Annotated in this window: 51 protein-coding genes and 1 pseudogene (1 of these 52 running past the window's edge); 20 read left to right on the top strand and 32 right to left on the bottom strand. The window is 67.1% G+C overall.

Annotated elements, in window-relative coordinates; translation table 11 throughout:
* The 3 genes from H0X91_RS14865 to selD form a co-directional block, all read right to left on the bottom strand.
* Positions 1-873 carry the 5' portion of a purine-nucleoside phosphorylase gene (locus H0X91_RS14865; RefSeq protein ID WP_196433111.1) on the bottom strand. 207 nt of this gene lie to the left of the window's left edge, so only the first 873 of its 1080 coding nucleotides appear in the window; the start codon lies at positions 871-873; the stop codon falls past the left edge of the window.
* 230 nt (positions 874-1103) lie between these two features.
* Positions 1104-1697: a LysE family translocator gene (locus H0X91_RS14860; protein WP_058902351.1), complete on the bottom strand. Its 594-nt coding sequence runs from the start codon at positions 1695-1697 to the stop codon at positions 1104-1106.
* Positions 1698-1778: 81 nt separating this feature from the next.
* On the bottom strand, positions 1779-2843 hold the full coding sequence (selD, locus tag H0X91_RS14855) for a selenide, water dikinase SelD (protein WP_077021868.1): 1065 nt from the start codon (positions 2841-2843) through the stop codon (positions 1779-1781).
* 114 nt (positions 2844-2957) lie between these two features.
* On the opposite strand from selD, the gene H0X91_RS14850 reads away from it, so the two are divergent.
* Positions 2958-3794, top strand: a complete 837-nt coding sequence (locus tag H0X91_RS14850) for a DMT family transporter (protein WP_062910281.1) — start codon at positions 2958-2960, stop codon at positions 3792-3794.
* 160 nt (positions 3795-3954) lie between these two features.
* On the opposite strand, the gene pdxR is transcribed toward H0X91_RS14850, so the two are convergent.
* Positions 3955-5463 (bottom strand): MocR-like pyridoxine biosynthesis transcription factor PdxR, encoded by a 1509-nt coding sequence (gene pdxR / locus H0X91_RS14845; protein WP_006494228.1) that lies wholly within the window; start codon positions 5461-5463, stop codon positions 3955-3957.
* 126 nt (positions 5464-5589) lie between these two features.
* Here pdxR and H0X91_RS14840 point away from each other — a divergent pair, with 126 nt between their 5' ends.
* Both H0X91_RS14840 and gabD read left to right on the top strand, forming a co-directional pair.
* Positions 5590-6873: a 4-aminobutyrate--2-oxoglutarate transaminase gene (locus H0X91_RS14840; protein WP_006483657.1), complete on the top strand. Its 1284-nt coding sequence runs from the start codon at positions 5590-5592 to the stop codon at positions 6871-6873.
* Positions 6874-6963: 90 nt separating this feature from the next.
* Positions 6964-8433, top strand: coding sequence for an NADP-dependent succinate-semialdehyde dehydrogenase (gene gabD / locus H0X91_RS14835; RefSeq protein WP_012493582.1), 1470 nt, complete (start codon positions 6964-6966; stop codon positions 8431-8433).
* A gap of 116 nt (positions 8434-8549) precedes the next feature.
* Here the strand turns inward: gabD and H0X91_RS14830 are convergent, their stop codons facing one another.
* Complete coding sequence (locus tag H0X91_RS14830) at positions 8550-10094, bottom strand: methyl-accepting chemotaxis protein (protein ID WP_006494226.1); 1545 nt, start codon at positions 10092-10094, stop codon at positions 8550-8552.
* A 411-nt stretch (positions 10095-10505) separates the two neighbouring features.
* Positions 10506-12050 (bottom strand): methyl-accepting chemotaxis protein, encoded by a 1545-nt coding sequence (locus H0X91_RS14825; protein WP_196433110.1) that lies wholly within the window; start codon positions 12048-12050, stop codon positions 10506-10508.
* Between the two features lie 311 nt (positions 12051-12361).
* On the opposite strand from H0X91_RS14825, the gene H0X91_RS14820 reads away from it, so the two are divergent.
* From H0X91_RS14820 to H0X91_RS14810, 3 genes are all read left to right on the top strand, one after another.
* Positions 12362-13219, top strand: a complete 858-nt coding sequence (locus H0X91_RS14820; RefSeq protein WP_196433109.1) for a class I SAM-dependent methyltransferase — start codon at positions 12362-12364, stop codon at positions 13217-13219.
* A complete protein-coding gene (locus H0X91_RS14815; protein ID WP_006482619.1) occupies positions 13216-13776 on the top strand; it encodes a GNAT family N-acetyltransferase in 561 nt (186 codons plus the stop codon). Before H0X91_RS14820 ends, H0X91_RS14815 begins: the two co-directional genes overlap by 4 nt.
* 122 nt (positions 13777-13898) lie before the next feature.
* Complete coding sequence (locus H0X91_RS14810) at positions 13899-14378, top strand: DUF523 domain-containing protein (RefSeq protein ID WP_164530874.1); 480 nt, start codon at positions 13899-13901, stop codon at positions 14376-14378.
* A gap of 112 nt (positions 14379-14490) precedes the next feature.
* On the opposite strand, the gene pcaF is transcribed toward H0X91_RS14810, so the two are convergent.
* Complete coding sequence (gene pcaF, locus H0X91_RS14805; protein WP_006494221.1) at positions 14491-15693, bottom strand: 3-oxoadipyl-CoA thiolase; 1203 nt, start codon at positions 15691-15693, stop codon at positions 14491-14493.
* Between the two features lie 227 nt (positions 15694-15920).
* Here pcaF and H0X91_RS14800 point away from each other — a divergent pair, with 227 nt between their 5' ends.
* On the top strand, positions 15921-16709 hold the full coding sequence (locus tag H0X91_RS14800) for an IclR family transcriptional regulator (RefSeq protein WP_006482577.1): 789 nt from the start codon (positions 15921-15923) through the stop codon (positions 16707-16709).
* 211 nt (positions 16710-16920) lie between these two features.
* Here H0X91_RS14800 and H0X91_RS14795 read toward each other — a convergent pair whose 3' ends face one another.
* Entirely contained in the window at positions 16921-18036 is a 1116-nt protein-coding gene (locus H0X91_RS14795) for a succinylglutamate desuccinylase/aspartoacylase family protein (protein ID WP_048987652.1), read from the bottom strand.
* A gap of 55 nt (positions 18037-18091) precedes the next feature.
* Positions 18092-18865 (bottom strand): transporter substrate-binding domain-containing protein, encoded by a 774-nt coding sequence (locus tag H0X91_RS14790; RefSeq protein ID WP_034203235.1) that lies wholly within the window; start codon positions 18863-18865, stop codon positions 18092-18094.
* 136 nt (positions 18866-19001) lie between these two features.
* Between H0X91_RS14790 and H0X91_RS14785 the strand changes: the two genes are divergently transcribed.
* Positions 19002-19922, top strand: coding sequence for a LysR family transcriptional regulator (locus H0X91_RS14785; RefSeq protein WP_006482592.1), 921 nt, complete (start codon positions 19002-19004; stop codon positions 19920-19922).
* A 41-nt stretch (positions 19923-19963) separates the two neighbouring features.
* Here H0X91_RS14785 and H0X91_RS14780 read toward each other — a convergent pair whose 3' ends face one another.
* The 3 genes from H0X91_RS14780 to H0X91_RS14770 all read right to left on the bottom strand — a co-directional run bounded on the left by H0X91_RS14780 (position 19964) and on the right by H0X91_RS14770 (position 23690).
* Positions 19964-21295: an MFS transporter gene (locus H0X91_RS14780; RefSeq protein ID WP_062885007.1), complete on the bottom strand. Its 1332-nt coding sequence runs from the start codon at positions 21293-21295 to the stop codon at positions 19964-19966.
* Positions 21296-21351: 56 nt separating this feature from the next.
* Positions 21352-22542: a M20 aminoacylase family protein gene (locus H0X91_RS14775; RefSeq protein ID WP_006482607.1), complete on the bottom strand. Its 1191-nt coding sequence runs from the start codon at positions 22540-22542 to the stop codon at positions 21352-21354.
* Between the two features lie 239 nt (positions 22543-22781).
* Complete coding sequence (locus H0X91_RS14770) at positions 22782-23690, bottom strand: LysR family transcriptional regulator (protein ID WP_060264822.1); 909 nt, start codon at positions 23688-23690, stop codon at positions 22782-22784.
* A gap of 121 nt (positions 23691-23811) precedes the next feature.
* On the opposite strand from H0X91_RS14770, the gene H0X91_RS14765 reads away from it, so the two are divergent.
* The 3 genes from H0X91_RS14765 to H0X91_RS14755 all read left to right on the top strand — a co-directional run bounded on the left by H0X91_RS14765 (position 23812) and on the right by H0X91_RS14755 (position 26245).
* Complete coding sequence (locus tag H0X91_RS14765; RefSeq protein ID WP_196433119.1) at positions 23812-24525, top strand: type 1 glutamine amidotransferase domain-containing protein; 714 nt, start codon at positions 23812-23814, stop codon at positions 24523-24525.
* Between the two features lie 9 nt (positions 24526-24534).
* The gene (locus H0X91_RS14760) at positions 24535-25389 is read left to right on the top strand and encodes a type 1 glutamine amidotransferase domain-containing protein (protein ID WP_230205719.1); all 855 of its coding nucleotides are present in this window, start codon (positions 24535-24537) and stop codon (positions 25387-25389) included.
* A 61-nt stretch (positions 25390-25450) separates the two neighbouring features.
* Positions 25451-26245: an SDR family NAD(P)-dependent oxidoreductase gene (locus H0X91_RS14755; RefSeq protein WP_048987665.1), complete on the top strand. Its 795-nt coding sequence runs from the start codon at positions 25451-25453 to the stop codon at positions 26243-26245.
* 191 nt (positions 26246-26436) lie between these two features.
* On the opposite strand, the gene H0X91_RS14750 is transcribed toward H0X91_RS14755, so the two are convergent.
* The 10 genes from H0X91_RS14750 to H0X91_RS14705 form a co-directional block, all read right to left on the bottom strand.
* Positions 26437-27369 (bottom strand): amidohydrolase family protein, encoded by a 933-nt coding sequence (locus H0X91_RS14750; RefSeq protein WP_062885008.1) that lies wholly within the window; start codon positions 27367-27369, stop codon positions 26437-26439.
* A gap of 2 nt (positions 27370-27371) precedes the next feature.
* Entirely contained in the window at positions 27372-28694 is a 1323-nt protein-coding gene (locus H0X91_RS14745; RefSeq protein WP_196433108.1) for an MFS transporter, read from the bottom strand.
* Positions 28695-28705: 11 nt separating this feature from the next.
* Complete coding sequence (locus tag H0X91_RS14740) at positions 28706-29944, bottom strand: MFS transporter (protein WP_196433107.1); 1239 nt, start codon at positions 29942-29944, stop codon at positions 28706-28708.
* Complete coding sequence (locus H0X91_RS14735; protein ID WP_006494206.1) at positions 29941-31221, bottom strand: MFS transporter; 1281 nt, start codon at positions 31219-31221, stop codon at positions 29941-29943. Before H0X91_RS14735 ends, H0X91_RS14740 begins: the two co-directional genes overlap by 4 nt.
* The gene (locus tag H0X91_RS14730; protein WP_062885011.1) at positions 31218-32264 is read right to left on the bottom strand and encodes an amidohydrolase family protein; all 1047 of its coding nucleotides are present in this window, start codon (positions 32262-32264) and stop codon (positions 31218-31220) included. Before H0X91_RS14730 ends, H0X91_RS14735 begins: the two co-directional genes overlap by 4 nt.
* Positions 32265-32274: 10 nt before the next feature.
* The gene (locus tag H0X91_RS14725; RefSeq protein WP_062885012.1) at positions 32275-33426 is read right to left on the bottom strand and encodes a porin; all 1152 of its coding nucleotides are present in this window, start codon (positions 33424-33426) and stop codon (positions 32275-32277) included.
* Between the two features lie 49 nt (positions 33427-33475).
* A complete protein-coding gene (locus tag H0X91_RS14720; protein WP_062885620.1) occupies positions 33476-34855 on the bottom strand; it encodes an MFS transporter in 1380 nt (459 codons plus the stop codon).
* A gap of 86 nt (positions 34856-34941) precedes the next feature.
* A complete protein-coding gene (locus H0X91_RS14715) occupies positions 34942-35883 on the bottom strand; it encodes an SMP-30/gluconolactonase/LRE family protein (protein WP_062885013.1) in 942 nt (313 codons plus the stop codon).
* A 21-nt stretch (positions 35884-35904) separates the two neighbouring features.
* Entirely contained in the window at positions 35905-36852 is a 948-nt protein-coding gene (locus H0X91_RS14710) for a hydroxyacid dehydrogenase (RefSeq protein ID WP_062885621.1), read from the bottom strand.
* On the bottom strand, positions 36852-37550 hold the full coding sequence (locus H0X91_RS14705; RefSeq protein ID WP_062885014.1) for a methyltransferase: 699 nt from the start codon (positions 37548-37550) through the stop codon (positions 36852-36854). Before H0X91_RS14705 ends, H0X91_RS14710 begins: the two co-directional genes overlap by 1 nt.
* Positions 37551-37715: 165 nt before the next feature.
* Here H0X91_RS14705 and H0X91_RS14700 point away from each other — a divergent pair, with 165 nt between their 5' ends.
* Complete coding sequence (locus H0X91_RS14700; protein ID WP_058902368.1) at positions 37716-38426, top strand: IclR family transcriptional regulator; 711 nt, start codon at positions 37716-37718, stop codon at positions 38424-38426.
* Positions 38427-38544: 118 nt separating this feature from the next.
* On the opposite strand, the gene H0X91_RS14695 is transcribed toward H0X91_RS14700, so the two are convergent.
* Positions 38545-39879 (bottom strand): MFS transporter, encoded by a 1335-nt coding sequence (locus tag H0X91_RS14695; RefSeq protein WP_058902369.1) that lies wholly within the window; start codon positions 39877-39879, stop codon positions 38545-38547.
* A gap of 67 nt (positions 39880-39946) precedes the next feature.
* Positions 39947-42295, bottom strand: a complete 2349-nt coding sequence (locus H0X91_RS14690; protein ID WP_196433106.1) for a cytochrome P450/oxidoreductase — start codon at positions 42293-42295, stop codon at positions 39947-39949.
* A gap of 113 nt (positions 42296-42408) precedes the next feature.
* Here H0X91_RS14690 and H0X91_RS14685 point away from each other — a divergent pair, with 113 nt between their 5' ends.
* Positions 42409-43239 carry an IclR family transcriptional regulator gene (locus H0X91_RS14685; RefSeq protein WP_058902371.1) on the top strand — a complete coding sequence of 277 codons (831 nt, stop codon included), beginning with the start codon at positions 42409-42411 and terminating at the stop codon, positions 43237-43239.
* A gap of 203 nt (positions 43240-43442) precedes the next feature.
* Here the strand turns inward: H0X91_RS14685 and H0X91_RS14680 are convergent, their stop codons facing one another.
* Positions 43443-43979, bottom strand: coding sequence for a carboxymuconolactone decarboxylase family protein (locus H0X91_RS14680; RefSeq protein WP_058902372.1), 537 nt, complete (start codon positions 43977-43979; stop codon positions 43443-43445).
* 122 nt (positions 43980-44101) lie between these two features.
* On the opposite strand from H0X91_RS14680, the gene H0X91_RS14675 reads away from it, so the two are divergent.
* Together H0X91_RS14675 and H0X91_RS14670 are read left to right on the top strand one after the other, a co-directional pair.
* A complete protein-coding gene (locus tag H0X91_RS14675; protein ID WP_105848370.1) occupies positions 44102-45082 on the top strand; it encodes a cupin domain-containing protein in 981 nt (326 codons plus the stop codon).
* Positions 45083-45132: 50 nt separating this feature from the next.
* Positions 45133-46038 carry a LysR family transcriptional regulator gene (locus H0X91_RS14670; RefSeq protein WP_058902374.1) on the top strand — a complete coding sequence of 302 codons (906 nt, stop codon included), beginning with the start codon at positions 45133-45135 and terminating at the stop codon, positions 46036-46038.
* Between the two features lie 89 nt (positions 46039-46127).
* On the opposite strand, the gene H0X91_RS14665 is transcribed toward H0X91_RS14670, so the two are convergent.
* The 5 genes from H0X91_RS14665 to H0X91_RS14645 form a co-directional block, all read right to left on the bottom strand.
* On the bottom strand, positions 46128-46607 hold the full coding sequence (locus H0X91_RS14665) for a nuclear transport factor 2 family protein (protein ID WP_058902375.1): 480 nt from the start codon (positions 46605-46607) through the stop codon (positions 46128-46130).
* A 50-nt stretch (positions 46608-46657) separates the two neighbouring features.
* Complete coding sequence (locus tag H0X91_RS14660) at positions 46658-48727, bottom strand: 2Fe-2S iron-sulfur cluster-binding protein (protein ID WP_058902376.1); 2070 nt, start codon at positions 48725-48727, stop codon at positions 46658-46660.
* A gap of 65 nt (positions 48728-48792) precedes the next feature.
* Positions 48793-49410, bottom strand: coding sequence for a glutathione S-transferase family protein (locus H0X91_RS14655; RefSeq protein WP_058902377.1), 618 nt, complete (start codon positions 49408-49410; stop codon positions 48793-48795).
* A gap of 259 nt (positions 49411-49669) precedes the next feature.
* Entirely contained in the window at positions 49670-50545 is an 876-nt protein-coding gene (locus H0X91_RS14650; protein ID WP_058902378.1) for an SDR family NAD(P)-dependent oxidoreductase, read from the bottom strand.
* Between the two features lie 154 nt (positions 50546-50699).
* Positions 50700-51278, bottom strand: coding sequence for a TetR/AcrR family transcriptional regulator (locus tag H0X91_RS14645; RefSeq protein WP_058902379.1), 579 nt, complete (start codon positions 51276-51278; stop codon positions 50700-50702).
* 202 nt (positions 51279-51480) lie between these two features.
* Between H0X91_RS14645 and zwf the strand changes: the two genes are divergently transcribed.
* Positions 51481-52956 (top strand): glucose-6-phosphate dehydrogenase, encoded by a 1476-nt coding sequence (gene zwf / locus H0X91_RS14640; protein WP_058902380.1) that lies wholly within the window; start codon positions 51481-51483, stop codon positions 52954-52956.
* 70 nt (positions 52957-53026) lie between these two features.
* Here the strand turns inward: zwf and H0X91_RS14635 are convergent, their stop codons facing one another.
* Positions 53027-53968, bottom strand: a complete 942-nt coding sequence (locus H0X91_RS14635) for a LysR family transcriptional regulator (RefSeq protein WP_006482606.1) — start codon at positions 53966-53968, stop codon at positions 53027-53029.
* A gap of 101 nt (positions 53969-54069) precedes the next feature.
* On the opposite strand from H0X91_RS14635, the gene H0X91_RS14630 reads away from it, so the two are divergent.
* The 4 genes from H0X91_RS14630 to dkgB all read left to right on the top strand — a co-directional run bounded on the left by H0X91_RS14630 (position 54070) and on the right by dkgB (position 57550).
* Positions 54070-55272 carry an MFS transporter gene (locus H0X91_RS14630; RefSeq protein ID WP_006482611.1) on the top strand — a complete coding sequence of 401 codons (1203 nt, stop codon included), beginning with the start codon at positions 54070-54072 and terminating at the stop codon, positions 55270-55272.
* 29 nt (positions 55273-55301) lie between these two features.
* Complete coding sequence (locus H0X91_RS14625; RefSeq protein ID WP_196433105.1) at positions 55302-55625, top strand: MoaF-related domain-containing protein; 324 nt, start codon at positions 55302-55304, stop codon at positions 55623-55625.
* Between the two features lie 16 nt (positions 55626-55641).
* Complete coding sequence (locus H0X91_RS14620; protein WP_062885018.1) at positions 55642-56592, top strand: LLM class oxidoreductase; 951 nt, start codon at positions 55642-55644, stop codon at positions 56590-56592.
* A gap of 151 nt (positions 56593-56743) precedes the next feature.
* Positions 56744-57550 (top strand): 2,5-didehydrogluconate reductase DkgB, encoded by an 807-nt coding sequence (gene dkgB / locus H0X91_RS14615; protein WP_196433104.1) that lies wholly within the window; start codon positions 56744-56746, stop codon positions 57548-57550.
* A 16-nt stretch (positions 57551-57566) separates the two neighbouring features.
* On the opposite strand, the pseudogene H0X91_RS14610 reads toward dkgB, so the two are convergent.
* Positions 57567-57671: pseudogene (locus H0X91_RS14610) on the bottom strand (IS110 family transposase); the annotation flags it as partial.

Below are 57671 nucleotides of genomic sequence, written 5' to 3'. Positions count from 1 at the left end.
GACCCGCTTCACGCTCGCCGCGCGCTTGAGCGCTTCATACGTCGCGTTGTCCTCCTGCGCGGTCATGCAGTAGGTGCCCTTGCCGTCCGTCAGGATCTTGGTCCACTGACGCGCGCGCTCGCCGATCAGCGTGCCCGAGAACCATGTGTTGCCCGACGACGTATCGCACTGGATCACCGTCGGCGGCCGGTTCGCCGGCGCATACGTGAACTTCGCGCGCGCAGCCTGCGCCTGGGCGCTATCGGCGAGCACGACGTTGCGCGACAGCGCGTACGCGGCGTCGGTCAGCTGCGGGTTGAGCTGGAACACTTCGGTGCGATAGTCGAGCGGCGGCTTGTCGTTCGGGCTCTTCGTGTTGATGCCGAGAAAGCCGGTGTTCCACCCGGCCGGAATCTCGCGCGCATCGAGCTCCCACTGCAGGCTGAAATCGACGAGGTATTTCGACCACGCGGCCGATCCGACCGTGCCCTGTGCGGGGTCGACGCCCGCGATGCCCGAGATCAGGAAATAGGTGCGGCGCAGATCGAAGCGTGGCGAGAACGTGAGCGCCATGATCGTCGCCGACGCGTTCGCATAGCCCATCCCGGTCGTGACCACGCACACGTCCTGCTTGTTGCAGTGGACAGCCGGATAGTCGGGCGACAGGCCCGGCACGGTGATGTCGCGCCACGGGCCGAGCCGGTCGAGCCATGCCTGGCCTTCCGGGCCGAACATCGTGATGATCATGACCTTGACCGGGCGGCCATGCGAGCCGGTCTCGGCGAATGCTGCATTGCCTGCATCGTTGCCCTGGTTGCCCTGCGCGATCGACGGCGCGGTCGCACAGGCGGCAAGCGAGAATGCGGCGGCGGAAAGGATGGAGCGAGTCAGCATCGGCGTTCCTTGTTTCGGTGATGTTGGGTGAGAACGGCTCTCGGAGACTGCGCGACGAGTATAGAACGGGCGTACGCGATGCGGAACCCGACTACGAAACGGCTGGCGGTGTTTCGTGCGAACGGAGGCGTGTTGCGCGACGGAAAATCGCGCATTCGTCGCGGCCTTGCAAACATCAGGAATGCTATCGGGTTCGTCGCCGTGCGCGACGTCGGCCGCTTCGCGCCGCGCTACACGCGCATCAGCCCCGCGACGCCGTAGCCGAGCACGACGAGTGCGGCGACCCCATGGCTCGCCGCGAGCCACGCTGGCGATTTCACGAAACGCCCGATCGCGCTGCCGCCGAACGCGAACACGAGCTGCCCGGCGAGACTGCCCGCGAACACGCACGCGGCGCCGAGCAGCCAGTGCCGATGCGCGCCGGCGGCAGCGGTCGCATAGCCGTAGAACAGCAGGATGGTCAGCGGGTTCGCGAGCGTGACGAAGAACATCGACATGAACGGGCGATTGCCCGGCGGCGGCGGGACGTCGCCATCGAGCGTGCGGCGCCGGTCACGCAGCGCCTGCCACAGCATCCGCGCGCCCATCGCGAGCAGCACGCACGCACCGACCAGGCGGAACAGCGACAGATGCGACGCGAGCGTGCCCGCGAGCAGTGCGCCGATGGTGAACGCGACGACCGCATAACAGCCGTCGGCAGCGGCCACCCCGATCGCCGCGCGCACGCCGGTCGCCGTGCCGGCGCGCATGCCGTAGTTCGCGATCATCAGCGCGACGGGCCCGACCGACAGCGCGATCATCAGCCCGAACAGGAAGTCGTTCATCGGTCGTCGATGGCATCAATACCGTCGATGGAAGGCATCGATTCCAGCGACGTCGAAACGATAAGCGGTATGAATCCGGCGTCAGGCGACGTCGACGCGTGCGGGCCCGTCCGCCATCTCGCCGATCACGGCCGCGCGGTCGAAGCCGTCGGCACGGAAGCACGCGAGCACGTCGTCGACCGCCTCCGGCGCGCACGCGACCAGCAGCCCGCCCGACGTCTGCGGATCGGTCAGCAGCGCCTGCGCGACGGGCGGCAGCCCGTCGGCGAGCCGTACGTCAGTGCCGTACGCGGCCCAGTTGCGGCCCGACGCGCCGGTAAACACACCGTCGGCCACGAACGTCTCGACGCCCGCGAGCCACGGCAGCGACGCATAGTGCACGCGCGCGGTGAGCTGCGCGCCGCGCGCCAGTTCGAGCGTATGGCCGAGCAACCCGAAGCCGGTGACGTCGGTCAGCGCATGCACGCCCGGCAGCGCGGCGAGCTCGGCGCCCGGCCGGTTCAGCTTGGTGGTCGTCGCGACCATCTGCGCGTAGCCGTCGGCGTCGAGCTGGTTCTTCTTCAGCGCGGCCGACAGCACGCCGACGCCGAGCGGCTTGCCGAGCACGAGCACGTCGCCCGCGCGCGCGGCCGCGTTGCGCTTCACGCGCGACGGATGCACGACGCCGATCGCCGCGAGCCCGTAGATCGGCTCGACCGAATCGATCGAATGACCGCCCGCGACCGGAATGCCGGCATCCGCGCACACCGATTCGCCGCCGCGCAGCACGGCCGCGATCGTCTCGTGCGGCAGCACGTTGATCGGCATGCCGACCAGCGCGAGCGCGAGGATCGGCTTGCCGCCCATCGCATAGACGTCGGACAGCGCGTTGGTGGCCGCGATGCGGCCGAAGTCGAACGGATCGTCGACGATCGGCATGAAGAAATCGGTGGTCGCGACGATCGCCTGCTCGTCGTTGAGCCGGTAGACCGCCGCGTCGTCGGACGTCTCGGTGCCGACCAGCAGATCCGGGAACAGCGCGGGCGGCGTCGCGCGCTTGAGCAGCTCGGACAGCACGCCCGGCGCGATCTTGCAGCCGCAGCCGCCCCCGTGCGACAGGCTCGTGAGGCGCGGAACGGCAGGCTGGGCTTGGGTGGCTTCGGTCATCGTCGGCATCCGGTGAATAACAACGTTCTATTATCGACAATTCCGCGCGAGCGCGCCCGATACCCACATAATTGACGGCGCTGCCCGCTCCCGCCTTCGTCCGCCCGTTCGTTCATGGATCACTTCTTCATTGGCCTCGTGCTGTGCTCCGCGCTGCTGCACGCCATCTGGAACGCGTTCCTCCACGTCAGCGAAGACCGGCTGGTCCAGCTCGGCACGATGTCGCTGCCGTATCTCGCGTTCGGCATCGCCGGCGCCGTGCTGCTGCCCGCGCCGGCGCCCGCCGCGTGGCCGTACGTCGTCGCGTCCGCCGTGCTCGAGGTCGCGTACTGCTTCACGCTGGCGCGCGCGTACCGCAACGGCGAATTCGGGCAGATCTATCCGATCGCGCGCGGGATCTCGCCGCTGCTCGTATCGGTCCTCGCGCTCGCGATGCTGCACGAACGGCCGACGCCGTTCGGCTTCGCGGGCATCGCGCTCGTATCGATCGGCATCATGTCGCTCGCGCTGCGGCGCGGCTTGCGGTTCTCCGGCGAAGGCGTGCCGTATGCGCTGCTCACGGGCGTGTTCATCGCCGCGTATTCGATCTGCGACGGGATCGGCTCGCGCGTGTCCGGCAGCGCGCTCGGCTATATCGCGTGGGTGTATCTGCTGTGGAGCGTGCCGCAGCTCGTGCTCGTCTGCGCGGTGCGCGGCGGCCCGCGCGCGGTGCTCGGCTCGCGCACCGCGCTCACGCAGGGCGCGATCGCCGGCACGATCTCGCTCGCCGCATACGGGATCGTGATCCTCGCGTATCGGCACCTGCCGGTCGCGACCGTGTCGGCGCTGCGCGAAACGAGCTCGATCTTCGCGGTCGCGATCGGCTGGTTCGTGATGCGCGAGCGGCCCGGTGCGCAGCGGCTCGCCGCCTGCGCGCTGGTGGTCGCGGGCGCGGCGTTGATCCGGCTTTAAACAGCGGGCCAGCGGCCGCCGCTGACGCTGCCGGACGCGTCGAACCGGCTCCACGCGAATCCGCGAATCGGCGAACGTCTCGCGCGTCGCGGCACACGCCTGTTCCCCGCACCGCGGGCAGCACGATTCGGCCCGGCGGCGGCGCGGCTGTCCGTCCGCCTCACACCGCCGCCGCCACCTTGTCGAACGCCCGCTCGTCGATCGCCTCGGCAAGCGTCGCGAACGCGGTCGCGATCTCGTCTTCCGGCACGCACGCATAGCCGAGCAGCAAACCCGATGCGGCACGCTCGCGATCCGCGTAGTACCCGGACAGCGGCCGCACCACGATGTTGCGTTCGAGCGCGGCCTGCGCGACCGCGCGATCGTCGACACCGGCCGGCAATTGCGTGACGAGATGCAGCCCGGCGTCGCTGCCGAGCGCGTGCAGCGTATCGCCGTAGCGCCGCGCGACCGCGTCGAGCAGCACCTCGCGGCGTTGTCCGTACAGCGTGCGCATCTTGCGGATGTGCGACACGAAGTGCCCTTCCGCGATGAATTCGGCGAGCACGGCCTGCTGCAGCAGTTGCCCTTCGCGATACAGCTCGGCGCTCGCGGTCGCGAAACTTTCCGCGAGCGGCTCCGGCGCGACCAGATAGCCGACCCGCAGCCCCGGGAACAGCGTCTTGCCGAAACTGCCGACGTAGATCACCTGCCCGGCCGTGTCGAGCCCCTGCAGCGACGCGAGCGGCCGGCTGCCGTAGCGGAATTCGCTGTCGTAGTCGTCTTCGATGATCCAGCAGCCGTGCTGGCGCGCGTATTCGAGCAGCATCCGCCGCCGCGCGAGGCTCATCACCATCCCGAGCGGATACTGGTGCGACGGCGTGACGAGCATCAGCTTCGGCGGTTCGGCGAGATCGGCGGCCGACGGCGCGATGCCTTCGTCGTCGACCGGAATCGGCCGCGTGGTCAGCCCCGACACGTTCAGCACGCTGCGCACGCCCCAGTAGCACGGGTCCTCGGTCCAGATCGCGTCGCCCGGGTCGGTCAGCAGCCGCACCGCGAGGTCGATAGACTGGTGGATGCCGGTCGTGATCACGATCTGCTCGGGCGTGCAGCGCACCGAGCGCGACGTGCGCAAGTAGTCGGCCAGCGCCTCGCGCAGCAGCGCGAGCCCGCCGCCGGGCGCGTAGGTCAGCAGGTCGGGGCGCAGGCGTCGCCAGTACTTGTTGTGCAGCCGCGTCCACACACGCGCCGGAAATCGCGACACATCGGGCACGCCCGGCATGAACGCGCCGCCCTGGCGCTTCGACACGCCGGCGCCTTCGACGAGCCGCGTGCCGCGCGCGGACAGCCGCCGTACGGACGGCGTCACGACGGCCGGGCCGGCGCCCGCGTCGGGCGGCGCGCCGACGATCTCGTCCGGCGCGCTGTCGGCGACGAACGTGCCGCGCCCCGTCGCCGAGTTCACATAGCCTTCGAGCGCCAGCTGTTCGTAAACCTGCGTGACCGTGTTGCGCGCGATCCCGAGCTCGGCGGCCAGCAGCCGCGACGACGGCACACGCGTGCCGGCCGGCAGTTCGCGCGACAGGATCGCCTGTTGCAGCAGCCGGTGAAGCTGCCGGTAGATCGGCTGTTCGCCGCCGCGCACGAGGCGCTGCGCCAGCCAGTCCGACAACACGCTCGCGCGCATGATTGGCTCCTGAATATTTATTGAAATGGCTCTGATTGCCAGAGCCAAATGTGATTATAGTCGCCTCCATGGGCTGCCAAGGCGCCCGATTTCCTACCCACCGGACAGAACATCAAGGAGATGACCGTGAAGAATGCCGACCTGCAGGCCCGCAAGAACGCCGCCACCCCGCGCGGCGTCGGCGTGATGTGCGATTTCTACGCCGCCCGCGCCGAGAACGCGGAGCTGTGGGATGTCGAAGGCCGCCGCTTCATCGATTTCGCCGCCGGCATCGCGGTGCTGAACACGGGCCACCGCCACCCGAAGATCGTCAAGGCGATCGCGGATCAACTGAACAGCTTCACGCACACCGCTTACCAGATCGTCCCGTACGCGTCGTACGTCGAGCTGGCGGAAAAGATCAACGACCGCGCGCCGGGCGACTTCCCGAAGAAGACCGCGTTCTTCACGACCGGCGCCGAAGCCGTCGAGAACGCGATCAAGATCGCGCGTGCGGCGACCGGCCGTCCGGGCGTGATCGCATTCTCGGGCGGCTTCCACGGCCGCACGATGATGGGCATGGCGCTGACCGGCAAGGTCGCCCCGTACAAGCTGAACTTCGGCCCGTTCCCGGGCGACGTGTTCCACGCGCCGTACCCGAACGCACTGCACGGCGTGACGACGGCCGACTCGATCAAGGCGATCGAGATGCTGTTCAAGGCCGACATCGATCCGAAGCGCGTCGCCGCGATCATCTTCGAACCGGTCCAGGGCGAAGGCGGCTTCAACCCGGCGCCGGCCGAATTCGTGCGCGCGCTGCGCAAGATCTGTAACGAACACGGCATCCTGCTGATCGCCGACGAAGTGCAGACGGGCTTCGCACGTACCGGCAAGCTGTTCGCGATGCAGCACTACGACGTGCTGGCCGACCTGATCACGATGGCGAAGAGCCTCGCGGGCGGCATGCCGCTGTCGGGCGTCGTCGGCCGTGCGGACGTGATGGACGCGGCCGCCCCCGGCGGCCTCGGCGGCACCTACGCGGGCAACCCGCTGGCGGTCGCGTCGGCGCACGCGGTGCTCGAGATCATCGACGAAGAGAAGCTGTGCGAGCGCGCGACGCAACTCGGCGACGTGCTGAAGGCGAAGCTGAACGCGCTGCAGGCCGACGTGCCGCAGATCGCCGACGTGCGCGGCCCGGGCGCGATGATCGCGGTCGAATTCCTGAAGCCGGGTTCGGGCGAGCCGGATGCCGAATTCACGAAGCGCGTGCAGGCGCGTGCGCTCGAGCGCGGCCTGCTGCTGCTCGTGTGCGGCGTGTACTCGAACGTCGTGCGCTTCCTGTTCCCGCTGACGATCCCGCAAGCCGTGTTCGACGAAGCGCTCGTGATCCTCGAGGAAGTGCTGAAGGAAACGGTCGGCGTGCCGGCCTGAGTTCCCGTCCGCTGCAACTGAATGCGCCGCCGCCGTCGTGAAGACGGCGGCGGCCGTTTTCATCCGTCCTTTTCGAAGCAGGTGATTCATATGAGCACTGTTCAGGAAACCCTGGCACTGAAAGATCCGTCGCTGTTCCGCCAGCAGGCGTACGTCAACGGCGAATGGCAAGGCGCGACGAACGGCGAGACGTTCGACGTCCGCAACCCGGCCACCGGCGGCCTGCTCGGCACCGTGCCGGCGATGGGCGCGGCCGAGACACGTCACGCGATCGACGCCGCGAACGCCGCCTGGCCGGCATGGCGCAAGAAGACCGCGAAGGAGCGTGCGGTCATCCTGCGCAAGTGGCACGACCTGATGATGGAAAACGCCGACGACCTCGCGCTGATCCTGACGACCGAGCAAGGCAAGTCGCTGGCCGAAGCGAAGGGCGAGATCGGCTACGCGGCGTCGTTCCTCGAATGGTTCGCCGAGGAAGGCAAGCGCGTGTACGGCGACACGATCCCGACGCCGGCGAGCGACAAGCGCATCGTCGTGACGAAGGAAGCGATCGGCGTATGCGCGGCGATCACGCCGTGGAACTTCCCGGCGGCGATGATCACGCGCAAGGTCGGCCCGGCGCTCGCGGCCGGCTGCCCGATCGTCGTGAAGCCGGCCGAGGCCACGCCGTTCTCCGCGCTCGCGATGGCGGTGCTCGCCGAGCGCGCGGGCGTGCCGGCCGGCGTGTTCAGCGTCGTCACGGGCGACCCGAAGGCGATCGGCGGCGAGCTGACGTCGAACCCGATCGTGCGCAAGCTGTCGTTCACGGGCTCGACGCCGGTCGGCCGCCTGCTGATGGCGCAATGCGCGGCGACGGTCAAGAAGGTGTCGCTGGAGCTCGGCGGCAACGCGCCGTTCATCGTGTTCGACGACGCCGATCTCGATGCGGCCGTGCAGGGCGCGATCGCGTCGAAGTACCGCAACAGCGGCCAGACGTGCGTGTGCACGAACCGCTTCTACGTGCACGAAGCCGTATACGACCAGTTCGCGCAGAAGCTCGCGGCGGCCGTCGGCCAGCTGAAGGTCGGCCGCGGCACGGAGCCGGGCGTCACGCAGGGCCCGCTGATCAACGAAGCGGCCGTGCTGAAGGTCGAGGCGCACATCGAGGACGCGCTCGCGAAGGGCGCGACCGTCGTGACGGGCGGCAAGCGCCATGCGCTCGGCCACGGCTTCTTCGAGCCGACCGTGCTGACGGGCGTCACGCCGGCGATGAAGGTCGCGAAGGAAGAAACGTTCGGGCCGCTCGCGCCGCTGTTCAAGTTCGGCAGCGACGACGAAGTGATCCGCCTCGCGAACGACACCGAGTTCGGCCTCGCCGCGTACTTCTACAGCCGCGACATCGGTCGCGTGTGGAAGGTGGCCGAAGCGCTCGAATACGGGATGGTCGGCGTGAACACGGGCCTGATCTCGAACGAAGTCGCGCCGTTCGGCGGCGTCAAGCAGTCGGGCCTCGGCCGCGAAGGCTCGCACTACGGCATCGACGACTACGTCGTGATCAAGTACCTCTGCCTGGCCGTCTGACGGTTCGGGGCCGGTCGCTTCCCGGCGACAGGCCCTCGCCGCCCGGCCGGAACCGGGCGGCCCGACGCGGGCCGGCGCCTCTCCGTCGCGCCCGCGTCACCCTCCCTTCCCCGCGATCAGCGGAATACGTTCACCGCCTCGACCAGCCGCGTCGCCTGCTGCTTCAGGCTTTCCGACGCCGCCGTGCTCTGTTCGACGAGCGCCGCGTTCTGCTGCGTGATGTTGTCCAGGTGCACGACCGCCTGGTCGACCTGCGCGACACCCGTGCTCTGCTCGGCCGTCGACGAGCTGATCTCCGCGATCAGATCCGACACGCGCTTCACCTGCGTGACGATGTCCTCCATCGTCTTGCCCGCGCCATCGACGATCCGCGCACCCGACTCGACCCGCTCGACACTGGCGCCGATCAGCGTCTTGATCTCCTTCGCCGCGTTCGCGCTGCGCTGCGCGAGCGCCCGCACCTCGCCGGCGACCACCGCGAAACCGCGCCCCTGATCGCCAGCGCGCGCCGCCTCGACCGCCGCATTCAACGCGAGGATGTTGGTCTGGAACGCGATGCCGTCGATCACGCCGATGATGTCCGCGATCTTGCGCGAGCTGTCGGTGATGTCGTTCATCGTCGCGACGACTTCGTTCACCGCCTGCCCGCCGCGCCCGGCCGCCTCGCTCGCGGACACGGACAACTGATTCGCCTGCAACGCCGTCTCCGCATTGCTCGACACGGTCGCCGTCATCTCGGCCATCGACGCGGCCGTCTGCTGCACGCTGGTCGACGCCTGCTCGGTGCGTGCGCTCAGGTCGTTGTTGCCTTGCGCGATCTCGTTGCTCGCGCGTTGCACGTTCAGCACCTGTTCGCTGACGTCGTCGACGAGCCAGCGGAACATCAGCCCGAGCTGGTTGATCGTGCGCAGCGTCATGCCGATCTCGTCGACCCGGTTCATCCGCACGCCGCTGCGGCTCTCGCCGGTCGCCACGCGCAACGCCTCGTCGCGCAACTGTCGAAGCGGCCGCACGATCTGCGCGTCGAGCCACAGCCCGGCCGCCGCCGTCACGCCGATCGCCGCGCCGGCGAACGCCGCGAGCCCGCCGCCGGTCAACCCGCCCGCCCAGCCGGCGCCGATGACCGCCGGCGCGAGCACGCATAGCGTCGACACCAGCCGGGCGCGCACCGACATCGTCTGGAACAGCGACGCGACGCGCATCGCGCCCGTGCGCACGATCAATCCCTTGTGGAACCGGCGGCTGCCGGCCTTGCCTTCGCGGAAATCGCGATACAGCGCCTCGGCGGCCGCGATCTCGTCGCGCGTCGCCTTCGTGCGCACCGACATGTAGCCTTTCGGCTGCCCGTTACGCATCACCGGAATCGCGTTCGCGCGCACCCAGTAGTGATCGCCGTTCTTGCGGCGGTTCTTCACGAGCGCGGTCCACGGCTCGCCGCCCTTGAGCGTCGCCCACATGTCGGCGAACGCCTCCTTCGGCATATCCGGGTGACGCACCACGTTGTGCGGCTGGCCTTCGATTTCCTCGGGAGAAAAGCCGCTGACCTGGATGAACGCCGCGTTCGCGTACGTGATGTAGCTGTCGGCATCGGTCGTCGACATCAGCGTCGCATCGTCGGCAAATTCGAATTCGCGTTGCGTGACGGGCTGGTTGTTGCGCATGGTGTGGAGCTCCGGGTGGCGGATCTTGCGTCCGCTCGTCGATTGATTCGAGACTCCGCGCATGGCGATCGATTCGCATGCGTGTGAGTCGGGCTCCTGCACTTTCGGCACATTCGACGAAAACATTATGCCGTATTCGGGTAAATATGCATTAAATATGAATCAACTTGTTTTTACCGAATAATTTGTTCACGGATAAAACGCAACGCCTTGTCCGACAAAGGTTTTCTGGCCATTCGTCTGATTATTGTCCGTCGTGATTTCGGCGTGATTGAATACACGAACAGTCAATTGGAAATAAGAATATTTCTCATTTTTCGCCGTTCGACCCAATCCTCAACCCTGGATAAGCGCTGGGCGCGACATCCGGCATTCATCGATCGAACCCGCACGTCACGCCCCCTTTCGGCATCACCTGAATACGTTCACCGCATCCACGAGCCGCGTCGCCTGCTGCTTCAGGCTCTCCGACGCCGCCGTGCTCTGTTCGACGAGCGCCGCGTTCTGCTGCGTGATGTTGTCCAGGTGCACGACCGCCTGGTCGACCTGCGCGACACCCGTACTTTGCTCGGCCGTCGACGAGCTGATCTCCGCAATCAGATCCGACACGCGCTTCACCTGCGTGACGATGTCCTCCATCGTCCGGCCCGCCTCGTCCACGCGCCGCGCACCCGACTCGACCCGCTCGACACTCGCGCCGATCAGCGTCTTGATTTCCTTCGCGGCGTTCGCGCTGCGCTGCGCGAGCGCGCGCACCTCGCCGGCGACCACCGCGAAACCACGACCCTGTTCGCCCGCACGCGCCGCCTCGACCGCCGCGTTCAGCGCGAGGATGTTGGTCTGGAACGCGATGCCGTCGATCACGCCGATGATGTCGGCAATCCTGCGCGAGCTGTCGGTGATCTCGCTCATCGTCGTGACGACCTCGCTGACCGCCTGCCCGCCGCGCTCGGCCGCCTCGCTCGCGGACACGGACAACTGATTCGCCTGCAGCGCCGTCTCCGCATTGCTCGACACGGTGGCCGTCATCTCGGCCATCGACGCGGCCGTTTCCTGCACGCTCGACGCGGCCTGTTCGGTGCGCGCGCTCAGGTCGTTGTTGCCCTGCGCGATCTCGTTGCTCGCGCGCTGCACGTTGTGCACCTGCTCGCTGACGTCGTCGACGAGCCAGCGGAACATCAGCCCGAGCTGGTTGATCGTGCGCAATGTCATGCCGATCTCGTCGACGCGATTCATCCGCACGCCGCGCCGGCTCTCGCCGGTCGCGACGTTCAGCGCCTGCTCGTGCAGCCGTTTCAACGGTTGCACGATCTGCGCGTCGAGCCACCAGCCGGCGGCCGCCGCCACGCCGACCGTCACGCCGGCAAACGCCGCGAGCCCGCCGCCGGCCAGCCCGCAGGCCCAGCCCGCGCCGACGACCGCCGGCGCCAGCACGCACAGCGCCGAATGCACGCGTGCGCGCACCGACATCGTCTGCGACAGCGATGCGAGCCGCAGCAGCCCGGTACGGATGACGAGCCCCTTGTGGAACCGGCGCCGGCCGGCCTTGCCTTCGCGAAACGCGCGATACAGCGCGTCCGCGGTCTGGGTCTCGTCGTGCGGCGCCTTCGTGCGCACCGACATGTAGCCTTGCGGCGCGCCGTTGCGCATCACCGGAATCGCGTTCGCGCGCACCCAGTAGTGATCGCCGTTCTTGCGGCGGTTCTTCACGAGCGCGGTCCAGGGCTCACCGCGCCTGAGCGTCGCCCACATGTCGGCGAACGCCTCCTTCGGCATGTCCGGGTGACGCACCACGTTGTGCGGCTGGCCGACGAGCTCTTCGTTCGAGAACCCGCTCACCTGCGCGAACGTCGTGTTTGCGTAGGTGATGATGCTGTCGGCATCGGTGGTCGACATCAGCGTGACGTCGTCGGGAAAATCGAATTCCTGTTGGGTAACGGGCTGGTTGTTGCGCATGCAAGGCTCCGAAAGGCGGATCTGTCGTCCGCGCCGCGCTGAAGTCGCGCTCAGTAGCCGAAAAACGGTTGATCGCTTTACGACACTCTCGTCCTTACTGTCGGCAATTCATCGGAAAACCTTAATCCCGTTGCGCACAAAACAGGCAATTCGGCCATTACCATGATTTCGATCAAATAATCCGGCGATAATCCCGACACGCGTTTATCAACTTGTCACAACGCGCGGCCCGATGCGCCAATGCCAGCATCCGTTGCGCGCGGCGAAACGATTTGACTTATCCTGCTCCATTCCACCTGAATTCGAATTCCATGAAAAAGGCATTGCATGAACTGAATCGGCTGTCCTGGAATACGGCGACGGTCGCGCACAACAGCCATAAAGGCGATCAGGCTGCATTTTTCCGCAATGGCGGCTCGACGCTGTTTCCGGAAGAACGCGAACTGCTCGGCGATCTCACCGGTCTGCGGCTCTTGCACCTGCAATGCAACGCGGGGCAGGACACGCTGAGCCTCGTGCGCGACGGCGCGGATGCAACCGGCGTCGACATCTCCGACGAGGCGATCGACTTCGCGCGGCGACTGTCGGCCGACGCGGGCCTGCCCGCGCGGTTCGAGCGCGCCGACGTACTCGACTGGATGCCCGAAGCCGCCGCGCGCGGCGAGCGCTTCGATCGCGTGTTCACGTCGTACGGCGTGATCTGCTGGCTGTCCGACCTGACCGCATGGGCGCGCGGGATCGCCTCGCTGCTCGCACCGGGTGGCCGCTTCGCGATGATCGAGTTCCATCCGTTCTCACTGTATTTCGACGAACAGTGGCAACCGCGCTACGACTACTTCAACGGCGACGCGACCGAGGAACCCGCGGGCGTCGGCGATTACGTCGCGGCGTCCGGCACGGGGCTCGGCGCGCAGCACGACCACCCGGGCATCGTCGATTTCGCGAACCCGCATCCGAGCTACGAGTTCATGTGGGGCATCGGCGACGTGGTGAATGCGCTGATCTCGGCCGGGCTCGCGATCGACCGCCTGAACGAATATCCGCACGCGAACGGCTGGAAGGGCTTCGACGGCATGCGCGAGCTGGAGGGCCGCCGGATGGTGCCGCCCGAAGGCATGCCGCGCCTGCCGTTGATGTACGCAATCGCCGCGCAGCGGGCGGCAGCATGACGCGCCGCACCGCCGCCGAACGCGACGCGCTGTCGGCCCGCCTGCTGGCCCGCGACGACGTGCCGCTCGTGTGGACCATCGACCGCCGCGAAATCATCGAGCACCTGTACGTGCTGCGCGACGGCGCGCTGCATCTCGTGCCCGAGTTCTACGACGTGGCCGGCTGGCCCGACGGCGAAGCCGATCACTACACGCCGATCCTGCTCGACTGCCACGACCGCGGCGGCTGGTTTCTCGGCCGGTTCGACGGCACGCGGCTCGTCGCGGCCGTCGTCGTCGACAGCCGGCCGCTCGGCCCGCGGCGCGACATGCTGCAACTGAAATTCCTGCATGTGAGCCACGACTGGCGCGGCTGCGGGCTCGGCGTACAGCTCTATCGCGCGGCGCAGGTGCAGGCACGTGCAATGGGCGCCGAGCGCCTGTATGTGTCGGCCACGCCGTCGCGGCACACGATCGACTTCTACCTGCGGCTCGGCTTCACGGTCAGCATGGCGCCCGATCCCGAGCTTTACGCGCTCGAGCCCGAGGACATTCACCTCGAAGGGCCGACGGCCTGACGGCCCGGTACGCGAATGACGCGTAGAATTTTTCGCTCTGCCACAATCGCCATCAACCGTCACGGAGCGCGACATTGAACCACGAGCCGCCACCGCCCACCCCGCCGAAGATCCTCGTCAGCATGTGCGTGGTCGGCCATCCGGTGCGTTACAACGGCGCGGCGAAGACCGCCGCGCACGAAGCGCTCGAACGCTGGCAACGCGAAGGGCGGCTCGTGGCCGTCTGCCCCGAACTCGCGGGCGGCCTCGGCGTGCCGCGCCCGCCTGCCGAGATCGCCGGCGGCGCATCGGGGCAGCAGGTGCTGTCGGGTCACGCACGTATCGTCGACGTGAACGGCACCGACGTGACGACCCCGTTCGTTGCCGGCGCGCAAACCGCGCTGGCCCTCGCGCAGGCGCACGATTGCCGCTTCGCGATCCTCGCCGACGGCAGCCCGTCGTGCGGCAGCACGTTCATTTACGACGGAAGTTTCGAGAACCGGCGCCACGCGGGCGCCGGCGTCACGGCGGCGCTGCTGCGCGCGCATGGCATCGAGGTGTTCGCGGACACCGAGATCGACGCCCTCGACGCGCGGCTCAGGCAAGCGTCGCAGGCCGGTTAACGACGATGGGCGGCACGAGACACCTCGTGCCGCCCATCGTGGCGGAAACGGCGCAGCGGTCAAGCGGCGCGGATCCGGCCGCGTCACCGCCCGCATCACCGCATTACGCCGCTCAGACGCGTTCGATCGCGATCGCGATGCCCTGGCCGACGCCGATGCACATCGTGCACAGCGCGAAGCGGCCGTTCGTGCGATGCAACTGGTACATCGCGGTCGTCACGAGGCGCGCGCCCGATGCGCCGAGCGGGTGGCCGAGCGCGATCGCGCCGCCGTTCGGATTCACGCGCGGATCGTCATCGGCGACGCCGAGCATGCGCAGCACCGCGAGACCTTGCGACGCGAACGCTTCGTTCAGCTCGATCACATCGAACTGGTCGATCGTCATCCCGAGCCGCGCGAGCAGCTTCTGCGTAGCCGGCGCCGGGCCGATGCCCATCACGCGCGGCGCGACGCCGGCCGTCGCGATCCCCAGCACGCGGGCGCGCGGCGTCAGGCCGAAGCGCTTCGCGGTTGCCTCGTTCGCCAGCAGCAGCGCGGCGGCGCCGTCATTGACGCCCGACGCGTTGCCGGCCGTCACCGAGCCGTCCGGGCGCACGACGCCCTTCAGCTTCGCGAGCGCTTCGAGCGACGTCTCGCGCGGATGCTCGTCGCGCGACACGATCACCGGATCGCCCTTCTTCTGAGCAATCGTGACCGACACGATTTCTTCGGCCAGCGTGCCGTCCTGCTGCGCCCGCGCGGCCTTCTGCTGGCTGCGCAGCGCGAACAGGTCCTGATCCGCGCGGCTGACGTTGTAGTCGACCGCGACGTTCTCGGCGGTTTCCGGCATCGAATCGACGCCGTGCAGCTGTTTCATCAACGGATTGACGAAGCGCCAGCCGATCGTCGTGTCGTAGATGTCGGCCTGGCGCGCGAACGCGCTCGCAGCCTTGCCCATCACGAACGGCGCGCGCGTCATGCTCTCGACGCCGCCCGCGACCATCAGCGCGGCTTCGCCCGACTTGATCGCGCGCGCGGCCACGCCGACCGCGTCCATCCCGGAACCGCACAGGCGGTTGATCGTCGAACCCGGCACGCCCTCCGGCAAGCCCGCCAGCAGCGCCGACATGCGTGCCACGTTACGGTTGTCCTCGCCGGCCTGGTTCGCGCAGCCGTAGATCACGTCGTCGATCGCCGTCCAGTCGACGTCGCGGTTGCGCTCGACGAGCGCCTTGAGCGGCACCGCGCCCAGATCGTCGGCGCGCACGCCGGACAGTGCACCACCGTAACGCCCGATCGGCGTACGGATCGCATCACACAGAAAAGCTTCGGTCATCAGTGTCTCCGGTCCCGTGAAAGGCTGGGAAATGAACAGGGCGCGCCCCTTGCATTACCCGCCGGGATGCGCTTAAATGTTCTACATACGAACATAAGATCGTGTATCGAACGTTCAACGCATCATAGGGAGTGCGGGGATGACCTGTCAAGGGCACGGTCGGCCAGGCGGTTGGCGTGTCGGGCCCCATGCGCTATCTTCTCGGCTGCACGACATTCCAGGCGCTCATGACAACCGACGATATTCAGACGAAACCCGGCGACTCCTATGTGCAGTCGTTCGCGCGCGGCCTCGCGGTGATCCGCGCGTTCGACGCGGCACGCCCGGAACAGACGCTCACCGAGGTCGCATCGGCCACCGGCCTCACGCGCGCGGGTGCGCGCCGGATCCTGCTCACGCTGCAGACGCTCGGCTACGTCGAAGCCGACGGCCGGCTGTTCCGGCTCACGCCGAAGATCCTCGAGCTCGGCTTCGCGTATCTCACGTCGATGCCGTTCTGGAATCTCGCCGATCCGGTGATGGAGCAACTGTCCGCGCAGATCCACGAAAGCTGCTCGGCCGCGGTGCTCGACCGCACCGAGATCGTCTACGTACTGCGCGTGCCGACCCGCAAGATCATGACGATCAACCTGTCGATCGGCAGCCGGCTGCCTGCATACTGCACGTCGATGGGCCGCGTGCTGCTGTCCGCGCTCGACGATGCGACGCTCGACGACACGCTCGCGCAGAGCGCCATCCGCGCGCACACGCCGCGCACGATCACCGACATCGGCGAACTGAAGGCGGCGATCGCGCAGGTGCGCCAGCAGGGCTGGGCCGTGGTCGACCAGGAACTCGAAGTGGGGCTGATGTCGCTGTCCGCGCCGATCCGCAACCGGCGCGGGCAGGTCATCGCCGCGATGAACATCAGCGGTAACGCGCAGCGGCATACCGCGAAGCAGATGGTGAAGGAGTTTCTCGGGCCGCTGCAGCAGGCCGCGCAGACGGTATCGGAGCTGGTGGCGCGACGTGGCTGAGCACCCTGCCCGATCGTCGTATCCGTGACACGACAAGTCACCGAACAAAAAAAGACGGGCGGCACAGGCCGCCCGCTCAAACTCTGATCTCTGCAACGTTCTTCTCACGGAACACGGAGCGCACTCCGCGTCGCACAATTTAGTAACGCGCTCGAACACGGTCAATCTGACGAGAACGAAATTGCATCGCGTCGGCAGGCCGCCGCCTCGTTCACGCGCCCAGCAGCATCCCCTTTCGCACCGGCACCGTGCCCGTCACGCGGCCGAGCGGCGCGCCGGCCGTCACGAAGCGGATCGCGCGGCGCATGTAGAACACGCCATCGGTCGCGCTCGAGATCGTCGTGACCGCATCCGTCAGCGGATCGACGATGTCGAACAGCGGATCGCCCGCACGAATCGTCGCGCCGATCGCCGCGCGGTGCACGAGAATCCCGCTCACCGGCGCATAAAACTGCTCGCTGCCCGCGAGCGGCGTGGCCGGCGCGGCCAGCGGCGGCAGCGGCGCGCGTTCGCCGCGCACCGCGCCGCACCACACCAGATAGTCGACGAGCGCGTCGGCGTCGCGTTGCGCATATTCGTACGTCACGTCGCGCTGGCCCCGACACTCGACCGTCACGGCCACGGTGCCGGCCGCCATCGGCGTGCCGTCCGGCAAATACGCGCGCAACCGTGACCACAGCAGATGATGGGCATCGTCGAACGCATGGCCGCCCGAATCCTCGGCGAGCAGCGACACCTCGGCGCCGAGATAACGCGCGAGCGGCTCGACCTCCGGCCACGCGGTATCGCTCGTGTAGACGTGCATCACCGCTTCGAGCGAGCAATGCAGGTCGATCACGACGTCGGCGTCGTGCGACAGCTTCAGCAGCGCCAGCTGCAGCGCATCGAATTCGGTGCGCGGCGCGATTTCGTCGAGCGCCGCGCCGACGCATTCGCGCACGATCGCGCGATTGCGCGCGCCGTCGTCGCCCAGCCGGTCGCGCGCACGCGCGGCGATCTCCGCGAGCGGCAGGAAGCCGCGATTGAAGTTGCGGCCGCTCGCGAGATCGAACCGGCCGATGAACTGCCCGAGCAGATGATGATTGAGGCCGACCGGGTTCGACACCGGCACGAGCACGATTTCGGCCGCGAGCCGCCCTTCGGCGTCGAGCTGCGCGAGGCGCTGCTTGAGCACGACCGCCGCGAGCATCGCGGGTGTCTCGTCCGCGTGCAGCGCGGCCTGCAGGTAGATCTTGCGGCCGCTGTCGGCCGGCCCGAAATGAAAGCTCGTCAGCGTGCGTTGCGTGCCGATCGACGGCGACAGGAGCGGCGTGGTGCGAATCTGCATCGAGGGTCTCGAATGGATGAAAGCAGGGAATCGGGGCAACGGGCCGGCACGGCGCTCAGTCGCCGTACGGGTTGAAATCGAAATACTGCTTCGCGATCCGGTCGTACGTGCCGTCCTTCAGCATCGACGCGATCGCGCCGTCGATCGACGCCTTCAGCGCGGTATCCGACTGCCGCATGCCGATGCCGACGCCGCGATCGCCCATGTCGAGCGGCGCGCCGACGAATGCGAAACCCTTGCCGCGCGGCTGGCGCAGGAACCCGTAATCGGCTTCCACGGTGCCGAGCAGCGCCGCGTCGAGGCGGCCGTTGACGAGATCGGCGAACACGTCGTCCTGGCTCTTGTACGGCACCACGCCGACGCCGGCCGGCGCCCAGTGCGCGAGCGCCCACGATTCGAACTGCGTGCCCGACTGCACGCCGACGCGCTTGCCGGCCAGCGACGCCGCCGTGCCGTCGAGCCCGCTGCCGGGCCGCGCGACGAGCCGCGACTTGAAGCGGAACAGCTTCGACGAGAACAGGATCTGCTTCTCGCGCTTCGCGGTGATCGCCATCGACGACAGGATCGCGTCGATCTTGCGCGCCTGCAGCGCGGGGATCATCCCGGAGAATTCGAGCTCGACCCACTGGCAGCGCAACTGCGCGCGGCGGCAGATTTCGTTGCCGAGATCGACGTCGAAGCCCTTCAGGCTGCCGTCGGGCGCCTTCGCGTCCATCGGCGGATACGTCGGGTCGATGCCGAGTCGCACCACGGGCGCGTCGAGCGCGGACGCGGACGTGGCGGCCAGGCCAATGCACAGGGAAACGAGCGGGGCAAGGAAACGTTTCATGGTCGACGATAGGCAGGAAAAGGAACGAACGGCATGAGCCGGACTGCCTGCGATCGTAGAAGCCCGCGGCCGCCGCCGGAACCATCGGCTGACTTATCATGATCGGTATTTCCGATCACCGGCCTCGCTGCTTCCCATGGCGTTCACGCTGTCCCAGCTCCGCATCTTCCAGGCCGTCGTCGAGCACGGCAGCCTGCGCGCGGCCGCCCGCGCGCTCGATCTCGCGCAAAGCGGCGTCACGCAGCAACTGCAGGGCCTCGAGGCGACGCTCGGCGCGACGCTGTTCACGCGTACCAACCGCGGGATCGTGCCGACGGCCGTCGGCCAGCGGCTGCTCGCGCGGTCCGGTGCGATCCTCGGCGAATGCGAGCAGGTCGAGCGGGAAATCCGTCAGTTGAGCGGCGCCTACGAAGGCACGGTCACGCTCGGCCTCGTGACCGAGCCGCTGATCGACGCGTTCGCGCCGGTGCTGACCGCGTTCCGCGCGCGCTTCGACAAGGTGGACGTGCACCTGCGCACCGGCACGTCGCGGATGATGATCGGCTGGCTGCGCGAAAGCGCGGTCGATTTCGCGATCGCGCTAGTCGCGAAGCAGACCGACACGACCGATCTCGCGGTCACGCCGCTGCGCACGTCGGCGCCGGTGGTCGTGTGCCGCAACGGGCACCCGGCGATGCATGCGCAATCGCTCGCCGAGCTGGCCGCCTATGGATGGGTGTCCACGCGCTCGCCGAACCTGAGCGCCGACCCGGTCGTCAACCGGCTGCTTGCGTACTTCGACGCGCACGGCCAGCCGCCGCCGAAGATTCTCGCGACCGTCGAGGGGATGTTCGAGACGCTGCAGATTGTCACGCAGACCGATTCGCTCGCGCTCGAAACCGAAGCGATCACGCGGCACGGGCCGTTCGCCGGCGCGCTCGCGAAGATATCGGTGCGCGAACGGGCCGACGCGCAGGACGTGTGCCTGCTGCAGCGCGCGGCCGTGCCGCTGACGCCGGCCGCGCAGGAACTCGCGACGATGCTCGCGTCGTATCTGAGGGTCGTGCGCGGGCGGTAAGCGCATCGGGCCGCGTCGCGGCCCGCATCGCGCCTCGCACGTCAGTCCAGCGATTCCCGCGCCGTCTCGCGCAGCATCGCGACCGCGACCAGCGACAGCACCACGCACGCGGCCACGTAGCCGGCCGGCGCGAGCTTGCTGCCGGTCGTCTTCACGAGCCAGGTCGCGATCAGCTGCGCGGTGCCGCCGAAGATCGTCACCGCGAGCGCATACGCGATCGAGATCCCCGTCGCGCGCACGTGGCGCGGCAGCGACTCGCACATCAGCGCCATTTCCGATGCGGAGCCGAGCGAATAGAACAGCAGCATCAGCGCGGTCAGCGGCAGGATCACCGACAGCGTCGGATGATGGTTCATCAGCCAGAACGCCGGGAACAGCAGCGCGACCAGCACGCCGCGGCCGACGAAGATCGGCAGGCGGCGGCTGCCGAGCCGGTCCGACAGCCAACCGAACAGCGGGCACGTGACCAGCATCACGCAGCCCGACGCGACGCCGACGAACATCGACAGCTTCATCGGCAGGCCGAGCGTATGGATCGCGTAGGTCGGCATGTAGAAGGTCAGGATGTAGGTCGACACCGTGCCGCCCATCACCGTGAGCATCAGCAGCAACACCGTGCGCGTGTGCTTCGAGAACAGTTCGTGCAGCACGCCGCGCTCGATGCCGTGATGGCGGTCGCCGGGCGCATCGTCCGCGAGCCGGCGGCGCAAAAACATCCCGACTGGCGCGATCAGCACGCCGACGAGAAACGGCAGCCGCCAGCCCCAACCTTCCAGCGCATCCTTCGTCATCGTGTTCGACAGCAGCGCTGCGAAGCCCGAGCCCATCAGCGCGGCGCCGCCCTGCGTCGCGAGCTGCCAGCTCGCGCGGAACCCGCGACGCGACGTGCCGCCCTGTTCGAGCAGCGTCGACGTCGCCGCGCCGAATTCGCCGCCCTGTGAGAAACCCTGCAGCAAGCGCGCGAACACGACGAGCAGCGGCGCGGCGACGCCCACCTGCGCATAGGTCGGCGCGATCGCGATCAGGCCGGTGCCGAGCGCCATCAGCATGATCGTCAGGTTCAGCGCGGCCTTGCGTCCCTTGCGGTCCGCGTAGACGCCGAGCACGACGCTGCCGAGCGGCCGCGTGAAGAAGCCGGCGGCGAACGTCGCGACCGACAGCAGCAGCGACGTGGTCGGGTCGCTCGACGGGAAGAACAGCTTGCCGATCAGCACCGCGAAGAAGCCGTACACGGTGAAATCGAAGAATTCCAGCCAGTTGCCGATCACGGCCGCGGCGATCGCGCCGCGCCGCGTGACGGCAGGCGCGCCGGGCGCACCGGCTTCGGCGGCGCCCGTCGACGCGGGGTGCAGCGCGAGATGGTCCTTCTGCATCGCTATCCTCTCCTGTCAATGCGGCCGGAAGCGCCGGCCGCGCGCCGCCGCCGCGATCACTGTCCGAGGTAACGCTCGACGAGGCGCGTCCAGAACGCCGCGCCGATCGGCAGGTTGCGATCGTTGAAGTCGTATTTCGGGTTGTGCACCATGCAGCCGTCCTCGCCTTCGCCGTTGCCGAGCCGCACGAACGAGCCCGGTCGCTGCTGCAGCATGAACGCGAAATCCTCGCTGCCCATCAGCAGGTCGGCCTGCTCGACCACGTGCGCATCGCCGACGAGTTCGCGCGCGACCTGCGCGGCGAAATCCGTTTCGGCATCCGTATTGACGACGACCGGATAGCCTTCGATGTACTCGACGTTGGCAGTCGCACCGTAGCTCGCGGCCTGCGTTTCGGCCAGCTCGGTGATGCGGCGCTTGAGCAGCGCGCGCACGTCGGGGCTGAACGAACGCACGCTGAGCTCGAGGCGCGCGCCGTTCGGAATCACGTTGTTCGCGGTGCCCGCGTGCATCGAGCCGACCGTGACGACCGCCGGCTGCGACGGGTCGACGTTGCGCGCGACGATCGTCTGCAGCGCCATCACGATGCTCGCCGCGACGACGACCGGATCGACCGTGAGGTGCGGCCGCGCCGCGTGGCCGCCGACGCCTTCGATCGTGATGATCGCCTTGTCGCCCGCCGACATGAACGGGCCGCGCCGCGTGAGGAATACGCCGGGCGCCGCGCCCGGATGGTTGTGCATGCCGAACACGGCGTCGCACGGGAAACGCTCGAACAGGCCGTCGTCGATCATCTTCTTCGCGCCGCTGTCGACGCCGTGCTCTTCCGCCGGCTGGAAATACAGGTGCACGGTGCCCGAGAAGTGGCGCGTCTTCGCGAGATGCTGGGCGGCGCCGAGCAGCATCGTGGTGTGGCCGTCGTGGCCGCATGCGTGCATCTTGCCGTGCGTGCCGCTCGCATACGGCAGGCCGGTCGCCTCGACGATCGGCAGCGCGTCCATGTCCGCGCGAATGCCGATGCTGCGCGTGCCGTCGCCCACCCTCAGCGTGCCGACGACACCCGTCTTGCCGACGCCGCGCGTCACCTGCCAGCCCCATTGCTCGAGCTTGTCCGCGACGAGCGCGGCCGTGTCGTGCTCTTCGTACGCGAGTTCGGGGTGGTGATGGATGTGGTGACGGATCTCGCGCAGCCCGCCGGCGGCGGGCATCAGATCCTCGACTTCGGTGAAGCGGGTATCGGTGGTCATCAAGGGGCTCCTGCCGTTTGTCTGCGCACGCCGCGGATGCGTGCGGGAAAGCGAGCCACTATAGCGAGCCGATATCGGTTCAAGAAGATGCGGAATTTTTCACCGTGATAAGTGTTTTTAATCAGGGTTAATACGGGGCTTCGGTCCGGCTCGCGTCGCTTTCGATGAGATTCGAATACAGGCATCCGATGCAGCACCCGTCACGCCACGCCGAATCTCGCGTCGGCATTGCCGGCACTTCAAGCCTCGGATGCCGACGTGACCAACATGTCGATCAAGTTGCGGGACGCGGCCGACAGGCGGCGATGCGGCGCATAGACGACCGAAAACGGCCGTGTGCGCCCGCGCAGATGGGGCAACACTTCGACGAGATGTCCGGCCCGGATCCGGTCCTGAACGATGAAGTCGTAGGTCTGGCAAATCCCGGCGCCGCTCTGCGCCATCGACACGACACCGAGCACATCGTCGGACACCGCGACGTTCGAAGCCGGCAGCCAATCGATGTCCCGATCGCCGTCGCGGAATACCCAGGGCGCGATACGGCCGCTGCTGGGCAGCATGAACGGCAAACAAAGATGGTGCTCCAGGTCGGCCACATTTCCGGGCGTGCCGGCGTGCGCGACATACTCGGGCGACGCGACCAGGCACAGTGCCGCATCCTCGAGCTTGCGCGCGACCAGGCCGCTGTCCGGCAATTCGCCCAGACGGATCGCCAGGTCGAAACCCTCGGCCACGAGATCCACGTTCCGGTTCGCGATGTTCAACTCCACGCGAACGTGCGGGTGCTCCCGCGTGAACCGCCGAAGCAGCGGCGGCAGACGATAGTGCCCGTACGTCGTGGGTACGCTCAGCCGGACATGGCCGGTCAAGGTACCGCCGTGCCCCTGAATGGCCCGCTCGGCGTCATCGATCAGCAGGAACGCCGCGCGCGATTGCTCCAGATAGAGCCGGCCGTGCTCCGTCAGGCTCAACCGCCGCGTGGAGCGACGCAGCAACTGCGTGCCCAACCGGGCTTCCAGGCGTGTGATGGCCCGGCTCAACACGGAAGGCGTGCTGCCCAATGCCACCGCGCCGGCAGTCATCGAGCCTTTTTCGACCACCGTCACGAATGCTTCCACGTCACCGAGATGGTCGAATTTGCGCGCCATCTTGTCCTCCAAAGAACAAAAGCTTTACTTTTTCGCCAGTTTATCTCCGCGACCGAGCCAAATAAAGTGCGTGCGTCGTGACTGCATCGTCGAGTCACCCATTGAAATCCAGGAGCACAGCATGAATGGCGAACATCGCGACCGGCAGGATCTGTCGGTTCTATTCGTACTCACGAGCCACGCAAGGAAAGGCTCGACCGGGGAGCCGACCGGTTTCTATCTCGGCGAAGTGACGCATCCGCTGGCCGAACTCGACGCGGCCGGCATTCCCGTCGAATTCGCATCGATTCAGGGCGGCGAACCGCCCGTCGACGGGCTCGATCTCGATGACGAAATCAACGCCCAGTACTGGAGCGATGCCGCGTTCCGAGACGCACTGCGCCACACGCAGCGGCTCGGCGACGTCGACGCGTCGAAATATGCGGCGGTCTTCTTTCCCGGCGGTCATGGCGCAATGTGGGATTTTCCCCGCAACGCCGACGTGGAGAAGGTGACGCGCACGATCTATGAAGCGGGTGGCGTGGTTGGTGCCGTATGTCACGGCCCGGCCGCACTGGTCGACGTGAAGTTCGACGACGGTACCTATCTCGTCGCCGGCAAGAATCTGAGCGCATTCACGGACGAAGAAGAACGGGCGGTCCAGCTCGATCGCGTGGTCCCCTTCCTGCTCGCGAGTACGTTGAAGCAGCGTGGCGCACTTCACGATCCCGCACCGAACTGGACCGCGAAGGTCGTCGTCGACGGACGGCTCGTGACCGGCCAGAACCCGCAGTCGGCTTCCGGCGTGGGCGCCGCGATGCGTCATCTGTTGCTCACCCGTTCACGACAAGCCTGAAACTTCCCGATGGAGAAAGCGATGTATTCGATGCGCAAGCTCGCCGTTGCGGCAATCCTCGGCATTGCCGCATACGGCGCCCACGCTGCCAACGTGCTTGTGGTGTTGTCGGATTCCGACCACCTCGACCTGAAGGACGGCAAGGTCTTCGCGACGGGCTTCTACCTGAACGAGCTGATGCAGCCCGTGAAGGCGCTGCTCGATGCCGGCCACCAGGTGACCTTCGCGACGCCGGAGGGCAAGGCGCCGACGCTGGACGTCACGTCGGCCGACAAGATGTACTTCAACGGCGACGAAAACGCGATGCGCGACTACCGCGCGTTGCTCGACCGGCTGCAAATCACGTCGCGCGCGCACTCCCCGGTGATCAGCCTGTCGCGGGTGGAGCAGATCGGTTACGCGCACTTCGATGCCGTCTATGTTCCCGGCGGCCATGCGCCGATGCAGGACCTGTTGACCAGTGCCGCCGTCGGCAGATTGCTGGCCGACTTTCACGCGCGCGGCAAGACCACTGCGCTCGTTTGCCACGGCCCGATTGCGCTGCTGTCGACCCTGCCCGATGCGCCGGGCTTCACGCGAAAGCTCGCGGCGGGAAACGCGGGCGACGGCGACATGAAATGGATCTACGCCGGTTACCGGATGACGGTGATCAGCAACGCGGAAGAAGAGCAAGCCAAAGGGCTGCTCGGCGGCGGCGCGATGAAGTTCTATCCGCAGACCGCATTGCAACGCGCGGGTGGCGTTTATAGCAGCAACGAGGTGCCGTTTACCGCGCACATGGTGACCGATCGCGAATTGATCACCGGACAGAATCCGGCGTCGGCGCTGGACGTCGCCGGCGAAATGCTGAAGCGGCTCAAGTAATGCCGTGCAACGGACCGGCCGTGCTGGTTCCTCGATGAGTAAAGTAAAGGAGAAGCAAACCGTGGATCTGCAACTTGAAGGAAAAACCGCGATCGTCACCGGCGCCACCGCCGGCATCGGGATGGCGATCGCGCGAACATTGGCATCGGAAGGCGTCGCGGTCACGATCACAGGGCGGCAACGAGACAAGCTCGACGCAGCCGTCGCCGAGCTCTCTGCTGCCGCGCCGCGCGGCAGCGTACGCGGAATCGTCGCCGACGTAAGCGGCGAGCGAGGCGTCGCGGCACTGATCGATGCACAGCCGGATACGGATATTCTCGTGAACAATCTCGGCTACTACGAAGCGAAGCCGTTCGCGGAAATCACCGATGACGACTGGCTGCGAATGATCGACGTCAACGTGATGTCGGGTGTCAGGCTGTCACGGCATTACTTTCCTCGCATGCTTGCGAAGAACTGGGGGCGTGTGATCTTCATGTCCAGCGAAGTCGGTGCGTTCACGCCGCCGGACATGGTGCACTACGGTGTCAGCAAATCGGCCCAACTCGCGGTCTCGCGCGGCATGGCCGAACTGACGAAGGGAACCGGCGTGACCGTCAACAGCGTACTGCCGTCCGCCACGCGATCCGAAGGCATCGTCGCGTATCTTCGGCAAACCGCGCCTCGGCCCGATATGACCGATGCGGAAATCGAATCGCACTTCTTCGGCACGTATCGTCCAAGCTCGCTGATCGCCCGCATGATCGAGGCCGACGAGATTGCCGCGATGGTGGCGCTGCTTGCCAGCCCTTTGGGCGCGGCATCCAATGGCGCCGCGGTGCGCGTCGAGGGCGGCACCTACCGGTCGATTCTCTGAGCCGCAGGCCGCTTGTCGGCGCACATGCCTGCGTCGCCGTCGACGCGCGCGTCTGGCCGGATACCGCGCGACGCGGTCGGCGGTAGCCGCCGCCGAGCAGCCGCTGGCTCCATCCGCCTTCAAACATATCCTCCGATTGCGGACGACATCGTTTCGTCAGCGGCTTCAAGCTTCCCGACCTCCTCCCCGCGCTATGCAAATCCGTACAACTTCGCCGGGTTCGTGACGAATATCCGCTGCTGCCAGTCCGGCCGCCCGATCCAGCCGGCGATCACGTCCAGCAAGCTTGCGTCGTCCGGCTTGTCCGTCTTCTGCGTCGGGTGCGGCCAGTCGGTGCCCCACAGCATGCGTTCCGGCGCCATGTCGATCAGCGCCTTCGCGACCGGCGCGACGTCGTCGTAGGCGGGCGCGCCCGTCTTGCTGTCGACGTACGGCCCCGACAACGTGATCCACGTATGGCCCTTTTCCACGAGGCGTTGCGCGGTACGAAACGCGGCCGACGACAGTCCGCCGGGCTGCGGCACATGCGCGATATGGTCGATGACGAGCGGGCAAGGCAACGCCGCAAGATGCGGCTCCAGCTCAGGCAGCCGCGCACCCTGCACCACCAGCTCGATGTGCCATCCGAGGTTCGCGATGCGCGCGGCGAGCGGCGCCAGCATGTCGAGTGTCGTCGCACCCGGATAGCTGAGGTTGAAGCGGATCGCACGGATGCCGCCGCGATCGAGCATCCGAAGTTCGTCGTCGCTCACGGTGCCGTCGACCACCGCCACGCCACGCGCGTCGGCGCCGAACTGCGCGATCGCCGCCAGCGTGCAGCGATTGTCCGTCCCGTACGTCGACGGCGTCACGACCACGTTGCGCTTCACGCCGATACGCGCCAGCACGCTTCGGTATTGCGCGACGGTCGCATTCGGCGGGCGCAGCGTCGTGCCCGGCGCGACCGGAAACCGGTCGTCGTAGATGTGCATGTGACAGTCGATCGCCCCGTCGGGCAACCGGAACGCCGGCCGTTCGGTGCCGCTCGACCACGTTTCGTCGGCCGCGGCCAGCCTCGGCGATGCAGCCGAAGCCAGCGCGGCGCCGGCGATCCGGAGGAATTCACGTCTCGCGATGCGCGCCATGATCAGATGGTCCCCGTCTTGCCGACCAGCTTGCCGGCCGCATGATTGCGCGTGAGCAGCAGCAGCGTCGCGACGCTCACGAGCGTGAGGATCGCGAGCGGCATCAACGCGAGCGCGTAGCTGCCCGTCGCCGCCTTCACCCACCCGTATACGTTCACCATCAGCCCGCCGCCGAGCAGGTTCGCGATGGCATTGACCGTCGCGAGCCCGGCCGCCACGGTGCTGTTGGACAGCATGTCGGTCGCGAGCGCCCAGAACGGGCCCTTGAACGAATACGCGCCGACCAGCACCGCGCAGAGCATGCAGATCGTGGGCAGCAGCGATCCGCTCAGCGACGTCGCGAACAGGCCCACGCCGATCAGCAGCATCGGTACGACCGTGTGCCAGCGGCGTTCGCCGAGGCGGTCCGAGCGCCGGCCCCAGTAGACCATCAGGATCGAGGCCACCGCGTACGGCGCCGAGTTCAGCAGGCCGGTTTCCATGACGGTCAAGCCGAACGACTTCAGCAACTGCGGCTGCCACACGGACAGCGTGCTGCCTGCCGCGGAAGCACACGTGTCGACGAGCGCGAGGCACAGCACATAGCGGTTGCGGAACAGTTGCGCAAGCGGCAACGACGGCACCTTCTTGCGCGTCTTGTGGCCGGCGGCCAGCGCGTTCGAGAGCCACGCGCGCTCGTCGTCGTCGAGCCACCTCGCGTTCTCCGGCTTGTTCGTCAGCATGAACAGGCACGCGATGCCGAGCAGCACCGTGGGAATGCCTTCGAGGATGAACAGCCAGTGCCAGCCACGCAGGCCCCAGACACCGTCCATCTGCAACAGCAGCGCGGAGATCGGCGAGCCGATGAAGCTCGCGGCCGGAATCGCGACCATGAACGTCGCGACGATCCGCGCGCGGTACTGCGCGGGAATCCAGTACGACAAATACAGCAGCACGCCCGGGAAGAAGCCGGCCTCGGCCGCGCCCAGCAGGAAACGCAGCACGTAGAACGTCGTCGCGTTGTGCACGAGCGCGGTCGCCGCCGACACGATGCCCCACGTGATCATGATCCGCGCGATCCAGATTCGCGCGCCGTATTTCTGCAGCGCGAGATTGCTCGGCACTTCGAAAAAGAAGTACGAAATGAAGAACAGGCTGCTGCCGAAACCGAAGACCTGCGCCGACATCCCGAGGTCATGGTTCATCTGCAGCGACGCCATCCCCACGTTGCCCCGGTCGATGAAGGCAAGCAGGTAGCAGATCATCAAGAAGGGAATGAGTCGCCAGACGACCTTTCGTATGGTCCGGCGCTCGATCGCGAACGCTTCCATGAAACCGGCTTGCATGTTGTCTCCGTTTATTGTGCGCCTGAGCGCGTTCCTGTGAACCGTTGCCACGCGATGACCGTCACCACGCCGCACGCCAGCACGGCGGCCATGGCGGCGAAGGTGTGTCGCACGCCGAGCGCCTCCGATGCGCTGCCGACGAGCAGGTAACCGAACGGCATCGTGCCGTTGTAGGCCATGCCGTACATCCCGACGAGCCCGCCGCGCACGTGTTCTGGGCACTGCCGCTGAATCGTCGCGTTCGTCGACGTGGCCGCGAACGTGAGGCTGAAGCCGAGCGCGTAGAACGCGGGAATCGATCCCGCCGCATCGGTCGTCGCGGCCAGTACGGCCAGCGCGCCGACTGCCGTCCACGGCGCATACGCGATGAGCCGGCGCGACGCACGCGGCCCGAACGCCGACGACAGCAGCACCGCCGCGCTCAACGAGCCGGCGCCGGCGCACGCGAAGAACACGCCGGTAAAGCGCGCCGCGTCGTGAAAGCCCTGGTCCGCGAGCAGCGGCACGAGCGTCTGGTAGCTGCCGGCGAACAGGTCGATGCACGCGAGAATCGGCAGATAGCGGGCCGAGAACGCATCGGACAGCACGTAGCCGACCGCATCGCGCAGGCCGCTTTCCGTGCGCGACGGGCCGTCCACCGTCGCGGTCCGGATCGACCGCACGCACGCCGCCATGAAGCACAGCGCGAGCGCATAGATCGCGAACGACGTCCGCGGGCCGAGCGTCGGATAGACGAAGCCGGCGATGGTCGGGCCGACCATACGCCCGACGTTGTAGACCATCGTGTTCATCGCGACCGCGTTGGACGTGTGCGTCGGATCCTGCAAGCTCGTCAGCAGCAGCACCTGCCGCGCCGGCGTTTCCACCGCGCTCGACACGCCGATCGCCAGCGCATGCGCGAGGATCAGCTTCACGCCGAGCAGGCCAAGCAGCGACAACGTGAAGAGGCTGCCCGTCAGCAGCAGCGACGTCGTCAGCACGCAGAGCGTCACGCGGCGCGCGTTGGCCGAGCCGATGCGGGAGCCCGCCACCGGTGCGACGATCAACTGCGGCCCGTACAGCAGGAAGTTGAGCAGCGCGAGGATCGCCGCCGAGCCGGACAGGTGATAGATCAGCAGATTCAGCGTGACGTTCTGCGTCCAGCTGCCGAGCACCGACGCGACCTGCCCGCTCAGGTAGCGCCGCAGCGATGCCTCCGTCAGCGCGGGAAACAGCCTGTTCACCCATCCCGCTTGCGTCGCCACGTTCATGACAGCGCCTTTCCGCGCGTTTCGGGCGCGAACAGCACGACCGCGGCCGCGGCGACGAACGCGACGATCGTCGTCGCGAGTCCGAGCACGAAGCCGCCCGACGTCGACGCCAGCGCACCGATGATCAACGGCGCGATGAAGCCGCCGAGCCGGCCGCCGTTGTATGCGAGACCCATGAAGAAGCCGCGCGATGCCGTGTTGCCGATGATCTCCGCGAGGAACGGGCCGGCACCCGCGAAGATGCCGTTCACGCTGAAGCCGGTCAGAAAGATCGCGGTCATCAGCAGCAACGGATTCGCCGACACGATATACACGCCGACGGCCAGCGCGCCGATCAGCAGGTAGCCCAGGAACATCGGCCGCCGGCCGAGCCGGTCGACCCATGCCGAGAACAGCAGGAACCCGGTGATCGCGCCGAACTGCAACGCCAGCACGAACTTCAGGCTATGCACGAAGTCGAGGTGCTTCACCGTGATCAGGAACGTCGGCGTCCACGTGAATACGCCCCAGTAGAGGTACTGCAGGAAGAAGATGAAGCAGAAGGCAGTGAGCAGGCCGCGCACGTTCAGCTTTTCGTGACCGGCCGTGTCGGGCTTGCGAGCCTGCGACTTCGCGTGCCGGCGTTCGAGCCAGATCGGTGATTCCGGCGTCTTGCGCGCGACCCAGAACAGGATGAAGAACGGCGACGCACCGATCAGGAACAGCAGACGCCAGCCGTCGCCGCCCAATCCGCCATGCGTGGCGCCGACGATGCCCGAGATCGCGATCGCGAGAATCGCGCCGATCGGCAAGCCCATCTGCATCAGCGCACCGCCCTTGCCGCGCCGGCCCGGATGCCAGGTCTCCGCGATGAGCGCCGCGCCGGCGGTCCAGGTCCCGCCCATGCCGAGCGCGCCGAAAAAGCGCAACGTGGCGAACGCGTGCGCATCGGGCGCAAATGCGATCAGGCCGGAAAACAGCGAGTAGATGCCGACGCAGAGCAGCGCGGTGCGCACGCGCCCGATCCGGTCCGACACGAAGCCGAACAGAATGCCGCCGATGATCTGTCCGGCCGCCGTGACGCTCGTGAACATGCCGAGCTGCGCCTTGTTCAGCCCGAACTGCAGCGCGAGCGTCGGCAGCAGCAGCGACAGCAGGAATGAGTCGTAGCTCTCGAACGTCCAGCCGAGCCCCGCGAGCGACAGCGAACGCCACTCGATACCGGTCACGCGCGTGAGCCCTTTTTCCGCGGCGGCGGCATCGATGTCCTGCGTCGCCACGGTTGCAGTCGTCTTCATGGGTTGTCTCCGGGAATCGCGACGCGATACGTCGAGGCGGCCGTCCGGCTGAACAGCGCGGCCTTTTCGTCGACCGACATCGCGGACGCGAGTCGTTTGAAGGCGTTCCACAGCACGCGATAGCCGAACATCCCCTTGTCGACGGGGAAGTTGCTTTCGAACATGCAGCGATCGACGCCGAAAAGCTCGACGCAGGTATCGAAATACGGCTGCCACGCGGCCGCCAGGTCCTGCGACGACGGCGGCAGCGCGCGCGCGGCGAAGTCGAAACCGAACACGGTCATGCCCGCGCCGCCGAGCTTCATGCGCGTGTTCGGCAACGCGGCGAGACGCGCGAGTTGCCGTTTCCACTGCGCATGCACTTCGGCACGCCGGCCGGCATGCGGCCCCACGCCGACGGGGCCGCCAAAATGGTCGATGACGACGACGACGTCCTCGGACGCGCGCGCGAGTTCGTACAGGTCGTCGAGCTGCGTGTGATAGACCCACGCGTCGAGCGACAGCCCGTAGCGGCCGAGCGTCGTCACGCCCTGCCTGAAAGCCTGCTCCGACATCCGGTCGCGCGGCGGCGTCACCGGGCTCGACCGCACGTCGGGGCTCGCATGCCACGCGAGCGGATTGCGGATGCCGCGCAATCGCCCGCCGGACACCTGCAGCATCGTGTCGAGCACCGCATCGAGTTCCGCGCCGAGCGACAGATCGGCGCCGCCGACGATGGCCTCGCAACAGCGCGTGGGGCCGTATGCGCCGCTATCGAACATCGCGGCGATGCCGCTCGCGAATGCCACTTCGCCCACCGGCTTGAACGCCTCCGGCCCGCTTGCACGCAACATCGAGCGGCACTGCACGTAGACCGTCGACACGATCCGATGCCCGCCGCGCACGTCCGCGCCGAACTCGTCCGCGAGATAGCGCCCGGTCTGGCGGTCCCACAGGTGATGGTGGGCGTCGACGATGGCGAGTTCGGGTTCGAGCACCGGCTCGTCGCGCAATGCGAGCCACTCGGGCCTGACCGGCAGATGGGGCGCGTGAACGGTCTGCATCGCACTCGCCTCAGAACTTCTGGCGCATGCCGATCACCACGCCCGTCTGGTTGTGATCGGGCGCGACCGTGCCATAGCCGTTCACGCCGAGCGCGGAGCCGCCCTTGTTGCGCGCGAAACCCGCCGTCGCATAGATATCGGTGCGCTTCGACAGCAGATAATCCGCACACAGCACGGCGAGCCACGGGTCGGCACTCGTCGAATGCACGTCCTGGTAATAGGCCGTCGCCGTGACCACGATCGCCGGCGACACCGCGTATTGCGCGCCGGCCCAGTACAGGTTCGCCGCGCTGGCATCGGCGCCGTTCGCGACACGGATCGGGTTCGCCGGCAGGAACGCATTCGACGCACGAAGATAGCGATAACCGGCGAATCCCTTCACCGGTCCGATCGCATACGACGCGGCGGCCGTGGCGCGCCGCTCGGTGCCCGTGTTGGTCGCGACGGTGTTGCTGTTGCGCTGCTCGTACGACACGCTCGCGGCGAGCGGCCCTTGCGAGAAAGTCAGCGCCCCGCTGAAGAAGCGGCCGGTGAGTTGCGCGCCCGGCACCTCGGCGCCGTACCCGGTGTCGTAGCGGGTGCTATACATGGCCTGCGCCGTCAGCGGACCGGACACGCCGGTGTACTTCACCGAGTTGTCGATGCGCGCGGCCGCCGCGTAGTCGACCGACAGCACCGAGTATCGCGACGACGCGCCCATCGGGTCGAAGGCCACGGCCTGTTCGTAAAAGAGCGCGTTCTGGCGGCCGAACGTCAGTTGCTGGCCCCGGTACGCCAGCCCGACCCACGCCTGTCGGCCGAAAATCCGCGACGTCGTGGCGGCGTTCGAACCGAGGCCTTTCGTCGACTGCGCGGTCGTGCCGTCATTGATGTTGAAGCCGTTTTCCAGCTGGAAAATGGCCTTCATGCCGCCGCCGAGATCCTCGACGCCCTTCAGTCCCCAGCGCGAACCGGACAGATTGCCCGACGCTTCGCGCGTCTGCGCGCCGCCGGTATTCGTATTGTTGATGTGCTCGATACCGACGTCGGCAATGCCGTACAGCGTGACGCTGCTTTGCGCATGCGCGGCAGCGCACCACGAGGCCGCGCTCGCGACGGTGACGGCGCCGAGCACGAAGCAGGGTTTCGGGCGGGAATGCTGGCTGGCCTGATTCGACGACATGAAGTCTCCAAACTGTTTTTTGTGGGTGGGTGTTCTGGCGAAAGCAAATTCACGTCTCGCGGGCGGCAGGCGCTTCGCCGGCGCCCGAGCCCGGATCGCCGAGCCATGCGATGGTCAACGCGCCGAGCAGCAGCACACCCGACACGGCGATGAGCGGCGCGGTGAAGCCGCCGGAGAATTGCTTGAGCGCACCGATCATTGACGGCCCGACGAAGCCGCCGAGATTGCCGACCGACACGATCAACGCGAGTCCGCCCGCGGCGGCCCGACCGGTGAGGAATCCCGACGGGATGGCCCAGTAAGTCGCCTGGAACGCGAGGATTCCGCTCACCGTGACGCACAGTGTGATCAGCTTGAAAACCGGCGCATGAATGAAGGCGCTCGCGCACAGCGCCACGGCCGCGACGGCCAGCGCACCGGCGACATACGGAATCCGGTTGGCCGCGCGATTGGCGAGACGCGCCCACCAGAGCATCACGCCGGCGCCGATCGCATACGGAATGGCCGTCAGCCAGCCGACCACCGCGTGTTCGACGCCGAACTGCTTGATGATCTGCGGCATCCACAAGCCGACGCCGAGCGAGCCGACGATCCCGCAGAAGTTGACGAACGCGAGCACGAACACACGCCAGTTCGTCATCGCGTCGCGCAGTGTGCTGCCGTGCTTCGCGCCGATGTCGCGCTGCTCGAACGCGAGGCGCTTCGCGAGCGACGCCTTCTCTTCGTCATTGAGCCACGCGGCTTTCTCGGGACGGTCGGCCAGCACGAACAGGCACGCGATGCCGAGCATCACCGCAGGGACGCCTTCGATCAGCAGCAGCCACTGCCAGCTGCGCAGCCCATGCAGGCCGCCGAGTTCGAGTAGCGCGCCCGAAACCGGCGAGCCGATCATGTTCGCGACAGGAATGCCGACGAGGAAGGCGGCCGTCACCTTCGCACGCCACTTGCCGGGAAACCAGTGCGTGAAATACAGGTAGATGCCGGGCGTGAATCCCGCCTCGGCGAGCCCGAGCAGAAAACGCGCGGCCGCAAAGCTCTTCGGTCCGACGACGAACGCCGTCGCCATCGAGAACAGGCCCCACGTGATCATGATTCTCGCGATCCATACGCGCGCCCCGACCTTCTGCATGATCAGGTTGCTCGGAATCTCGAACAGGAAATAGCCAATGAAGAACAGGCCTGCACCGACACCGAACTGCTCGGCCGTCAGACCGAGATCCTTGTTCATCGTGAGCGCGGCAAAACCGACGTTGGTCCTGTCGAGATAGCTGATCACATAGCAGACGAAGATGAACGGCAGGATGCGCCGGAACGCCTTGGCGAGCGTGCGCTCGCTGGCCGCGTAATCGTCGCCGGCAAGCTGGGCCGAGGACGGTGCGTCGGCGCGCGGTGCGTCGTCGCCGGCACGCAGCGCGTGCGAAATGGTCATGCTTGTCTCCTTCGTCGCGCGGCTGGCGGCGCGATCTTTCGGCATGCGGGCGGGAAGCCGACGCGCGGCTTCCCGGCTCGTGGGTCTCAGTCCTGCTTCACTGCCCGTTTCGCGGCCTGTTTCGGCAGCGGGCCGGCAATGCGCATGTCCACTTTCAGGACGGAACCGGACGTCGATTCGGTGATGAAGAGCGTCTTCATGTCCGGGCCGCCGAAGCACACGCTCGTGAGCGACGCCCCTTTCGGTCCGGTCAGGATCTCGACGGGCTCCGCGCAATGGTTGAGCACCCACACGCGGCCAAGCCCCGGATTCGCGACGAACAGGCGGCCTTCGAGATCGACGGTGAGGCCGTCGGGACCGCTCGGTCCGTACGACGTGAAGAACTGGCTGACCTTGCTGACCGACCCGTCGGCCTGCAGCGGCATACGCCACACGGCATTGCCGCGCGTCATCGCGACGAACAGCACCTTCTCGTCGCGCGACAGGACGAGCCCGTTCGGGCTCGGGCAGGTGCCGAGCAGCATGTCGAGCTTGCCGTCGGGCGACAGCCGATACACGCGGCCCGTCGGATCGTGCAGCCCGGTCTGCCCTTGATCGGTGAAGTAGATATTGCCGGCCGAGTCGAACGTCAGGTCGTTCACGCCCTTGAAGCGCTCGGTGTTGCGGCGCTCGAGATAAGGGCGAACTTCACCGCGCTCGATATCGAGCAGCATCAGGCCGTTCCGGTAGTCGGTGATGATCAGGTGCGATGCGTCGAAACGCTTCATCCCGTTGGGCTCGCCGTCGTATTCGACGACGAGATCCCAGTCGCCCGACGGCGAAATGCGGAAGATGCGCCCGTGCGGAATGTCGGTGACGAACAGATAGCCGTCCGGATCCCACACCGGCCCTTCGAGAAAGGAATCCGTGACCATGCCGCCGCGATTCGCGCGCGCCCATTCCGTGCGGACGTCCGGCTTGCGAAACTTCTCCGGCATGCGCGTGAACACGTCGGCTTCGCGCACGTCGGGACTCGTCAGATAAAACATGCGTACCTCGATGTTCGGGGTTCAAGCCGCGCTGTGCGCGCGTTCGTCCAGCACCGCGAGAACGTTGGCGGCCGCACCCTTGCCCATGTTCACGTACGCGGCATCGCTCACGCCGCCGATATGCGGAGACAGAATCACGTTGGGAATCTGCTGGAACGGGTGCGGCGCCGTCATCGGCTCGACGTCGAAGCTGTCGAGGCCGGCTGTGCGCAAGTGGCCACTCGCCAGTGCCTCGACAAGCGCGGCTTCGTCGATCAGGCCACCGCGTGCGGTATTGACGAGCATCGCGCCGCGCTTGAAACGCGCGAGCGCGTCTCGGTCGAGCATCCGGCGGTTGTCGGCCGTCAACGGACAATGCAGCGACACGACGTCCGACTCCGCGTACAGCGTGTCGAGCGGTACCAGCGTCACACCGGCCGGCGCTTCCTTCGCGAACGGATCGAACGCGAGCACCTTCATGCCGAACGCCGCGCCGATCGCGGCCACGCGCCGGCCGATCGCGCCGAGTCCGACGAGGCCGAGCGTGCGCCCGTCGAGTTCGACGGACTTGTGCGTCGACTTGTCCCAATGGCCGTCGCGCATGCGCCTATCGAGCTGCGGAACCGACTTCGCGCACGCGAGCAGCAGCGCCCATGTGTGCTCGGCGACGGCGGCCGCATTCGCGCCGACCGCGGCGCGCACCGCGATGCCGCGCGCGGCGGCGGCGGCCTGATCGATCACGTCGATCCCGCTACCGTGCTTCGAAATCACCTGCAGATTTTCGGCCGCATCCATGATGCGGGCGTTGACCTTGCCGTACCGGACGATGATCGCGACCGGCTTGTGCCGGGTGCAGAGCGCCACGATGTCGTCTTCGGCCGGTTGCTTGCCGGCGAACACGACGTCGAACTGCGCAAGCATCTCGAGCGCCTGCGGCGCCAGGTCGGCGGCGGTCACGAGGACCACGGGCTTGTGCGAAGCGGCCTGCATCACAGTGCCTCGCCTTCTGCCAGCATGCCGGCTGCGCGCAACTCCTTCTCGATCCAGCCCGGGCGAAGGTCGCCCTTGTGGATCGCCGCGATACGCGCGGTTTCGAAGTCGAGCTTTTTCTGCGCGAGATCGACGATGCGCGCGACGTCGGCGCGCGCAATGACGACGACGCCGTCGGCGTCGCCGACCACCAGATCGCCCGGATTCACCGTCGTGCCGCCCAGCGAGATCGGCGCATTCACGCGCCCCGCGACGCTCTTGGTCGGGCCGCACGGATTGAGGCCGGCCGCGAAGATCGGATAGTCGCCGTTGGCCAGTTCGTGCGCGTCGCGCACCGCGCCGTCGATGACGATACCGGCGATGCCGGTCGCCTTCGCCTGCGCCGCCATGATTTCGCCGAGCAACGCGCACGAGATGTCGCCCTTGCCGTCGACCACGACGACGTCGCCCGGCTTCGCGACGGCGAGCGCCGCATGGATCGCAAGGTTGTCGCCCGGCCGGACTTCGACCGTGACCGCGGGGCCGGCGACCTTCATCTTCGGCGACAACGGCCGCACGCGGCCATGCACCGTGCCACGGCGGCCCGCGACGTCGGCCAGGATCGCGGCCTGGTAGCGCGCGGCCGCCTGAACGAGTTCGGGCGACACGCGTTCGATGTCGCGATTGATCGGAGAAGTACTGACGGATGGCTTGCTCATGTTTCGACCTCGGGTTATGCGTTGTACTCTGTACAACACTGGTGTACACAGTGAAACCACTATAGCCAGAGGACGCGCGTGAAGGCACTGGCGTTTACCCTTTTACGTGGTAAACCATCGTTTTACCCTGTACAATTCCGAATGAATGTCGACGGGAGAGAAGGAATGGGAAACGACGGGGTCGTTGCCGTGGAAAAGGCGCTTTCGCTGCTGGACTGCTTCAAGCCCGGCGCCGAATCGCAGTCGCTCGCGATGCTGTCGCAGGCATCCGGCATGCACAAGACGACGGTCTATCGGCTGATGAATTCGCTGGAGCGAATGGGGTATGTCGTGCGCGCGCAATCCGGCAACTATTCGCTCGGACATCGCGTGCTGTACCTCGGCAAGCTGTACGAGCAGTCCTTCCATCTGTCCACGGTGGTGGAACCGGCGCTGCATGCGCTGGCCGCGTTGACGAAGGAAAGCGCATCGTACTACGTGCACGACCACGGGCAGCGGCTCTGCCTGTTTCGCGTCGAGCCGTCCGAAGGTCTACGTGAAACCCGGCTCGCTGGGACGATGCTGCCGCTCGACGACACGGCCATCAGTCACGTGATCCGCTTCTGGGGGCTCGGCGAGCCGATCTACGACAAGCCGCCTGCACTGCCCCTCTTCACCGCGGGTGCGCGCGACGTGCACACGGCGGCGTTCGCGGTGCCGGTCTTCGGCGCCGGCGACAAGTTCATGGCGGCGCTGACGCTTTCCGGTCCTGCGTCTCGCCTCAGCGTCGCGCACGAGTCGGGCGAGCTGGATCGACCGCAACTGGATGCGGCCGCCGATCTATCGCGGAAGCTGGGCGCGAGTGTCGCGCTCTGCGAGAACGTCTACGGCACCTGATCGCCGCTTCGGCAAAGGCCGGGTTCAACTCGGCGAGCCGTAACAGCGCTAGTACGGACCGGTCGAGCCGGCACGCGCGCAACCCGCTTCTTCGCCCGCATGACGCGGCCGCCGTTCTTTATGCATGCGTCGAGCGCGGCCGATCGTTCGTCCGCACAACCGCATGGCCGGCGGACATCGACCGTGACTCGAAGTCCTCGCCGCGCGATTCTCGCGACGCGATCACCGCGACGAACGCTGGGAGCGCCATCAGCATCGCGTAACCCGCGACGAAGATCGCCGAGCCCGTATAGCTGACGAGCAGCGTGCCGACGATCGGGGCGATCGAGCCGCCGAGCACCGATGCGAGCTGATAGCTGGTCGACAATGCGGTAAAGCGCACACGCGTCGGAAACAGTTCGGCCATGTACGCGGCCATCGGTCCGAGAATGATGCCGTGGCAGGCCAGGCACGCGATCAACGCGAGTTGCAGATGCGCATAATCGCTGCCGGGCGACAACGTGAACAACGAGCAACCGGCGACCGCCGCGCCGAGCAAGCCGGCGATCAGCACCGGGCGCCGTCCGACCCGGTCCGACACGTGCGCGGCGATCAGGATGACGACGACCTCGATCGCCGACGCCCACATCAGCGCGGACAGCGCCTGCGGCCGGCTGAAGTGCAGATAGCCGGTCGCCAGTCCGAGCGCGAACGTCGAGAACAGATACAGGAACGTGTTTTCCGCGGCCTTCACGAAGAACGCACGCACCATCTGCCGCCAGTTGCCCGCACACGTTTCGCGCAGCGACGCGCGCTCGACCGTCCGATGCGCGGCGGCCAGCTCGGCGAACGCCGCCGATTCCTCGACGCGCCGACGCGTCCAGAAACCGACGATCACGAGCAGCGCGGAGACGAAGAACGGGATCCGCCACGCCCAGTCGACGAATGCGGCATCGCCGTAGAACCGCTGCACCAGCCCGATCACGAGCGCGGTCAGCACGTTCGCGAGCGGGCCCGCGAACATCGTGAAGCTGGTCCAGAAGCCGCGCTGCGTGGCGGGCATCGATTCGGCGATCATCAGGATCGCACCGGTCGCCTCGCCGCCGACCGCGATCCCCTGCACGATCCGCAGCAGCACGAGCAGCAGCGGCGCCGCGATGCCGATCGACGCATAGGTCGGCAGCAGGCCGACGCAGAACGTGCTGATGCCCATCATCAGCAGACTGACGACGAGCGTCTTGCGGCGGCCGATGCGGTCGCCGATCATCCCGAACACGATGCCGCCGAGCGGCCGCGCGACGAAGCCGACCGCGAACGTCGCGAGCGCGAGCAGCGTGGCCGCGAGCGGATTGCCGACGACGAAGAACTGCTTGTCGAACACGAGCACCGCACACGCGGCGAACGCGAAGAAGTCGTACCACTCGAGCGTGGTGCCGACGGTGCAGGCGAACATCAGGTTGGCACGCTTTTTCATCGCACATGTCTCCGGTATTTTTTGTGGTTGATAGCGGGGAGAACGGCGCCGCGGCGCCACCGCGCGCTCAAAGCTCGAGAACGAGCCGCTCGCCGCCGCGCGCGCGCGAACAGCAGGTCATCATCCGGTCGTGCGCGTCGCGCTCCGCGCGCGTGAGCACGCTGTCGCGATGATCGACTCGACCGGCCAGCACGCGGACTTCGCACGATCCGCACAGCCCTTCGCGGCAGTCGCTCTGCACGTCGATGTTCGCGTGCTGCAACGCGTCGAGCACGGTCTGGTTCGCCGAGACCGTCAGCGTGATGCCCGAATCCTTCAGTTCGACTTCGAACGGCCGCTCCTTCGACGGATCGAGCGCCGCCTTCGTCGACACGAAATGCTCGACCCGCAGCGCATCGCGCGGCCAGTGCGCGCAGCTCGCTTCGAGTGCATCGAGCATCCGTGCGGGGCCGCACGCGTAGATGTGCGTGTCGTCGGCCGGCTGCGCGAACAGCGCGCGAAAGTCGTTACGCGAGCCTTCTTCCGACACGTACACGTGCAGACGCTCCCCATGCAGCGCGGCGAGCGTGTCGAGCATCGCCATCGACGCGCGTCGCGAACCGCTGTAGTGGATTTCGTAATCGATGCCGCGCGCCTTCGCTTCGCGCGCCATCGCACTGATCGGCGTGATGCCGATGCCGCCCGCGACGAAGATGGCCTTGTCGGCGTCGGCGGCGAAGCGGAAGTGATTGCGCGCGCCGCGAATCTTCAGCCCATCGCCGGCGCGCAGATTCGCATGCACCCACGCCGATCCGCCGCGACTCTGCGCGTCGTGCAATACCGCGATCTCATACGCGTCGCGCTCGGCCGGGTCGCCGAACAGCGAATACTGGCGCGTGATGCCGGTATCGCCGCAGATCACGTCGATATGCGCGCCGGGCGTCCAGCGCGGCAGCGGGCGACCGTCGGCGGACACGAGCCGGATGTGGGCGATGCGATCCGCGCACATCGACACGCGTTCGACCATGACCGCGCGGCTCACCGCGTGCGACGACGGCTCGCCGATGCGCACCGCCGCGCGCGGGCGCAGCACCGACGGATCGCGGCGCTCGGGATTCAGCGCAGGATCCCATTCGACGTACAGGTGTTCGGGGCCGCGGAACGACGTGTTCGGCACATACGTGAAGCGCTGCTCGGCAAGCTTCATGTGCGGCAGGCGGCGCGTGAACTCGTCGAGGAAGACCTGCATCTCCATGCGGGCGAGATTCTTGCCCATGCACTGATGCGATCCATAGCCGAACGTCAGCTGATCGTTCGCGTTCTCGCGGCGGATGTCGAACAGGTCGGCGTCCGCGAAGCGCGCTTCGTCGTGATTCGCGGACGACGTGACGATCAGCAGCTTCGAGCCCGCCGGAATGTCGATGCCGCCGATCGTCACGTCCTTCGTCGCGAGCCGTCGCCATGCGGCGACCGAGCCGTTGTGCCGCAGGCACTCCTCGACCGCATTCGGGATCAGCGACGGATCCTCGCAGATGTCGCGCCACGCGTCGGGATGCTGCAGCAGCAGCTTCATCGCGTTCGCCGTCGCGTTGGCGGTCGTCTCGTGCGCGGCGACGATGCCCGCCATCATCATCGAATGCAGATACGAATCGGTGATCACGTCCGGCAGTTCCTTCTGCTTGCGGATCCCGTACTGCATCCAGCCGGGCCCGGACGGATTCTCGCGCATCTTGTCGAGCACCTTGCCCGCGAACTGCCAGAACTTGCCGACCGCATGCGCGACCGCGACCTGCTCCTCCGGTTTCGGGCGACCCCACGTGTTGATCGTGTGCGCGATCGAGTATTCGCGCAGCGTGTCCATGTCCTCTTCGGGCACGCCGAGAAAGTGCAGCGCGACCGTGAGCGGCACTTCCCACAGCATCTGGTCGACCAGATCCGCTCGACCGTCGTCGATGAAGCGGTCCACGTATTCGCGCGCGAGCCGGCGCACCATCGGTTCGTGATGCTTCAGCGCGTCGGGCGTGAACGGGTCGAGCAGCGCGCGGCGGCGCGGCATGTGCGCGGGCTCGTCCTCGTTGACGAGCGTGCGGTTCAACGCAAAGCCGTACGACGCGAGCACCGCGTTCGCGTCGGGCCCGGTGGGCGTGATCTTCTCCAATGCGATCGACGGGCTGAACGTGATGTTGTCGCGAAAGATCGCCTTGATGTCGTCGTAGCGCGTGACGACCCAGTAGCCGAGTTTGGGGCTGTAGAACACGGGCTCCTGCTCGCGCGCCCAGCGCACGTACTCGGGCGGATCCTGCTGGTAGCCGTCGTCGAACGGGTCGAATGCGGCTGCGGCGGCGCTCACCGGACAGCCGTTCGGCGCGGTCGCCGCGGCCGGCGCAGGATGAAACGGACATTTCGACGATGACGCGTGGCGCTCCGTGACGGACATGATTCGCTCCCGTGCTATGATTTTGCGTAAATCTAATACGCAATGCGTAATCAAACGACTGGGGTAAACCTTGGCGGCCGGGCGCCGCCGGTCGTCCGGCTAGAATCGGGCTTATGGAAAAAATCGCCAGAACGAAGAAGACCGCGCCGCCCGAGCGCGACCGCAGGCAGCGCGTCCAGTCCGCGTCGACCGGCCTGCTCGTGCTGAAGGAACTCGCCGCGTGCGGCGGCCGCGCCACGCTGACCGCGCTCGCGGCGCGGCTCGACGAGAATCCCGCGAAGGTTCACCGCTATCTGGCGAGCCTGATGGAGGAATCGTTCGTCACGCAGGAGCGCGCCACCCAGCAATACGTGCTCGGGCCCCAGTGCATCTCGATCGGGCTCGCGGCGATCCGGATGGCCGATCCGATACGGCTCGCCGAACCGTCGCTCGTGCGCCTGCGCGAGCGCCTGGAAGTAACGTGCTTCGTCGCGATCATGGGCAACCGCGGGCCGACGATCATGCGCTTCGAAGAGCCCGGCCTGCCGGTCACGGTCAATGTGCGCGCCGGCTCGGTGATGTCGTTGCTATGGTCCGCAACCGGGCGGCTGTTCCTCGCGCTGCTCGACGAGCCGCGTGTGCGACAGCTAGCGGAAGACGAACTCGCGTCGGCGCCGGCAGAGTTGCGCGCCCAACTCGATCGACGCGATCCGGTCGGTAAATTGCAGCGCGAGATTCGCGCGGCCGGCCTCGCGACCGTCTGCGACACGAACCTGAAGGGCATCAGCGCCGTGTCGGCGCCGCTATTCGATGCGAACGGACATATGTGCGCGGCGATCACCGCGTTGGGCGCGACCGGCGGCTTCGATGCGTCGATCGACGGGCCGGTCGCGACGGCACTGCGCCACGAGGCAGGGCTGATCAGCGGCGAGCTCGGGTACAGGACCGATCCCGACGGCCGGTAGTGCGTCAGCGTATCGACGCAGACGGCGACTTCCTGTCCGCGATACATGCGCGGCGAATTGCGCGGTGACGCAGCGTCAAGCGCCAGCGCGATGGGGCAGCAGCAAGTTGCTGCCCCATCGCGCTGGCGTTACCGACATTCGCGGATGCGGATTGCGCCGTTGATCCGCAGGTTCGGTAAAGGCGGCCCCGATCTGCCGCGCCGTTACGCCACGGCCGGAAAATCGAGCGTCGTATCGTTCACGCGATTGACGAGGTTCGTGAACGTGATCGACGCGATGGCGAGATTGATCTCGATGAGCTGGCGTTCCGTATAGCCCGCTGCGCGCACCGCATCGACGACCGCGACGGGGACCGTGCCGTGCGTACCGACGAGCGTACGGACATACGCGACCAGCGCGTCGCGCGCGGCGTCGCCGGTTGCCGCACCCGCGCGCACCTGCTTCATCTGATCGCTCGTCAGGCCTGCCAGCTTGCCCATCAGCGTGTGAGCGGCGACACAGTAATCACATCCCGCGTATTCGCTGACCGCCAGCTTGATCACTTCGATATCGGCCTTGCCGAGCGTGCTCGCCGCGACCGCCGCATCGAACGCCAGCGCCGCGCCGAGCGCTTCGGGGCTTTGCGTGCCGATGGTTGCGTATGCGTTGGGCACCTTGCCGACGGCCTTCTTGATCTTCGCGAACACTTCAGCGGCCGCGCCGGTTGCCTCTTCAGGGCGAATGGTGGTGAGACGGGACATGATCGACTCCTTGCTTCATGGTTGAACGGTTAGCCATGTCGTATGGCATGGGAGTCAGTGTAGGGATGCGCGACCGTTTCTTTAATGCCATACTGCCGCAACTCCATGCTCAAACGTCTCATATGGAAATGCTCGACCGATTGCTGTCGATGATGCCGGTCACGGGGCGACTTGACGTGCGGTGCCACTTCGGGTCGCCGTGGCGCATCGACCATCCCGAGTCGAGCGAGTGGGAACTCCCTTATCACATCCTGTTGCGCGGCGAGGCCGTCGTCGAGTGCGAGCCGGACGGAGAAGACGAACCGACGCTCCGGATGAAGGCGGGCGACATCGTGGTGTTTCCGTCCGGCAGCGCCCATCGGCTGCACGACGGCAGCGGCGAGGCGCCGCGCGCGGCGCGCGAGCGGCACAGGAACGGCCTGACCGTTGCGACGAACGGCAGCGCCAATGCGAACACCGACGTGCTGTGCGGGCGCTTCGTGCTGCCTGCCGTCCCGCAGCAGTTGCTGCGCGACCATCTGCCTCGACGTCTGCTCGTGAGCAGCGTAACGGCGGGGGACGAACAGACGCGCGACGCCGCGTTTGCAGCCACGCGGCTCGCGCGGGTCATCGAGTTGATGCGCGAGGAAGCGCTGGAGCAACGCGCCGGCAGCGCCGCGGTCGTGGATCATCTGTCCGGCGCGCTGTTCGCGTTGACCCTGCGCAGTGCGTCCGACGCAGGCCAAGCGCCGCGCGGGCTGCTTGCACTGGCACAACGTCATCGGCTGCAGCCGGCGCTCGCGGCCATGTTCGACGAGCCGGAAAAGCCCTGGACGCTGGCCCGGCTGGCCGAGCGCTGCCACATGTCGCGCGCGACGTTCGCACGCCACTTCGACGAGGCGATCAGCCGCTCGGCAACCGATGTCCTGACTGAAATCCGCATGGCGCTTGCCGGGCGCAAGCTCGCGCAAACGACAATGTCGGTCGCCGAGATCGGCGAATCGGTCGGATATCGATCCGAGGCCGCGTTCCAGCGGGTGTTCAAACGGCAGGTAGGCATGACGCCGGCGAAGTGGCGCATGCGATCGTCGAGAGTCGCGGAGCCGGAAGCGCGTTCATCCTGACGCACGATGCGCGCGAGGCCACGTTCACTTCACCCGGATATCTTTCATACATGGACAGGCTCCAGGCCATGACCACCTTCGTCACGGTGGTCGAGACGGAAGGGTTCGCATCGGCGGCGCGCAAGCTGAACGTATCGCCGTCGGTGATCAGCCGCGTGATGACGGAACTCGAGGAATATCTGGGCGTGCGGCTTTTGACGCGGACGACGCGCGTGGTCCGCATCACCGATGCGGGCGCGTCGTTTTACGAAGACTGCCGGCGCATTCTGGCGGACATCGACGCGGCCGAGCTTTCCGCCACCGGCACCGGCAATACGCCACGCGGCCAGCTCACCGTCACGGCGCCCGTGCTGTTCGGCAAGAGCTACGTGACGCCGATCGCGCTCGAGTATCTGGAGCAGCATCCTTTCGTCAATCTCAACTGCTGGTTTCTGGACCGCGTCGTCAATCTCGTCGATGAAGGCGCCGACGTTGCCGTGCGCATCGGCGAGCTGCCGAACTCGTCGCTGCAGGCGATCGCGGTCGGCAAGGTACGCCGCGTGCTGTGCGCTTCCCCCGCTTATCTCGGCGCGCACGGCACGCCGCAGCATCCGGACGATCTCGCGGCTCACGTCACGATTCAGGCGACGGGAATCACGCCCGCGCCCGAATGGCGCTTCCGCACGCGGGACAAGACGCTCACCGTCCCCATCCAGCCGCGCCTGCTCACCACGACGAACGATTCCGCGATTGCCGCGGCAACGGCTGGTCTCGGCATCGTGCGCCTGCTGTCCTATCAGGTGGTCGACGAACTCGCGCAAGGCACGCTGTGCGTGCTGCTGGCCGAACACGAACTTGCGCCGCTTCCGGTTCATGTCGTGCATCGCGAAGGCAGGTACGCGAACCGGAAAGCGCGCGCGTTCATCGATCTCTGCGTCGAAAGGCTGAGAGCCCAGGCGCCGATGTGGTCTGCATAGCCGACACCGGCGAGTCGGCACGGCGCAAGCGGCGGAACCGTCCCGACCGGCACGCGTATCGGGCGTCGCGTTCCGTATGCAAGCAGGCCTTACAGACCGAGATCGCTCAGGCCCGGATGATCGTCGGGCCTGCGCCCGAGCGGCCAGAAGAACTTCCGGTCGGCCTCGGCGATCGGCAGATCGTTGATGCACGCATGGCGGTGATGCATGAGGCCATCGTCACCGAATTCCCAGTTCTCGTTGCCGTACGAGCGATACCAGTTCTGCGCGTCGTCATGCCACTCGTAGGCGAAGCGTACGGCAATCCGGTTGCCGCCGTACGCCCACAACGCCTTGATGAGCCGGTAGTCGAGTTCGCGCTGCCACTTGCGCGTGAGCAGCGCAACGATCGCCGGACGGCCCGTCGCGAATTCGGCGCGGTTGCGCCACACGCTGTCGACGCTGTACGCGAGCGAAACCTGCTCCGGATTGCGCGTGTTCCACCCGTCTTCCGCGAGCCGCACTTTCTCGATCGCCGTCTCCAGCGAGAACGGTGGAACCGGCGGGCGAACAACGTTGACGTCTTTCATGATCAAACTCCTTTCGTTGGGAATCGTCGCCGGGCGACGACGGTTCTGAATCACACGTCGAGCAGCAGACGGTCGCCGCCGCCCGATTCGCGATGCGCGGGCACCGCGCAGCAGATCAGCGCTTCGTCGTCCGGTACCTTGAATTCCGGCGCGACCGGATACGTCACAGCGCCTTCGACAATCCGGGTGCGGCAGGTGCCGCAACTGCCTCCGCGGCACCCGTATTCGGGCGTCAGGCCGCGCGCCTCGGCCAGGTCCAGCAGCGAGCCGCTGCCCGGCTGCCAGCGCGCTTCCTTGCCCGACTTGACGAACGCGACGGGTGTCGGCGTATCCGCCGGCGCACGCAGCGGGGTACTCGCGCCCGAATCGACTCGACGCTTGAGCCCGGAAGGACCGAACGACTCCGCGTGGATTCGGTGGTCCGCCACGTTCAGGTCGCGAAGCCCGTCATAGACCGCTTGCATGAAGCCCGACGGTCCGCACAGATAGAAGTCGTAGTCGTCGAACGGCAGCGTGGCGCGCAGCAGGTTCGCATCGATGCGGCCGACGACGTCGAACTCGTCGCCCTCGCGCGCGCCGGTCGCGTCCGACAGGACGCGCACCACGTTCACCGCGCCGTTCGCCGCCGACGCGAGCTCGCCGATCTCGTCGCCGAACGCGCGCTCCTTCACGGAGCGTGCGGCGTGAAAGAACCAGGTCTTGCGCGTGCCGCGCTTGCGCGCGCCTTCGTAGACGATGTGACGCAGCATCGCCAGCATCGGCGTCACCCCGACACCGGCCGCCAGCAACACGGCAGGACGGCGCTCGAGCGCATCGATCGTGAATTGCCCGGCGGGTGCCCGGACGTCGATGCGGTCACCGACCTGCACCCCGTCATGCAGATGCGACGACACGCGCCCTTCCCGCTTCACGCTGATGCGATACACACCGTCCGACGGCGCGCTCGACACCGTATAGGTGCGGATGAGCGGATCGCCGTCCTCCGACAGATTCACGCGAATCGGCACGTGCTGGCCCGCCAGGTGCGGCACCAATCCGGCGCCGTCCGCAGGCTCGAGCTGGAACGAGCGAATCAGCGTGCTCTCGTCGGTGATTTTCGCGACCCTGAACGGGCGCCACGCCCGTGCCAGTTCGGCGGCCCTCAGGCGGCTCGCGGCCTCGTCCCAGCTGCCCGTCATCAGCGAGTTGGGCGACCAGCCTTCCGCCCGGAACGTCCAGCGCAACGGCAATGCGCCGGCGCGATAAACGACGCGGCGCGGCTTGAAACGCCACAGTCGCTCCGCGCCCTGAAATGCGGCGATCTCGGGCGAATCGAGGTCGACTTCGGCTTCGCCGGTCATCTGCAACACGTCGCCAGTTTCGAAGTCGGCGAACACGATGCCCGCGCGCGGATTGACCCGAAAATTGCCGAGCGTCGCGAAGAACAGGTTGCCGGCGAAATCCGGGATCGTCAGCACGCCGTCGTCGCCGATACGCACGAACCCGGCCTTGCCGCCGCGATGCGAAACGTCGACCTGACGCTCGGCGCCGTCGCCGACGTAGGATGCAACGAACAGCGTGTCGGCAGCCGCGATGATCGCGCGGGCGCGATCGTCGAGACGATCGCTTTCCTCCGGTGCGATTCCCGAGAACGTATCGGGTTCGCGGACGAACGCGAAATCGCGCAACTGGATGTATTGCGGGCAGTTGCCGAAGCTCTGCACGACGTCGAGATCGAATGCGCGCGTCTCGCCGCGACGGATCATGCCGTTCAGGCGATTGCGACGCCGCGTATGCAGTTCGATGCCGAGCAGGCCGATCGCCGCGCCGTCGTACGTGCCGCCGGCCGCCGGATCGTTCGGATCGAATACGGCGTCGATGCGCAGGCGTTTGTCGTTCGGCGACTGCATGAAGCCGGGCTGACCGAATGCGAAGGTCGCCCATACGTCTGCGTCGTCGGCCACCGCGCCGACGACGACGAAAGGCAGCTGCGCGAAGAACGCGCGATGCTGGTCGGGCATGTGATCCCTGACGAAGCGCCGTCCCACGCTGTCCATCTTCTGCATCACGCCCGTCTTTTCCTGCAGCTCGAGTTCGCCCCGATGCCATGGCGAGTTCGCTTCATTCGATACCGTGCTCACGATGTGTCTCCTCGACGGATTCTGCACATGACGCATTCGGCGCGCCTTGACGCGCCCGGCGTCGCTCACGCAGCCGCCGCGAGCCCGACCGGCGTCTTCACGAACTCGACGAAGCCCGGCAACGCTTCGATGCGGCGCAGCCATGCCGCGACGTTCGAATAGCCCGACAGGTCCACGTTGCCTTCGGGGGCGCGCGCGACGTAGCCATACAACGCGACGTCGGCGATGGTGGGCTTCGGCCCGACGATGAAGTCGCGCTCCACGAGTTCGGCGTCGATGAGCGCGAGGATGCGATGCGCACGGGCAATCACTTCGTCGGCGTTGAACTTCGCACCGAAGACCGTGATGAGCCGCGCGGCGGCCGGGCCGAAGGCGATCTCGCCGGCCGCGACGGACAACCAGCGCTGCACGGCGGCTTCCTGCGCGGGCGATTGCGGGAGGAAGTCGCTGTTGCCCGACGTGCGGGCGAGATACACGAGGATGGCATTCGAATCGGCGATCACGGTGTCCCCGTCGACCAGCACCGGCACCTGACCGAAGCGGTTCAGCGCCAGAAATTCAGGCGACTTGTGCGCGCCGGCGGCCAGGTCGACTTCAATCAGTTCGTGCTCGATGCCGAGCAGCGAGATGAGCAGGCGTGCGCGGTGCGAATGACCGGAAAGCGGGTGAACGTAGAGCTTCATGACTGTGTCCCTTTGGAAGGTGCGACGAGCAGGTCTCATCGCTTGAGGCAAGTCTAGAAACTCGGCGGTTGCGACAGAATCCCCGCTGAGGAGAATTGATCGTTCTCGTTTCGCGAATGGTCGGGCGAGAGCCGGCGGGCGATGCGGACCCACGCGGCGTTTTTGCGCGCCGGGCCGCCGGCGAAATCGATCGCGCCGGCACGCGACCCGGCTTGCGCGAGCGACGCCGTCGACGCGCCGCCCGCGACGACGGCCGCCCTTACTCGATCGCCTTGAGCGCCTGCAGCCCGTCCGGCAGCTTCGCGTCCGGAAACTGCGTGGACAGCGTGGCGTCCCGCCACCGCGCCGCCTCTTCCGCGCGCTGCCGTTCCGCCTGCTCGCAGACGAACAGCGCATCGCCGCCGAGCAGCAGGCGCAGCGGCACGTCGTCGCGGCGCGACAGGTCGACGATCAGCGCCGCGATCCGCGCGGGATCGCCGACCTCGTGCCCGCCATACGCACCGAGCAGGTCGAGGATCTTGCCGACCGACGGCTGATAGTCGGGCAGCAGATCGTCGATGCCGCGCTTCGCCCGCGCGGCCCATTCGGTCCGCATCCCGCCCGGTTCGAGCGTGCACACGCGCACGCCGAACGGCGCGACTTCCTTCGCGAGCACGTCGCTGAATCCGCCGACCGCCCACTTGGCGGCCTGATACGCGGACAACCCGGGTGTCGACGTCCGCCCGCCGACCGACGACACCTGGAAGATGCGCCCCGCGCGTTGTGCGCGCATCGTCGGCAGCACCGCGCGCGTCAGATTGATCACGCCGAACAGGTTCGTTTCGATCTGGTCGCGGAACACGTCGGCGCCCATCTGCTCGAACGGCGCCGTATGGCCGTAGCCCGCGTTGTTCACCAGCACGTCGATGCGGCCGAACGCGGCGCATGCCGCCGAGACAGCCTGCTCGGCCGCCGCTTCATCGGTGACGTCGAGCGCGACCGGCAGCAATCGGTCGCCGTACCGTTCGGCCAGATCGGCCAGTTGCGCCGGATCGCGTGCGCCGGCCACCAGTCGGTCGCCCGCCGCCAGCACGGCTTCCGAAATCGCGCGTCCCAGGCCGCGTGCGGCCCCTGTTACCAACCAGACTTTCGACATTTTTCCACTCCCTGATCGTGGTGAAACAATGAAAATGAATGATTACTCACTCATTAATATGGGCGATGAATCGATCCTTCCCGACCCGCATCGCCCTGCCTGAAACGCCCTGCCCGTCGTCGCGGCACGCACCGCCCCGACGGCCATGCCTGACTCATACCGTGTGCAACACGGCCCACAACGCGCGAAACCCGGCTTCCCGGTACGCATCGGCCCGCGCGGGATCGCGTGCGATCGATTCCATCGCGATGTCCGCGATCGACGTAAACACCGCCGAGCAGAACGCATGGGCTTCGTCGCGGTTCAGCGCGCCCGACGCGGCGACCTGTTCGCGCAGCAGCGCGCGAATCGCGCCGAAACCCTCGGCGCCGGCCGCGCGATTCGCGTCGTCGATGCGCCCGCTCACGCCGAGCTGCTGCAGCGCGCGCCGGCCGTCCGGATTCGCGACACCCCACGACACATAGCCGTTCCACGCATGCCGCACCGCCTGCTCGGCCGGCGCATGTTCCGGAAACCCGGTCATCATCGCTTCGCGCATGTCGGCCTTCAGGCTCACGTACAGCGCGTTCAACAACGCATCCTTGGTCTCGAAATACGTGAACACCGTGCCTTCCGCCACGCCGGCCAGCCTTGCAATACGCGCGGTCGTCGCGGTCGCGCCGTCCTCGGCGAGCGCGCGCGCGGCCGCGGCGAGGATGGCTTCGTGCTTGTCGGGACTGCGCGGTCGGGCCACGTTCGACTCCTTTAATGAGTGAGCGCTCAATCATAATCGGACCGTCGTCGGAAATGCAAGCCCTGTTACATCCGGACGAACGCGCACGCAAACCATCAAAACGGTGCACTATTGCGTTTTGCCGTACCGGCGCCCGCGCATCCGGCGCCTCATTGCCCTCGACGTTCGTTTCACGTTCACCGTTTCAAACCGCGAACCTCCCATGACGAATCAGCCTTCCCAAACCGCGGCCGACCGGCCCGTCGACATGATCATCTTCGGCGGCGGCGGCGACCTGGCCGCCCGCAAGCTGTTGCCCGCGCTGTACATGGCGCACCTGCACTGCAATCTTCCGCCCGAGACGCGCATCATCGCCGTCGGCCGCCGCGACTGGGGCATCGACGGCTATCGCAAGTTCATGGACGAGCAGTCGCGCCCGTTCATCGACGAGAAGGCGTTCGACGCCGACGCGTGGAGCCGCTTCCTCGACCTGTTCAAGTACGTGCTGATCGACGTGAACGCGCCGGACGACTACCTGCGGCTCGCCGAAGCGGCGCGTGGCGACGCGATCCGCGTGTTCTACCTGTCGACGTCGCCGGAGCTGTTCACGACGATCTGCAACAACCTGTCGGCCGCGCACCTCGTCGACGCGCACTCGCGCGTCGTCCTCGAAAAGCCGCTGGGCCACGATCTCGCGTCCGCGAAGGCGATCAACGACGCGGTTGGCAAGCACTTCGAGGAATCGCAGATCTACCGGATCGACCACTATCTCGGCAAGGAAACCGTGCAGAACCTGATGGTGCTGCGCTTCGGCAACCCGATCTTCGGGCCGCTGTGGCAGGCGCCGAACATCCGCAGCGTGCAGATCACGGTCGCGGAAACGGTCGGCGTCGGCAGCCGCGCGGGCTTCTACGACCATACCGGCGCGCTGCGCGACATGGTGCAGAACCACCTGCTGCAACTGCTGTGCATCGTCGCGATGGAGCCGCCCGTGTCGCTCGACCCGGACGCGGTGCGCGACGAGAAGCTGAAGGTGCTGCGCTCGCTGCGGCCGATGTCGCTGTCGGACGTCGCGCGCGACACGGTACGCGGCCAGTACACGGCCGGCGCCGTCGACGGCCAGCCGGTCAAGGGCTATCTCGAGGAAGACAACGTGCCGGCGGACAGCCGTGCGGAAACCTTCGTCGCGCTACGCGCGCACATCAACAACTGGCGCTGGGCGAACGTGCCGTTCTTCCTGCGCACCGGCAAGCGGCTGCAGCGCCGCCAGTCGGAAATCGTGATCGAGTTCGCGGACATGCCGTTCTCGATCATCCCGACCGGTCCGCGCAATTACGGCAACCGCCTCGTGATCCGGCTCCAGCCGGAAGAGTCGATCCAGTTGCAGATGCTCGCGAAGGAGCCGGGCAGCGGGATGAACATGGTGCCGGTGAGCCTGAACCTCGACCTGCAGCAGGCGATTCCGGAACGGCGCGCGGAAGCGTACGAGCGGCTGCTGATCGACGTGATCCGCGGCCGCCTCACGCACTTCATGCGCCGCGACGAACTCGAAGCCGCGTGGTCGTGGGTCGAGCCGATCCTCGACGGCTGGAAGCAGCTCGGCGACCGGCCGCGCCTGTACACGGCCGGCACGTTCGGGCCCGCGGCTTCGTCGGCGCTGCTCGCGCGCGACGGGATGTCGTGGGCCGAAGAGGCGTAATCGCACGCGACGGCGTGCCGCCGCGCGGCACGCCCGTTCCCGACGGGCAGCCCCCACCTGCCCTGTATCGCTACTGCGGCACCATCCACGCGGCCTTGCGCCGCGCCGGCGCATCGCCGCCGCTGCCGCCGCCCAGCACCTCGATCAGGTAGTCGACGAACGACGCGATCCGCGACGAAATCGCGGTATTGCGGTAGTACACCGCGTGAATCGGCTGCTGGACGTCGAGCGTCTGGCGCGCGAGTACCTGCGCGAGCCGCCCCGCCTCGCGATCCCGCGCGGTCACGAAATCGGACAGGCAGACGACGCCCGTGCCCTCCAGCGCCAGCTGCCGCAGCGTTTCGCCGCTCGACGAATACACGTCCGGCTCGATGCGGCACGCTTCGCCGTCCGCGCCGAGGATCGGCCATACGTTCAACGATTCGGGCTGCGTGAAGCCGAGCAGCGTGTGCTTCGCGAGATCCTCGACCTTGCGCGGCTGGCCATGCGCTTCGAGGTACGCGGGGCTCGCGAGCATGCGTACCCGGCTGTTGCCGATCCGCCGGCTGTGCAGCGTCGAATCCTTCAACCGGCCGATCCGGATCGCGACGTCGGTGCGCCGCTCCAGCAGGTCGGTGATGCCCTCGTTGCTGTTCAGTTCCAGTTCGACCTTCGGGAAGCGTTCGCGGTAGCCGCGCACGAGCGGCACGATCACGTGCAGCATGAACGGCGTCGCGGCGTCGACGCGCAGGCGTCCGGACGGCATCTCGCGCCGCGCGAGCATCTGCTCTTCCGCACTCTCGACCGATTCGATGATCGCGCGCGCGTCCTGCAGGAATGCGCGCCCCTCTTCGGTCAGTTCGAGCCGGCGCGTGGTCCGGCGCAGCAGCGTGGTCTTCAGCTTTTCCTCGAGCCGCGCGAGCGTGCGGCTCGTCGCCGACACGGTGAGGTCGAGTTGCTGGGCGGCCGCCGTGATCGAACCGGTGTCGACCACGGCGGTAAAGGCCTGGAGTTCGTCGAGGGTGGTTTTCATTGTTGACTTGAAATCAAAACAATTTGGTTTATAGACCAGTTTTTCAGCAAAAGTAAAGCCGGCACACTGCGATCCATTCCTACTGAAACCCGGATCCCGTCATGCCACTCGCGTTGCTCGCGCTGACCATCAGCGCCTTTGCCATCGGCACCACCGAATTCGTGATCGTCGGGCTGATCCCGACGATCGGCGCCGATCTCGGCGTCAGCCTGCCGTCCGCCGGCCTGCTCGTCAGCCTGTATGCGCTGAGCGTCGCGATCGGCGCGCCGCTCCTCACCGCGCTCACCGGCCGCGTGCCGCGCAAGGCGCTGCTCGCCGGGCTGATGGCGCTCTTCACCGTCGGCAACCTCGTCGCGTGGCAGGCGCCCGGCTACGAATCGCTGATCGTCGCGCGCATCCTCACCGGCCTCGCGCACGGCGTGTTCTTCTCGGTCGGCTCGATCATCGCGACCACGCTCGTGCCGAAGGACAAGGCCGCCAGCGCGATCGCGACGATGTTCAGCGGGATGACCGTCGCGTTCGTCGCCGGCATTCCGCTCGGCACCTTCATCGGCCAGCACTTCGGCTGGCGCGCGACGTTCCTGATCGTCGCGCTGTTCGGGCTGGTCGCGTTCCTCGGTGCGGTCGCCTTCGTGCCGCGCGGGTTGCCGCAGACGCCGCCGGCGCCGCTCGCCCGTCAGCTGCGCGTGCTGGCCCAGCCGCGCCTGCTGCTCGTCTATGCGATGACGGCCGTCGGTTACGGCGGCTCGCTGATCGCGTTCACCTATATGGCGCCGCTGCTCGAACAAATCGCCGGCTTCACGCCGTCGCAGGTCAGCCTCGTGCTCGTCGGCTATGGCGTCTCGGTCGCGGTCGGCAACGTGTGGGGCGGCAAGCTCGCGGACGCCGTCGGCCCCGTGAAGGCGCTCAAGCGGATCTTCCTGCTGCTCGCGATCGTGCTGCTCGCGCTGACCTTCACGATCCACGTGAAATGGCTCGCGGTGCTGACGATGCTCGCGTGGGGCGCCGTGGCGTTCGGCAACGTGCCGGGGCTGCAGGTGTACGTCGTCAAGCAGGCGCGCCACTTCGCGCCGGATGCCACCGACGTCGCATCGGGCTTCAACATCGCCGCCTTCAACCTCGGCGTGGCCGGCGGCTCGTCGCTCGGCGGCCTGATCGTCGCGAACGTCGGCCTCGGCCACACGCCGTGGATCGCCGCCGTCGTCACGCTCGGCGCCTTTGCGCTCACCGCGCTGAGCGGCCGTCTCGACCGCCGCCACGGGCTGCCGGAACGCACGGCCGAACCCGTCGAACTCGCCCATTGAACGTCACTTTTTTGCAGGAGCTACCCAGCATGAACGCATCGACCCAACGTCCGCCGTTCGCCGGCAAGACCTTCGAAGTCCGTTACGACGGCCTCACCGCGCTCAACGCGTACGACGAGGACGGCCGCCACATGCGCTACGCGATCACCGAAGGCCCGTACGCGGGCGCGAAGGGCGAAGTCGAATACACGTGGCAACGCATCGCCGGCGAGACCTACGCGATCTCGTGGCAGGAAGCCGATCGCGCGACCGTCGTGCATATCGACGACTTCGCCGCCGGCACGTCGCTCTCGTTCTTCACCGCGGCGTCGCTCGACTTCTACCGCCTCGACGGCAGCCTGCGCGCGGTCTGAACGGAGCAACCCGATCATGTCCACCTCCCTCGACAAGCTCGCCGCCGGCGGCTTCAGCATCGGCATCGAACTGCCGCTCGACAACGACTGGACCCCGTCCGGCAACGCCAAACGCCGGCATGACGGCCGCCACGCCGGCGTGCCCGACCTCGGCATCCACGCGGAGCTCGCGCAACTGGCCGACACGCTCGGCTTCCGCGCGCTCTGGGTGCGCGACGTGCCGGTGTACGACCCGTCGTTCGGCGACGCCGCACAGGTGTTCGAAACGTTCTCGTATCTCGGCTACCTCGCCGGCATCACGCACGACATCCTGCTCGGCACCGCGGCCGTCGTGCTGCCGCTGCGCGAACCGCTGCTGACGCTGAAATCGGCCGCGACGATCCAGGAGCTGAGCGGCGGGCGCCTGCTGCTCGGCGTCGCGAGCGGCGACCGGCCGGTCGAATATCCGCTGTTCGGCCGCGACTTCGCGTCGCGCGGCGCGAACTTCCGCGACCAGATCGCGCTGCTGCGCGACGGCGCGCGCGGGCATCTGCCGCCCGGCCTGGAAATGCTGCCCGCGGCCCGTTCGCCGGTGCCGCTGCTCGTCGCGGGCCTCGCCCAGCAGACGCCCGCGTGGATCGGCGAGCACATGGACGGCTGCCTCGCGTATCCGGGCACGCCGGCCGACCACCTGCAACGCGCCGCGAACTGGCGTGCGGTGGCGGGCGACAAGCCGTACGTGAGCTTCATCCATCTCGACCTCGCGGAAGATCCGCACGAACCGCTGCAGCGGCACCGCTTCGGCGCGCGCGCGGGGCGCATCGCGCTGACGGAGGAACTCGCGGCGATGCGCGATGCGGGCGTGCAGCACATCGGCCTGCATTTTCGCCGCAACCAGCGGCCGCTCGACGAGACGATGGCCGAGATCGCATCGGACGTGCTGCCTGCGTTCCATCCGAAAACGAATCCACGGACGCTCGCCGCATAAGACCGGCGAGCACCTTCAGATAGGCGAATGGCCGATCAATATTTGATTTCAAATCAAATATTTTTGACCTCTAAAGGCGTTTATTTCATCAGTCTCAAGCGCCAGAATGACTTCCATACCGCAATCGTTCCAACTCTTTCAGGAGCACATGATGAGCAAGATTCCCGCATTCGGCCTCGGTACCTTCCGCCTGCAAGGCCAGGTCGTCATCGACTCGGTCCGCAACGGCCTCGACGTCGGCTACCGCGCGATCGACACCGCGCAGATCTACGGCAACGAAGCCGAAGTCGGCGAAGCAATCGCCGCATCGGGCGTACGCCGCGAAGACCTGTTCCTCACGACGAAGATCTGGGTCGACAACTACGCGCCGGAGAAACTGGCGGCCAGCCTCGAGGACAGCCTGCGCAAGCTGCGCACCGACGTCGTCGACCTGACGCTGATCCACTGGCCGGCCCCGGGCAACGGCGTGTCGATCGACGCGTTCATGACCGCGCTGGCGAACGCGAAGGCGAAGGGTCTCACGCGCCAGATCGGCATCTCGAACTTCAACATCGCACTGACGAAGGAAGCGATCGCGGCCGTCGGCGAGGATGCGATCGCGACGAACCAGATCGAGCTGAGCCCGTACCTGCAGAACCGCAAGCTGGTCGAGTTCCTGAACGCCGAAGGCATTCACGTGACGTCGTACATGACGCTCGCGTACGGCAAGGTGCTCGGCGACCCGGTGATCGGCGCGATCGCGCAGCGTCACGACGCAACGCCGGCGCAAGTCGCGCTCGCGTGGGCGCTGCAACTCGGCTACTCGGTGATTCCGTCGTCGACCAAGCGCGAGAACCTCGCCAGCAACCTGCTCGCGCAGACGCTGCGCCTCACCGACGAAGACATGGCGCAGATCGCCGCGCTCGAACGCAACGGCCGCGAAGTCGACCCGGCCGGCCTCGCGCCGAAGTGGGACTGAGTAACCGTCTTCCGAGTCAAGCCCGATGAAGTGAATCGTCCCAAGGCGTGTTGGTTTTGACCATGGCATTGAGCATGGTTAGGAGCTTGCGCATGCAGGCAACAAGCGCGACCTTGGACAG

This window comes from Burkholderia sp. 9777_1386 (genome assembly GCF_015712265.1).
In the GTDB taxonomy this organism is placed as follows: domain Bacteria; phylum Pseudomonadota; class Gammaproteobacteria; order Burkholderiales; family Burkholderiaceae; genus Burkholderia; species Burkholderia cenocepacia.
The sequence above is the reverse complement of the archived record's forward strand: the minus strand, read 5'-3'. Positions and strand labels throughout refer to the sequence as shown.

Bases quoted from the DNA above. Each gene is read 5' to 3' on its own strand.
- H0X91_RS14860 (WP_058902351.1), bottom strand. From the start codon at position 1,697: ATGAACGACTTCCTGTTCGGGCTGATGATCGCGCTGTCGGTCGGGCCC.
- selD (WP_077021868.1), bottom strand. From the start codon at position 2,843: ATGACCGAAGCCACCCAAGCCCAGCCTGCCGTTCCGCGCCTCACGAGC.
- H0X91_RS14850 (WP_062910281.1), top strand. From the start codon at position 2,958: ATGGATCACTTCTTCATTGGCCTCGTGCTGTGCTCCGCGCTGCTGCAC.
- pdxR (WP_006494228.1), bottom strand. From the start codon at position 5,463: ATGCGCGCGAGCGTGTTGTCGGACTGGCTGGCGCAGCGCCTCGTGCGC.
- gabD (WP_012493582.1), top strand. From the start codon at position 6,964: ATGAGCACTGTTCAGGAAACCCTGGCACTGAAAGATCCGTCGCTGTTC.
- H0X91_RS14830 (WP_006494226.1), bottom strand. From the start codon at position 10,094: ATGCGCAACAACCAGCCCGTCACGCAACGCGAATTCGAATTTGCCGAC.
- H0X91_RS14825 (WP_196433110.1), bottom strand. From the start codon at position 12,050: ATGCGCAACAACCAGCCCGTTACCCAACAGGAATTCGATTTTCCCGAC.
- H0X91_RS14820 (WP_196433109.1), top strand. From the start codon at position 12,362: ATGAAAAAGGCATTGCATGAACTGAATCGGCTGTCCTGGAATACGGCG.
- H0X91_RS14815 (WP_006482619.1), top strand. From the start codon at position 13,216: ATGACGCGCCGCACCGCCGCCGAACGCGACGCGCTGTCGGCCCGCCTG.
- H0X91_RS14810 (WP_164530874.1), top strand. From the start codon at position 13,899: ATGTGCGTGGTCGGCCATCCGGTGCGTTACAACGGCGCGGCGAAGACC.
- pcaF (WP_006494221.1), bottom strand. From the start codon at position 15,693: ATGACCGAAGCTTTTCTGTGTGATGCGATCCGTACGCCGATCGGGCGT.
- H0X91_RS14800 (WP_006482577.1), top strand. From the start codon at position 15,921: ATGACAACCGACGATATTCAGACGAAACCCGGCGACTCCTATGTGCAG.
- H0X91_RS14795 (WP_048987652.1), bottom strand. From the start codon at position 18,036: ATGCAGATTCGCACCACGCCGCTCCTGTCGCCGTCGATCGGCACGCAA.
- H0X91_RS14790 (WP_034203235.1), bottom strand. From the start codon at position 18,865: ATGAAACGTTTCCTTGCCCCGCTCGTTTCCCTGTGCATTGGCCTGGCC.
- H0X91_RS14785 (WP_006482592.1), top strand. From the start codon at position 19,002: ATGGCGTTCACGCTGTCCCAGCTCCGCATCTTCCAGGCCGTCGTCGAG.
- H0X91_RS14780 (WP_062885007.1), bottom strand. From the start codon at position 21,295: ATGCAGAAGGACCATCTCGCGCTGCACCCCGCGTCGACGGGCGCCGCC.
- H0X91_RS14775 (WP_006482607.1), bottom strand. From the start codon at position 22,542: ATGACCACCGATACCCGCTTCACCGAAGTCGAGGATCTGATGCCCGCC.
- H0X91_RS14770 (WP_060264822.1), bottom strand. From the start codon at position 23,690: ATGGCGCGCAAATTCGACCATCTCGGTGACGTGGAAGCATTCGTGACG.
- H0X91_RS14765 (WP_196433119.1), top strand. From the start codon at position 23,812: ATGAATGGCGAACATCGCGACCGGCAGGATCTGTCGGTTCTATTCGTA.
- H0X91_RS14760 (WP_230205719.1), top strand. From the start codon at position 24,535: ATGGAGAAAGCGATGTATTCGATGCGCAAGCTCGCCGTTGCGGCAATC.
- H0X91_RS14750 (WP_062885008.1), bottom strand. From the start codon at position 27,369: ATGGCGCGCATCGCGAGACGTGAATTCCTCCGGATCGCCGGCGCCGCG.
- H0X91_RS14745 (WP_196433108.1), bottom strand. From the start codon at position 28,694: ATGCAAGCCGGTTTCATGGAAGCGTTCGCGATCGAGCGCCGGACCATA.
- H0X91_RS14740 (WP_196433107.1), bottom strand. From the start codon at position 29,944: ATGAACGTGGCGACGCAAGCGGGATGGGTGAACAGGCTGTTTCCCGCG.
- H0X91_RS14735 (WP_006494206.1), bottom strand. From the start codon at position 31,221: ATGAAGACGACTGCAACCGTGGCGACGCAGGACATCGATGCCGCCGCC.
- H0X91_RS14730 (WP_062885011.1), bottom strand. From the start codon at position 32,264: ATGCAGACCGTTCACGCGCCCCATCTGCCGGTCAGGCCCGAGTGGCTC.
- H0X91_RS14725 (WP_062885012.1), bottom strand. From the start codon at position 33,426: ATGTCGTCGAATCAGGCCAGCCAGCATTCCCGCCCGAAACCCTGCTTC.
- H0X91_RS14720 (WP_062885620.1), bottom strand. From the start codon at position 34,855: ATGACCATTTCGCACGCGCTGCGTGCCGGCGACGACGCACCGCGCGCC.
- H0X91_RS14715 (WP_062885013.1), bottom strand. From the start codon at position 35,883: ATGTTTTATCTGACGAGTCCCGACGTGCGCGAAGCCGACGTGTTCACG.
- H0X91_RS14710 (WP_062885621.1), bottom strand. From the start codon at position 36,852: ATGCAGGCCGCTTCGCACAAGCCCGTGGTCCTCGTGACCGCCGCCGAC.
- H0X91_RS14705 (WP_062885014.1), bottom strand. From the start codon at position 37,550: ATGAGCAAGCCATCCGTCAGTACTTCTCCGATCAATCGCGACATCGAA.
- H0X91_RS14700 (WP_058902368.1), top strand. From the start codon at position 37,716: ATGGGAAACGACGGGGTCGTTGCCGTGGAAAAGGCGCTTTCGCTGCTG.
- H0X91_RS14695 (WP_058902369.1), bottom strand. From the start codon at position 39,879: ATGAAAAAGCGTGCCAACCTGATGTTCGCCTGCACCGTCGGCACCACG.
- H0X91_RS14690 (WP_196433106.1), bottom strand. From the start codon at position 42,295: ATGTCCGTCACGGAGCGCCACGCGTCATCGTCGAAATGTCCGTTTCAT.
- H0X91_RS14685 (WP_058902371.1), top strand. From the start codon at position 42,409: ATGGAAAAAATCGCCAGAACGAAGAAGACCGCGCCGCCCGAGCGCGAC.
- H0X91_RS14680 (WP_058902372.1), bottom strand. From the start codon at position 43,979: ATGTCCCGTCTCACCACCATTCGCCCTGAAGAGGCAACCGGCGCGGCC.
- H0X91_RS14675 (WP_105848370.1), top strand. From the start codon at position 44,102: ATGGAAATGCTCGACCGATTGCTGTCGATGATGCCGGTCACGGGGCGA.
- H0X91_RS14670 (WP_058902374.1), top strand. From the start codon at position 45,133: ATGGACAGGCTCCAGGCCATGACCACCTTCGTCACGGTGGTCGAGACG.
- H0X91_RS14665 (WP_058902375.1), bottom strand. From the start codon at position 46,607: ATGAAAGACGTCAACGTTGTTCGCCCGCCGGTTCCACCGTTCTCGCTG.
- H0X91_RS14655 (WP_058902377.1), bottom strand. From the start codon at position 49,410: ATGAAGCTCTACGTTCACCCGCTTTCCGGTCATTCGCACCGCGCACGC.
- H0X91_RS14650 (WP_058902378.1), bottom strand. From the start codon at position 50,545: ATGTCGAAAGTCTGGTTGGTAACAGGGGCCGCACGCGGCCTGGGACGC.
- zwf (WP_058902380.1), top strand. From the start codon at position 51,481: ATGACGAATCAGCCTTCCCAAACCGCGGCCGACCGGCCCGTCGACATG.
- H0X91_RS14635 (WP_006482606.1), bottom strand. From the start codon at position 53,968: ATGAAAACCACCCTCGACGAACTCCAGGCCTTTACCGCCGTGGTCGAC.
- H0X91_RS14630 (WP_006482611.1), top strand. From the start codon at position 54,070: ATGCCACTCGCGTTGCTCGCGCTGACCATCAGCGCCTTTGCCATCGGC.
- H0X91_RS14625 (WP_196433105.1), top strand. From the start codon at position 55,302: ATGAACGCATCGACCCAACGTCCGCCGTTCGCCGGCAAGACCTTCGAA.
- H0X91_RS14620 (WP_062885018.1), top strand. From the start codon at position 55,642: ATGTCCACCTCCCTCGACAAGCTCGCCGCCGGCGGCTTCAGCATCGGC.
- dkgB (WP_196433104.1), top strand. From the start codon at position 56,744: ATGAGCAAGATTCCCGCATTCGGCCTCGGTACCTTCCGCCTGCAAGGC.